Origin of the sequence: Pseudomonas sp. NFACC39-1 (assembly GCF_900110355.1) — a bacterium.
Classification (GTDB): domain Bacteria; phylum Pseudomonadota; class Gammaproteobacteria; order Pseudomonadales; family Pseudomonadaceae; genus Aquipseudomonas; species Aquipseudomonas tehranensis.
Genome location: NZ_FODL01000001.1, coordinates 556923 through 607295, shown reverse-complemented (window position 1 = coordinate 607295; position 50373 = coordinate 556923). Strand labels below are relative to the sequence as shown.

Annotated in this window: 38 protein-coding genes (1 of these 38 cut by a window edge); 30 read left to right on the top strand and 8 right to left on the bottom strand. The window is 59.9% G+C overall.

Annotated elements, in window-relative coordinates; genetic code table 11:
• Positions 1-262 precede the first annotated feature (262 nt).
• From BMY45_RS02710 to BMY45_RS02675, 8 genes are all read left to right on the top strand, one after another.
• Complete coding sequence (locus BMY45_RS02710; RefSeq protein ID WP_092394181.1) at positions 263-10540, top strand: hemagglutinin repeat-containing protein; 10278 nt, start codon at positions 263-265, stop codon at positions 10538-10540.
• A gap of 6 nt (positions 10541-10546) precedes the next feature.
• Positions 10547-10828 carry a hypothetical protein gene (locus BMY45_RS27265; RefSeq protein ID WP_143071600.1) on the top strand — a complete coding sequence of 94 codons (282 nt, stop codon included), beginning with the start codon at positions 10547-10549 and terminating at the stop codon, positions 10826-10828.
• Positions 10829-10965: 137 nt separating this feature from the next.
• Positions 10966-11667 (top strand): transposase, encoded by a 702-nt coding sequence (locus BMY45_RS02700; RefSeq protein ID WP_092394175.1) that lies wholly within the window; start codon positions 10966-10968, stop codon positions 11665-11667.
• Between the two features lie 102 nt (positions 11668-11769).
• Positions 11770-13026, top strand: a complete 1257-nt coding sequence (locus tag BMY45_RS02695; protein ID WP_177193291.1) for a toxin C-terminal domain-containing protein — start codon at positions 11770-11772, stop codon at positions 13024-13026.
• Between the two features lies 1 nt (position 13027).
• Positions 13028-13219, top strand: coding sequence for a hypothetical protein (locus BMY45_RS02690; RefSeq protein ID WP_092394172.1), 192 nt, complete (start codon positions 13028-13030; stop codon positions 13217-13219).
• Between the two features lie 488 nt (positions 13220-13707).
• Positions 13708-14262, top strand: a complete 555-nt coding sequence (locus tag BMY45_RS02685; RefSeq protein ID WP_092394169.1) for a hypothetical protein — start codon at positions 13708-13710, stop codon at positions 14260-14262.
• A gap of 417 nt (positions 14263-14679) precedes the next feature.
• Positions 14680-15066 (top strand): DUF6124 family protein, encoded by a 387-nt coding sequence (locus BMY45_RS02680; protein WP_092394166.1) that lies wholly within the window; start codon positions 14680-14682, stop codon positions 15064-15066.
• Positions 15067-15205: 139 nt separating this feature from the next.
• Positions 15206-15451: a hypothetical protein gene (locus tag BMY45_RS02675; protein ID WP_143071598.1), complete on the top strand. Its 246-nt coding sequence runs from the start codon at positions 15206-15208 to the stop codon at positions 15449-15451.
• A gap of 91 nt (positions 15452-15542) precedes the next feature.
• Here BMY45_RS02675 and BMY45_RS02670 read toward each other — a convergent pair whose 3' ends face one another.
• The gene (locus BMY45_RS02670) at positions 15543-16259 is read right to left on the bottom strand and encodes an SIMPL domain-containing protein (protein WP_092394160.1); all 717 of its coding nucleotides are present in this window, start codon (positions 16257-16259) and stop codon (positions 15543-15545) included.
• 302 nt (positions 16260-16561) lie between these two features.
• Here BMY45_RS02670 and BMY45_RS02665 point away from each other — a divergent pair, with 302 nt between their 5' ends.
• From BMY45_RS02665 to BMY45_RS02625, 9 genes are all read left to right on the top strand, one after another.
• Positions 16562-17824: an ATP-binding protein gene (locus BMY45_RS02665; protein WP_047229018.1), complete on the top strand. Its 1263-nt coding sequence runs from the start codon at positions 16562-16564 to the stop codon at positions 17822-17824.
• Positions 17817-18377: a response regulator transcription factor gene (locus tag BMY45_RS02660; RefSeq protein ID WP_047229017.1), complete on the top strand. Its 561-nt coding sequence runs from the start codon at positions 17817-17819 to the stop codon at positions 18375-18377. The genes BMY45_RS02665 and BMY45_RS02660 overlap by 8 nt, the downstream gene beginning before the upstream one ends.
• A gap of 91 nt (positions 18378-18468) precedes the next feature.
• The gene (locus BMY45_RS02655) at positions 18469-20196 is read left to right on the top strand and encodes an ABC transporter ATP-binding protein/permease (RefSeq protein ID WP_092394157.1); all 1728 of its coding nucleotides are present in this window, start codon (positions 18469-18471) and stop codon (positions 20194-20196) included.
• A 282-nt stretch (positions 20197-20478) separates the two neighbouring features.
• Complete coding sequence (locus BMY45_RS02650) at positions 20479-21225, top strand: FadR/GntR family transcriptional regulator (protein WP_092394154.1); 747 nt, start codon at positions 20479-20481, stop codon at positions 21223-21225.
• 479 nt (positions 21226-21704) lie between these two features.
• The gene (gene kdgD / locus BMY45_RS02645; RefSeq protein WP_092394151.1) at positions 21705-22616 is read left to right on the top strand and encodes a 5-dehydro-4-deoxyglucarate dehydratase; all 912 of its coding nucleotides are present in this window, start codon (positions 21705-21707) and stop codon (positions 22614-22616) included.
• A gap of 130 nt (positions 22617-22746) precedes the next feature.
• Complete coding sequence (locus BMY45_RS02640) at positions 22747-24192, top strand: aldehyde dehydrogenase family protein (protein WP_092394148.1); 1446 nt, start codon at positions 22747-22749, stop codon at positions 24190-24192.
• Positions 24193-24276: 84 nt separating this feature from the next.
• A complete protein-coding gene (locus BMY45_RS02635; RefSeq protein WP_092394145.1) occupies positions 24277-25653 on the top strand; it encodes an MFS transporter in 1377 nt (458 codons plus the stop codon).
• A gap of 13 nt (positions 25654-25666) precedes the next feature.
• Positions 25667-27220 (top strand): galactarate dehydratase, encoded by a 1554-nt coding sequence (gene garD / locus BMY45_RS02630; protein WP_092394142.1) that lies wholly within the window; start codon positions 25667-25669, stop codon positions 27218-27220.
• A 275-nt stretch (positions 27221-27495) separates the two neighbouring features.
• Positions 27496-28437: an AEC family transporter gene (locus tag BMY45_RS02625; protein WP_092394139.1), complete on the top strand. Its 942-nt coding sequence runs from the start codon at positions 27496-27498 to the stop codon at positions 28435-28437.
• A 135-nt stretch (positions 28438-28572) separates the two neighbouring features.
• On the opposite strand, the gene BMY45_RS02620 is transcribed toward BMY45_RS02625, so the two are convergent.
• The 6 genes from BMY45_RS02620 to gatC all read right to left on the bottom strand — a co-directional run bounded on the left by BMY45_RS02620 (position 28573) and on the right by gatC (position 33831).
• On the bottom strand, positions 28573-28953 hold the full coding sequence (locus BMY45_RS02620) for a carboxymuconolactone decarboxylase family protein (RefSeq protein ID WP_003177973.1): 381 nt from the start codon (positions 28951-28953) through the stop codon (positions 28573-28575).
• Positions 28950-30011 carry a calcium/sodium antiporter gene (locus tag BMY45_RS02615; protein WP_092394909.1) on the bottom strand — a complete coding sequence of 354 codons (1062 nt, stop codon included), beginning with the start codon at positions 30009-30011 and terminating at the stop codon, positions 28950-28952. Before BMY45_RS02615 ends, BMY45_RS02620 begins: the two co-directional genes overlap by 4 nt.
• A gap of 49 nt (positions 30012-30060) precedes the next feature.
• Positions 30061-30438: a septal ring lytic transglycosylase RlpA family protein gene (locus tag BMY45_RS02610; RefSeq protein ID WP_092394136.1), complete on the bottom strand. Its 378-nt coding sequence runs from the start codon at positions 30436-30438 to the stop codon at positions 30061-30063.
• Between the two features lie 181 nt (positions 30439-30619).
• On the bottom strand, positions 30620-32065 hold the full coding sequence (gene gatB, locus BMY45_RS02605; RefSeq protein WP_047228683.1) for an Asp-tRNA(Asn)/Glu-tRNA(Gln) amidotransferase subunit GatB: 1446 nt from the start codon (positions 32063-32065) through the stop codon (positions 30620-30622).
• 10 nt (positions 32066-32075) lie between these two features.
• Positions 32076-33527 carry an Asp-tRNA(Asn)/Glu-tRNA(Gln) amidotransferase subunit GatA gene (gene gatA, locus BMY45_RS02600; RefSeq protein WP_092394133.1) on the bottom strand — a complete coding sequence of 484 codons (1452 nt, stop codon included), beginning with the start codon at positions 33525-33527 and terminating at the stop codon, positions 32076-32078.
• Positions 33528-33543: 16 nt separating this feature from the next.
• On the bottom strand, positions 33544-33831 hold the full coding sequence (gene gatC, locus BMY45_RS02595) for an Asp-tRNA(Asn)/Glu-tRNA(Gln) amidotransferase subunit GatC (protein WP_047228681.1): 288 nt from the start codon (positions 33829-33831) through the stop codon (positions 33544-33546).
• A 371-nt stretch (positions 33832-34202) separates the two neighbouring features.
• On the opposite strand from gatC, the gene mreB reads away from it, so the two are divergent.
• The 8 genes from mreB to tldD all read left to right on the top strand — a co-directional run bounded on the left by mreB (position 34203) and on the right by tldD (position 45440).
• Complete coding sequence (gene mreB / locus BMY45_RS02590; RefSeq protein ID WP_002555108.1) at positions 34203-35240, top strand: rod shape-determining protein MreB; 1038 nt, start codon at positions 34203-34205, stop codon at positions 35238-35240.
• A 142-nt stretch (positions 35241-35382) separates the two neighbouring features.
• Positions 35383-36480: a rod shape-determining protein MreC gene (mreC, locus tag BMY45_RS02585; protein WP_092394130.1), complete on the top strand. Its 1098-nt coding sequence runs from the start codon at positions 35383-35385 to the stop codon at positions 36478-36480.
• Complete coding sequence (gene mreD, locus BMY45_RS02580) at positions 36480-36968, top strand: rod shape-determining protein MreD (RefSeq protein ID WP_047228679.1); 489 nt, start codon at positions 36480-36482, stop codon at positions 36966-36968. Before mreC ends, mreD begins: the two co-directional genes overlap by 1 nt.
• Positions 36969-37011: 43 nt before the next feature.
• A complete protein-coding gene (locus BMY45_RS02575) occupies positions 37012-37608 on the top strand; it encodes a Maf family protein (protein ID WP_092394127.1) in 597 nt (198 codons plus the stop codon).
• A gap of 56 nt (positions 37609-37664) precedes the next feature.
• Positions 37665-39122, top strand: a complete 1458-nt coding sequence (rng, locus tag BMY45_RS02570; protein WP_047228677.1) for a ribonuclease G — start codon at positions 37665-37667, stop codon at positions 39120-39122.
• A 61-nt stretch (positions 39123-39183) separates the two neighbouring features.
• On the top strand, positions 39184-42987 hold the full coding sequence (locus tag BMY45_RS02565) for a YhdP family protein (protein ID WP_092394124.1): 3804 nt from the start codon (positions 39184-39186) through the stop codon (positions 42985-42987).
• Between the two features lie 141 nt (positions 42988-43128).
• Positions 43129-43992 (top strand): carbon-nitrogen hydrolase family protein, encoded by an 864-nt coding sequence (locus tag BMY45_RS02560; protein WP_092394121.1) that lies wholly within the window; start codon positions 43129-43131, stop codon positions 43990-43992.
• A gap of 5 nt (positions 43993-43997) precedes the next feature.
• Entirely contained in the window at positions 43998-45440 is a 1443-nt protein-coding gene (gene tldD, locus BMY45_RS02555; RefSeq protein ID WP_092394118.1) for a metalloprotease TldD, read from the top strand.
• A 161-nt stretch (positions 45441-45601) separates the two neighbouring features.
• On the opposite strand, the gene yjgA is transcribed toward tldD, so the two are convergent.
• Positions 45602-46126, bottom strand: coding sequence for a ribosome biogenesis factor YjgA (gene yjgA, locus BMY45_RS02550; RefSeq protein ID WP_092394115.1), 525 nt, complete (start codon positions 46124-46126; stop codon positions 45602-45604).
• Between the two features lie 153 nt (positions 46127-46279).
• Between yjgA and pmbA the strand changes: the two genes are divergently transcribed.
• The 5 genes from pmbA to BMY45_RS02525 form a co-directional block, all read left to right on the top strand.
• Positions 46280-47626 (top strand): metalloprotease PmbA, encoded by a 1347-nt coding sequence (gene pmbA, locus BMY45_RS02545; protein ID WP_092394112.1) that lies wholly within the window; start codon positions 46280-46282, stop codon positions 47624-47626.
• A gap of 142 nt (positions 47627-47768) precedes the next feature.
• Entirely contained in the window at positions 47769-48164 is a 396-nt protein-coding gene (locus BMY45_RS02540; RefSeq protein ID WP_092394109.1) for a FagA protein, read from the top strand.
• A complete protein-coding gene (locus BMY45_RS02535; protein WP_092394106.1) occupies positions 48157-49533 on the top strand; it encodes a class II fumarate hydratase in 1377 nt (458 codons plus the stop codon). Before BMY45_RS02540 ends, BMY45_RS02535 begins: the two co-directional genes overlap by 8 nt.
• 27 nt (positions 49534-49560) lie before the next feature.
• The gene (locus BMY45_RS02530; RefSeq protein WP_092394104.1) at positions 49561-50001 is read left to right on the top strand and encodes a hypothetical protein; all 441 of its coding nucleotides are present in this window, start codon (positions 49561-49563) and stop codon (positions 49999-50001) included.
• A 2-nt stretch (positions 50002-50003) separates the two neighbouring features.
• A protein-coding gene (locus BMY45_RS02525; protein ID WP_092394101.1) for a superoxide dismutase crosses the window boundary here: on the top strand, positions 50004-50373 show its 5' portion. It continues 242 nt past the right edge of the window; the window shows 370 of its 612 coding nt (coding positions 1-370); its start codon is at positions 50004-50006; its stop codon lies off the right edge, out of view.

Sequence of the window (50373 nt, the reverse complement as noted above, 5' to 3'; positions counted from 1 at the left end):
CCGACCTGTTTGCCACGGATGTACCCCGATCCACCTGTGGGAGCGAGCCTGCTCGCGAAGGCGGCCTGACAACTCACCTCTATCTCCAGACCGATGGTCCGCACTGCCCTCCTTTCTGTATTCATTCATTGATGCCAGAATAATGGCTATCTAATATCGCGCCACTATTTTGATGTCACTTTCGATTCCTTAATCGACCTACTTCCGCGTGGACGCATTTTTTAAATGCTGCCGCTCTAAATTTCGTTGTACGAGACTGATCATGGACGACCGCCAACACGCCTTCCTGGCCCGCCAGCCTTCTGCTGCCCTGCAAACCCGCGAACACTTCTGGGGCATGCCCAAGCGTGGCCTGGCGTTTCTGTTGGCCAATGTCATGTTCTGGCAACCGCTTTGGGCCCAGGCCGAGGGGATCGTCGTCAGCGCACCGGGCACCGGCCTGGACCGGGCCGGTAACGGCGTGCCCATCGTCAACATCGCCAAACCCAACGCCAACGGTCTGTCCCACAACCAGTTCAAGGACTACAACGTCGGCAGCAACGGCGTAATCCTCAACAACGCCACCGCCCGCACCCAGTCCACGCAACTGGGCGGGATTATTGTTGGCAACCCGAACCTCAATGGCGCGGCTGCCAAGACCATCCTCAACGAAGTCAACGGCGGCAACCCCAGCCAACTGCGCGGCTACACCGAAGTGGCGGGGCAATCGGCTCACGTCATCGTCGCCAACCCGTACGGCATCACCTGCAACGGTTGCGGTTTCATCAACAGCCCGAAGGTGACTTTGAGCACCGGCAAACCGGTGGTGGAAAACGGTCGGCTGGATCGCTACCAGGTGGATAAAGGCAGCGTTGCCATCGAAGGCGCAGGCCTCAACGCCAACAACGTCGACCATTTCGAAATCATCACCCGCAGCGCCAAGATCAACGCCGAGATCCAGGCGAAAAACCTGACGATTGTGGCCGGGCGTAATGACGTCAACGCCACCACCCTCAACGCCACCGCCCGTGCTGACGACGGCAGCGTCAAGCCGCAACTGGCCATCGACTCGTCGGCGCTGGGTGGGATGTATGCCGGGGCGATCAAATTGGTGGGCACCGAAGCCGGGGTCGGCGTGAAGCTGGCGGGGGAGCTTGCCGCCAGTGGTGGTGATATCCAGATCGACGCCAACGGTCATCTGAGCGTTGTTTCAGCAACCGCCAGCAACGCTATCGGCATCAAAGCAAAGAGCCTCGACGCCCAAGGTCCGCTTTATGCGGGCACTCAACTTACGGCGCAAACCACGCAAGAGCTGATCAACCGTCAGAGCCTGGCTGCAAGGGGCGCCGTGCAACTGTCCAGTGGCGGCACCCTGACTAATACGGGTGTGATCGAAGCCGGAGTGAACCCGGACAACAGTCGCAACACCACTGGTGATCTGACCATCAACGGTCAAACCCTGAACAACAGCGGCAAACTGTTGGCCAGCCGCTCATTGACGGTTGATACCAAGGATTTGCTCGACAACCAGAACGGTATTATCCAGGCCCAAAACGTCATCCTCACGACCGCTCGCCTGATCAATCAGGGAGATGCCGCGCGGCTCTTGGGCGAAGCGAGCCTGGTGATCAATGCCCCGGCCGTCCTTAACCTTAGCGGCTTGATTCGCTTTGCCGACGGCCAGGCGGCGAGCTTGACCGTCGACAGCCTGGACAATCGCCAGGGCCGTATTGAAGTGGCCGGCGGCAACCTGTCGCTCAACGCCCGGGTGCTAAAGAACGCCGGGGGCAAGTTGATCGCCGGACGTCTGGACATCGACGCGGGCCAACTGGACAACAGCAAAGGGCTGATCGCCGCCAGTCAAACCTCCGCCAAGGTGGTCGCCCGGCAACGCCTGGACAACGGCCAGGGCAAGATCCAGGCGCAAACGCTCCTGACACTGTCCGGTGGCGAGCTGCTCAACCAGGGCGGCACGCTGGTGGCTGACGAAATACAGCTCAATGCCAGCCGCCTGGATAACAGCTCCGGTGGTGTCATCAGTGCTGAAGACGGTGCGCTGGAACTGACGCTGGATAAAGACCTCGATAACCACGCAGGTAAAGTCCAGGCTTCGACCGTATTGACTGTCGCAGCCCAAAGCATCAACAACCACAGCGCCAGCCTGACCGGCCAGACCCTTGAACTGACCAGCCGCGGCAAACTCGACAACACCCAAGGCACGATTTCTTCCGATGACAGCGTGTTGGATACCGAGGATCTGGATAACACCCAGGGCCTGATCCAGGGCTTGCACACGCTGAAATTGGTTGGGCGGAATCTGAATAACACTGAAGGCGATTTGCTGGGTGGTGCTGTCGAGGGAACGTTCAAAAATATCACCGCCAATACCAAGGGCACCGTCAGTGCCGAGACGGGCCAGCTCACGCTGATGGTCAGTCAGCACCTGAACAATGCGCTGGGTCGCCTGCAAGCCAGCCAGGGCGATGCGGACATCCAGGTGGCGAGTCTCGACAATCGAGAAGGTGTCGTGGCCGCCGGGCAATTGCTGCTGGTCGCTGAGGACGGGCATATCAACAACCGTGGCGGGCGAATTATCAGCGATCGCCTGGATCTGCAAGCCGCCAGCCTTGATAACAGTGAGGCCGGACTGATAGCGGCCGGTGCTGACGGTGCGTTATTGATTCTCAAGCAAACGGCGCCCGGCCAGTCGTGGCTGCTTAATAACAAAGGCCGGATCCAGAGCGATGCCGGCCTGCAAATAGAAAGCAACGCCGTCGATAACCGTGGCGGTGCCATGCTCGGCAGATCCATCGGGATCACTACCCGGCAGCTCAACAACAGCGACAAGGGCGGTATCGTCAGCAACGGCGGCGCAATCACACTGAATGTGGCCGGTGTTCTGGAGAACATGACCGGCGTGATTGACGCTGGTGCACAGCGATTGCTGTTGCAGCAACTGGTTGAACTCGACAATCGCGGCGGCACCCTGCGGGGCCAGCGCCTGGATATCAGCAGTACATCTGTCGACAACCGTGCGCAGGGCCAGATTATCGCCGGTAGCGATGGTCTGAAAATCGTCAGTAAGGCGCTGCAGAACCAGCAGGGTGTGATTCTGGCCAATGGCAGCCACACCGAGCTGGTGCTGGAACAGGGCCGTCTGCAAAATCAGGGTGGGACGCTTCAGGCCGACAGCCTGGAGATCACCAGCGAAGACCTGGACAACAGCGCCGCCAACGGCAAGGCGGGGTTGATTTCCAGCCTGCTGGGGGATCTGCAACTGACGGTGACGCGCTTGGTCAATCGGGCCGGCAAGTTGTTCGCCAAGGGCGAAGTCGCTTTCGACGGTTCAAGCCTCGACAACACGGGGGGCGAGATCAGCGGCACTCGTTTGGATGTTGAAGCCGTCAGCCAAGTGGTCAACATAGGCGGCCTGATCGAGTCGGCGAATGGCCTGAAGTTCATCGGCGGCCAGTTGAACAACAGCGCTGGCGGGCAAGTCCGCGCACTCGGTGGCGCCTCCAGCCAGATCAAACTGACTGGCAACCTGAACAACCAGAACGGTGTGATCGAGATCGGCAGCCAGGATCTGAGCCTGGCCGGTGTCCAACTCAACAACCTTAGCGGTAACGTACGTCACGCGGCGCAGGGACTGTTTGATCTGGACCTGAGCAACCTTGCCGGCAGCTCGGGCAGTCTCACGGGGCTGGGCAGTGGTGCCTGGGAAATTGGCTCCGTCAGCGGTGTCGGCACTTGGCAGCTCAACGGCGGCCTCACCTACACCAGCGCCCAGGGCCTGACCCTCAAAGCGGGCGAGCGCATTGCCAGCGCTTCGGCGCTAAGCCTGAACGTCGCCAGTCTGACCAACGCCGGTGCGTTGCTCAGTAACGGCAACCTGTCGCTGACTCTGGGTGGAAACCTGATCAACAGTGGCCTGTTGTCGGCCGGGCAAAAGCTGACCGTCAATGCCAACAACCTGCTGCAACGTGATGGTCGGCTGGTCAGCGGCGGCGACAGTGAGCTGAACCTGCGCGGCACGCTCGACAACCTCGGTCGGCTGATCGCCAACCGGCATCTGGCGGTGACAGCCTCCCGCATCGACAACAAAGGCACCCTGGGCGCCCAAGGGAACCTGAAGTTCAATGCCGTTAACGGCATCAACAATGGTGCCGACACGTTGCTGTTCAGCGGCGGCTCGATGGAACTCCACGGCAGCAGCCTGAGCAACTATTACGGTGATATCTACAGCCAAGGCAACCTGACCTTCAGTGCGGTGGGCGGTGGGCGGGCGGCGTCATTGAGCAATCTGTCCGGCACCATCGAAGCCCAAGGCGACATCGACATCAATGCCCTGATGGTGGAAAACGCGAAGGCTGAATTCGAAATCACCTCCGGGCAAACCTCCGGCAGTCTGAGTTGGGTATGTGGTCAGCATTGTAGTGGTGGCAACGGCTGGAAACGCGGCCTGATCACCATCATCACCAGTTTCAACGACACCGTGCTAAAGGACTCCCCCGCAGCGCGGCTTGTGGCCGGAAAAGACCTCACGATCCGCGCCAATGAAGTGCAAAACCGCTACAGCCTGATGGCTGCAAACGACAACCTCGACGTGACGGCCGTCAACCTCCTGAACCAGGGCGCAGCATCGCGATCAGGCCGGCGCGAGGTGAATGTCGGAACGCCTAGCCGTATCGACAACAGCCTCTGGGACCAAATGGAGTTCGTCGATGTGCCGGCGTTCAATGCGCAGACCGCGGCGGGCCATTTTGACGAAACCCGATTCCAGGAGCTGATCGACCGCTCCAGTGACGAGCGTTTTTCCTTAATGAGCGACGTAACCACCTGGAATGAGAACGGCAATAACGTTTATGCAGCAGTGCTTCAGGCTGGGAAGACCGTCAAGCTTAACGTCACCCACAATATTCAAAACGGTACGCTTCATGAAAACACCTTGGGGCAGTTGACCGGTTCGCTGGCCAGCGACCAGACTGCTTCGGTCGGCGGCATCAACATCAACCTGGGCAAACGCAGCACCGACGCCAGTGCTCAGGCTCCAAAGGACGTTACACGCATCGAACGGGTGGATGCCGACGGCGTGAAGCAGGTCAGCTTCGTCGCGGTCGATTTTCGTGGCGTGCCGTTTACCGCAGTGGACCCCACCGCATCCTCGAGCTTCCGTCTGCCCAAAGGCTCGTATGGTCTGTTCGTACAGAGCCAGAACCCGCAAAGCCGTTACCTGATCGAAACCAACCCGGAACTCACCCAGGTTGGGCAGTTCATGAGCTCCGACTACCTCTTGGGTAAGCTCAACTTCAGCGCCGATGACACCGCGCGCCGTCTTGGCGATGGACGTTATGAATCGCGCTTGATCAGTGATGCCGTACTGGCGCAAACCGGCCAGCGTTTCCTCGCGGGGGGCTTGAACGACGACTACGAGCAATTCCGTTACCTGATGGATAACGCGCTCACCAGTAAAAAAGAACTCAACCTGGCCGTGGGCGTCACCCTTACCTCCGAGCAAGTCGCGGCGCTGACCCACGACATCGTCTGGATGGAAGAACGCATCGTCGATGGCCAGAAGGTGCTGGTGCCTGTCCTTTACCTGGCTCAGGCCGAATCGCGCAACGTGCGCGGTGGCAGCCTGATCCAGGGCCGCGACTTGGAACTGATTGCCGGTAACGACCTGATCAACGTCGGTACCCTGCGAGCCAAGAACGATCTCTCGGCAGCCGCCAATGGCAGCCTCTACCAAGGGGGACTTGCCGAAGCCAACGAGCGGCTGAGCCTGATGGCCACCGACAGCATCCGCAACGCCCTGGCGGGCGAGATACGCGGTAACCAGGTCAGCCTTAGTACGCTCAAAGGGGACATCGTCAACGACCGCACCGCCATCGCCGTGCGCGAGGCCTCCGGCATGCGCACGCTGGTGGACGACGGCGGTCACATCAGCGCCCGCGACACGTTGACGATCAAATCCGGCCGCGACCTGACTAACTCATCTGCCATCAACAGCGGCGGCGACGCCAACCTGAGCGCTACGCGCGACCTCAACCTGCTGGCTACGCGCAACGAAAGTGAAATCCATAAATCCACTGATGGCGGTCATCGTTACACCATCACCACCACCGTGGAAAATCTCGCTTCCAGCGTTACCAGCGGCGCCAACCTGACTCTTAAAGCCGGCCGCGACATTAACGTCATCGCCAGTACAGCCAAAGCCGACAACGACCTCACCGCCAACGCCGCAGGCAACCTGACCCTGGCCTCGGCCGGTGATGAACACAACGTCGAAACGCGCATAAAAGACGGCAAAAAACGCATCCGGGAAGAGGACAATCACACCGTTCAGAAGGCTGCTGAGTTCAGTGCGGGGGGTAACGTAGCCCTCAGCGCGGGCAAGGATTTGGGGTTGATTGCCAGTCGGGTGAGTGCGGGGGATGAGGCTTATCTGTTTGCGGGCGACAACGTGAATCTGCAGACCGCGGACAACGTCGATTACTCCTATTACTCGAAAATCAAGACGGGATCACTCGGTAAGAAAAAGTCGACAATGACTGAGGCCGAAAGCGTCCTGTCCGTTGGTTCGAGCATCGAAGCCGGGAAAAAGCTGGTTGTCTCTGCCGGACAGGATTTCAACGCCACCGGCGCCAAACTCAATAGCGATGGAACATTGCTCGTCACTGCTGGCCGTGACATCAATCTTAATGCCGGCGAAGACTACGCAAGTCAGGCCAATGCCTCGTCCAAAAAGGGGTGGGCCTCCAGCAAATCCAGCGCCTCTGAAATCACGCAGACTCGCTTGAACAGCACTGAGTTGGTCGCAAAAAACATCGAATTGAAAGCTGATAATGACATCTCGCTGACAGCCGCTGCACTGCGGGCTGAAGAAACGATAAAACTCACCGCTGGCAACGATGTATTGATTGGTGCCGGCGAAGAAACTCAAACAACCGCTCAGTCGAAAAGCACCGGCAAGACCAGTGCAACATTCTCGGGCCTTCTGACTTCCACGCAGAAGTCGCAACAAGGGCAAACGACCTCAACCCAAAGCATCGGCAGTGATATCAGTGGCGGCAGCATTCAAATCAAGAGTGGCCGCGACACCATTGTTGAGGGTAGTACGCTGGTGGCAGATAACAACATCGGCATTGATGCTGGCCGCAATTTGGAGATTACTAGCGCCGAAAATACCGAGACATCTAACTCCAGATCCGGCAGTAAAAAAATCGGTGAAATCGGCTCTTGGTGGCAGGGTGCGACCGGTATCGTTAAACAGAAAGAAACCGAGCAATTCACCTCTACCCGCCAGTCGGGCAGCCAAATCGCGTCGCTGGGCGGCAATATCAGCCTGAACGCGGGCGACCACTACACCCAAACAGCCAGTCAGTTGGTCACTCCCCAGGGCGATGTCAGCATTACTGCCAAACATGTCGACATCGAGGCCGGTTTCGACACCCTCAACTCCACTAAAACCGCCAGTACTAGCCGGACCGCCGTCGGTGGGTCCGTGAGCATCCCGCTGCTTGATGCTTTGAAGGGCATTCAGCAGATGGGCGAGGCGGCGCAGAAAACCAGTGATGATCGGATGGTCGCACTGGCCGCCGTGAATGCGGCGATGAGTGCCAATCAGGCTTTGGAGGCGGGTCAGGCGTTGATGAAAGACCCGACCACGGGCATCAAGATCAGTGCCAGCCTCAGTGACAGCCGCAGTCATAGCGAAAGCCGTCAAAGCGGACGTAACGTGGTGGGCAGCGATGTAGTAGCGGGTGGCAATATCAAAATTGTTGCCACCGGCGACGGATCTGGCAGTGATATCAATGTGGTAGGAAGCCGGATTGAGGGTGGTGGTGAGGTCAGCCTCAAAGCTGACGGCGAGATCAACTTGCTGTCCGCGCAAAACACAGCACATCAGCAAAGCACTAACGGAAATTCCGGCTGGAGTGCCGGGATTGGATTCAGCTTCGGTGGTTCTCAGAACGGTTTCTCGCTGGACTTGGCGGCGAATGCTGGGCGCGGCAGCGCTGATGGTGACGACGTCACCCAAACGAACACTCACATCAAGGGTGGCAATAGTGTTCGTTTGGAAAGTGGCGGGGACACCAATATCAAAGGTGGTGTCGTCTCTGCTGAGCAAGTCAAGGTCAAAGTGGGCGGCGATCTGAATATCGAAAGCCTGCAGGACACCAGTACTTACACTTCCAAACAACAGAGTGCAAACGTCGGCGTCAGTATCTGTGTGCCGCCATTCTGCTATGGCACCAGCAGTGTCAGCGGCGGCATCGCTTCGCAAAACATGCACAGCGAGTACGCCAGCGTCAGCGAACAATCGGGAATCAAGGCGGGTAATGGCGGCTTCCAAGTAGAGGTCACCGGCAATACCGACCTCAAGGGCGCTGTCATCGCCAGCACCGATAAAGCGGTAGCTGAGGGCAAAAACACCCTGAGCACCGGGACACTGACCAGTTCCGATATCAAAAACAAAGCTGAATACGATGCCACCAGCATTAACCTGAGCGGCGGTTTCGGCGGTGACATGGGACGCGATGGCAATGGCAATACTAGCGCCACGGCCAACCCCAATGGTCCCAAAGTGCCGAATAAAAGTGGGGTAAGTGTTTCAACTCCAGTTGTGCTGTATGCCGGTGGTAGCTCCAGTAGCAAGACCTACAGCGGCATTAGCGGCGCAGCCGTCACCATCACCGATACTGTCAAGCAGCAGGAGTTGACCGGTCAGACAGCCGAGCAGGCGGTTGCGGCGATCAATACCGATGTTTCCAGTGACCGTGATGGCAGTAACAAACTCAAACCGATCTTCGACGCGCAAGAAATCGGCGTTGATTTTGAGATCGTCGGCAAGTTTGTGCAGAACGTTTCCCAGTACATCGAGAGTCGCGCACGGGAAATCGATCAGAAGAAGGATCAGGCCACTAAGGAAAAGGCGGCTGCTGATAACGAGAAGTTGCCTATCGCTGAGCGGATAGCCCACCACGAGAACTACTTGCTGCTCAATCAGCAGATCAAGGAGATCGGCGATAACTGGGGAGCCGGTGGTATCTATCGGCAAGTCGCAACCGCCTTGGTCGCTGGCATCAGCGGCAATGTGGCGGGCAGTAGCGCTCAGTTCGCGCAAAACATGGTGGTCAACTACGTCCAGCAACAAGGCTCGGCGTACATCGGCGAATTGGTGAAAAAGGGTCTGAAGGAAGGCAGCCCTGAACACGCAGCCCTCCATGCGATTCTCGGGTGTGCTGGCGCAGCCGCCAGTAACCAGAGCTGCTCGGCGGGTGCCTTGGGCGGGGCTGCCGCCAGCGTGATCGCCGGTCTGTTCGCTGATTCCAGTCCAAACGAAACCGCAGTCGAGAGAGAAGCCAAACGCAACATCATCACCAGCCTCGTGACCGGTATCGCGGCCATGAGCAATCCGAACGGTGTAGCCACCGCAAATAACGCGGCTACGGCGAACGTCGATAACAACTGGTTGGCGACGCAGCAGTACGTTCAGGCGAAGAAAGAGATTGATGCCGAACCGAACCTGCTAAAGAAACTGGCGATTGCTGGGAAGTGGAAGGTTACTTCTCTACGGCAGGATCTATTGACCGGTTCGGGGGTGCTCAAAGGCTTCACGGACGGGATGGCTGGGGCGGGATTAGGGACTCTGGATAGTGCCGTCACATTCTTGACCGATCCAATGCAGAGTTGGGAAGCCGTCAAAGAGTTTGCATCTTCCGAGGAAGCCCGGGCGCTCTTGGGTGATACCGTCGCTGCGGCATTCAAGTCCCAGATTGACCAGATTGGAAAGGCTGTCGTCGAAGGCGGTGATGCCAACGCGGAAAATCTTGGCAACCAAATGGGACAGGCGATGGCGCTTGTCATACAGCTCATGATTGGTGGGGGGAGTAGTTCGGCAAACAGCGCACTGACCCTTTCGAGAATGGGGATCGACGTCTCGGTCAACACGGTCAAGAAAATCGGGGCATCGGTTGATATCGATGTCCTCAAGACTCGGATTAGCAAGCTGGAGAAGCTGGCGCCGGATTCGGATGTGCCGGTGATTGATCCGCCGAAGCCGGTAGTAAGTGTAGATCCTAAACCGAATCCCGTGCCAGATTTCCAACTGGATCCGAAACCCGAGCTGTCACCGCGTGTGGATATTTCGGATGAGTTCAAGGTTATTACCCAGAAGGATGGAACACGTACCTACAGATATTTGGACCCTGCCGATGGGAATCATGGTTTAGAGATATCGGTTGTGAATGGTGTTTTAGGGTTCGAGATCCGTGCCCAAGGTGATGCGTCTGCATTGGGGTCAGGACGGGATATGTTCATCAGTGCAATGAAAAGACTCGAAAACGATGGTGTTGAAGTGAATAGCATTCGAGGGTACTGGGAGAAGGGAACAGATAGTGTAAATTACAAGCAATATATGGATGCGTCAGGATTGATAGGGAAGGAGAATGCTGCATTGAATACGTGGACCGGAAAGATTGCCCAAGATTATGGCTTTACAAAGGTTGTGAAGCTTGAAGAAAAGTTTGGTGATATTGTCGTTGTTTTTGGGAGGTGACCTAGAATGCTGAAGGAATTAATTGAAGATGGGATGCTTCCCGTTCAAGCTTTGAAAAGTTTGGTGGTTCAGAAACCAAGTATTTCAAATCTTGATTTGGCGATATTCTTTACAGATGAGTTTCCCGATGTAAGTGGCGAGGCGCGACAAGTGATTTGGCGATGGGAGCGGCCAGGTAAAAGGCAAGGGATTGATGATGATAAATTAAACTATTTGCTTCTTCAATTGCTCGTAGATGCTAGCTATATTTCACATGCTGAATTTGAAAAAATGGTTATGCGGGTTTAGTTGGGTGACCTATGGACCACTACGAAGACCGAAGAGTAACCTTGAGCACAAGCGGCAGAAAAAAAGAAAAAAAGGGGACAGATTTATTTTTAGGACCTCTGCTACGCTGAAAGCTTCCACGGATGGAGGAGTCATATATGCCCAGAATGGGACGTATTGTTTTACCGAATTACCCGCATCATGTAGTGCAGCGCGGTCATAACCGGCAGATGGTGTTTGCGGTGGCAGAGGATTATCAGCGCTATCTCTCTGATCTGCGCGAGCTGAAAGATGCATTCGGGGTGAAAGTCTACGCCTATTGCCTGATGACGAATCATGTCCATTTGTTGCTAGCTCCGGGGGAGTCAACCGCTGGACTGGGGCAATTAATGAAATCACTGGCTGCCCGTGCGACGCGCTATCGCAATCGATTGGAAGGGCGTTCTGGCACCTTATGGGAAAGTCGTTACAAATCTAGTGTGGTGCAGTCGGATTCATATTTGCTCGCTTGTAGTCGTTACATTGAATTAAATCCTGTGCGCGCTCGTATGGTCGCCGATGTCGCAAACTATGCATGGTCGAGCTATCGAAGCCGGGTAGGTGATGAGTCAGATGGGTGCTGGTTAGATGCTGATCCATGCTTCTTGGCCTTGGGTGATACCCCGATGGAGCGGCGGCTTCGGTATGAGGAGTTTGTGCACCAGGCCATTCCGAGTGATCAGCTTCAATTGATCCGCGACGCTTTGCAGCGAGGCCAACTGACGGGTACAAGCCGTTTCGTAGATGAGGTCGAGCGGGTTGTTGGTGTGCGGGTAGAGCGGCGCGGGCAGGGGCGGCCGAGGGCTGAATCGGGAAAATAAATCTGTCCCCTTTTTGCGCTGTCCCCTTTTTGCGCTTTTTGCGGGTTTAGTGCTACGGATCTGAAGTTTGATCTCGCCAGCGCACAGAGCGTTGCGATCAAAGTGGCCGCTGACGCTGCAGCTAAGACAGCAATCATGGGGGGGAGTCTGAAGGACAACCTGGTGGCTTCTGCGTTGGGTTCGGCCATCAGTATTGGTGGGGCGGTTTCGGCCAATAAAATTGGTGATATCACTGTCTTTGACGACGGCAAACTTTCAAAAGTTGTGATGCATGCGGCGCTGGGTGGATTGATGGCGGAGGCCATGGGCGGGGATTTCCGCACAGGCGCTATTGCTGCTGGGGCGAATGAGGCGTTGGTGGACGCTCTTGCCGACAAATTATTACCGGTCGGCGTAGATAGAAACAGCCTGGAATATCAGCAAGGCGTAACAAAACTGCTCGCGGCCTCCCAACTCATAGGCGTATTGACGGCGGCCTTTACAGGGGGCGATGCATCTGCCGCTGCGGCAGTGACGGCAAACGCAACGCAGTACAACAACCTCGACCACCCATCAGCAGAGCGCCTGCTCAAAGAGCTTCAGGGTTGTCGGACGACAGGAGGTTGTAGCGCCGCGAACATCCGCGAAATTGTCGGGCGCTATGAAGAACTATCTGCTCAGCGTTCCATGGCCATCAATGCCTGCGAAAGTAGAGCTTGCGTAGAAGGCATCCAGAAAAGCGCGGTTTCGCTGGAGGCTCCCGTCGCCAAGGATCTACTGGACTTCCTGCGGCGTAACGTCTCTTACGATATGGCTGGGTTGCTTACAGGGAACCCTGGGGCTGTTGCCGTTCCATCGCAGGGGGTTGATGGCTGGGGAGCGCTGTTTACCTCAGATAAGCAAATGGCCTTTGCGAAGAACCTCAAGGAGGGCTGGTTGACGCCGAGCGAGTTGGCGGGGGTCGATCAATGGGTTAAGGAAACCAGTTGGCTTGATCAACAGGCTGGACGGCAGTTGTCGCTGAATGAGCGAGCGACGTTGTTGACTGAGCTGAAGATCACGCTGGGTATGGCGATCCTGGGTAAAAGCTCGGTAGGTGCGGGTAACGGTAATGCAACGAATCCGCGCGTCAAAGTCGAGCCAATTTACAAGACAAATGCAGAGGCCCAGCGAGCAGCAAAAGTGTTAGGATTCTCAAAAATAAATGAAACAGTACATGGTGGACAGGCGGTATTTAAGCTTGGGAATCGCTATATAACTAGGGATCTTGATGGGCATAATGGTGGCGCTTGGAAAATGGCCGACTCCGTTAGGGGGCTTGGCCGTAAAGAAACACGCTCAGGAACATTTGATGTGAATTTAAATCGTATTGGAGATTGATATGAAAGGTGAGGAGAAGTCGGACTGGATCAGTCGAGGAAAAACTATTAGTCAGCTTATTTTGGAGTTGCAATCTTTTGAGGATCAGAATTTGCTAGTTGAAATTTCAATTGATGATGGTGTGACCAAGAAGCCTATTAGTCTGGTTGTTAAGTCTGGCGGTGTTTGTGTTTTGGTAAATTGCGCGCAGTAAAGAGGCTTTGAGGTATGTTTGGTTGATGTGTGATTTTAATATATTAGGAGAAATCGTTGAAAGCCGGAGACAGACCAGAATGGCGGTTACTTAACGGCTAACTAGCTGATGTGCCTGAGAAAATTAAAAGGTTTTGCCTTGGTCTCATAGGTGAAAAAACTCCTTAGGGAAAAAGGGGGCAGATTTGAATGGCACTTACTTAACCTTCTTCGGGTGGCCATTCTTCCTGACCTCGGCCCTTGCTGATCGACGTGTTTTCATCAGCATGGGGTAAGGCTTGGGTCTTCGTTTTATGGCGCGGAGAAAAACGGGGGCAGACCACGTTTTTAGTGATGTAAAAACGTGGTCTGTCCCGAATGGCACTTACTTAACGGCTAACTAGCTGATGTGTCTGTAAGAAATGAAAAAGTTTGGCCTTGTTCTCTTCGGTGGAAAACCTGCTCCAAGAAGAGCTCTATTAGTTTTTTTGGTTTTTTAAGGATTATTCAATGCGCTATTTCGGCACGTCCCTCCTACTGTCCATGACATTGCTCCTGTCAGCCTGCAACACTACCCCCTACGACAAGGCTACTATCTACTACGACCGAACACAGTTTCCTGCACAACTTGTCAAAGACTATCCAAGACTGAACAGCCCTATTTTGCAACATGGCCGTTGCTCTCTGATCGTATCTACCCCGGGTTCGAATACCGGCACCTACTATTTCTGCACCTACGCGTTGACCGCCAATGATCTGTACGTTCAGGGTTGGGACGCCAAAGCGTTGAAGTACGTCGAGATCGCTCATGTGGATATATCGGCGCTTAAAAACGTCGCCCTGCATACGATTTTTCGGACCAGTCAGCTCCAGATGACGGAAGAGCGGCGTCAATTGGCGTTGAGCGCGTCTATAGATGAGGGGGGCTATATCGACTCGGCAGCTACCAAGGAACTGTTCGAGGCAATTAAACGCAAGGGTGTGCCGGTGGTGAAAAGCGAAGGCATGATTAACCCGCCCGCGCCGCCTTCGCCGATGATCATTCCAATCATTATTCCAACGTAAAAAGTAGTAAGGGCTGGGTAAGCAGGACAGAGCTAAGGAACCCCCTACAAATCTACCCAAGCTCTGGGCCTGCTATGCACTTCAGCCCGCATTGGAAAAGAGACTTTATTTGTACAACCTGACGCACCGAGGTATCAGGTCAGGGGCTGCTGCGCAGCCCAGCGGGAGCAAGCTCCCTCGCCACGGGGTTTGCGGTGGGGTGGGAGGCTGCATAAATCATTCAGGTGCGTCGGAAGGATCCGCTCGCCAGAGCGAAACATCCGACAAGCTTTTAAGGTTGTCCCTCGGAAATGGGGTCTCTAACCTTTTGCTGTCGCTGCGAAACAGCGGCCGGGAGTGGGAACCCGAAATTAATAGGTCGTAAGCCTCACGACCATAACGGCAAGTGATGGCTCCAATTTCATCAGGAGCATGCACATGAACGAAGGAAAGACTGAACCGAATTCCAACAGAACAAATCCATTGGCGGATTTCGACGCCATCGAAGACCTACTCAAAGACCGAGCCGCCGCCGAGCGGGCACTCAATCATTACCTCAATCCAAAAAAACCAGAGCCAAGCACGGACCCCCGTATCGACAGCCTGTTCTCCGTCACCGCCAAAGCTGACGCCGACACGCTGCTGACCAGCACCAGCGAAACCTTGGCTTCGGTAAAAGCCATGGCTGAGAACCTGGCCTTTGAAGTGGAGGGCACGCGGCGCAGCGTGGCGTTGGGGATTCATCAGTTGGTGGAGTTGTGCCAGTTGCTGGTGGATAAGGCGTTGGATCAATTGGAGGCGCCGGGAAGTCCCGCCGAAGGATAGGGCCAGCTCCCGCTGTACGGGTGTACACCTGTTAGTTCTGACAGTAGACGACTGGCGCGCCTGATCATACGGTGAATGCTGGCGCGCTTTTCTCACGAGCGATGCCGTAATTACTTAATCCAATGGAAGAGGTGTAATGATGGCTGCCAAAGAAATTCGCATATCAATTGAAGAACTCGATCGTGACAGTAGCCCTGAGGTCTTGTTCGAATTCTACAGCGGGAAGGACATTGATTTTTCTACCTCTGTATCCTCCTCTTCGAAGAATGGTCACTACGATAAGGTGGACGTAAAAGGAGATGCTGACGGAGATGGCGATTTTGATGCGCAGGATGATGAGTTGTTCATCCAGCTCGCTAAAGCAGCGGTTGCTTTGCTGAAATAACGATATATGGACCGTGCCGCCAAGCTAAAGGGCCCTTCCGAAACAGGCGGGTCAATTGCCTTCGGTGCAATTGACCCGCTGCCTTGAATGGTTATTGCATCAACACCTCAACCACTCCATCCGCCGTCATGTTCACTTGACTGGTACCGGGTGCTACTTCAGGCGTCACGGATTCAGCATCCATGGACGCGCCTTTCATCATCATCTGCGGACGCATGTAGGGCTGTGGGTAGCCGTTGCTGTTGAGGTTCAGGTTGACGATTTTGTAACCCTTGCCGCCCAGGGCTTCGGTGGCCAGTTGGGCGCGGGCCTTGAAGGCGTTGACGGCGTCCTTGAGCAGGGCGTCTTCGCTGGTCTGGCGGGTGGCGGTGGAGATGGCGAAGTCCATGCCGGCCATTTTCATATCGGTGAGCAACTCGCCGGTGAGTTTGGACAAGGCCGCGAAGTCGGCGCTTTCCAGGCGCAGTTCGGCGCGTTCGCGCCAGCCGGTGATTTTCTGGCCTTTGTTGTCGTAGACCGGGTAGCTGTTGCGGCTGCCCTGGCGCAGGGTGATGTCCTTGACCTGCTTGGCCTGGCCGATGGCTTTGTTCAGCGTGGTGCTGATGGCCGCGGCGAGTTTGGCCGGGTCGGTGTTTTGTTCCTCGGTGTAGAGGGTGACGATCATCAGGTCGCGGGCGACTTCCTGGCTGGCTTCGGCGCGCACGGAAATCTGGTTGTAGTGAAGCTCATCGGCGGCCAGGGCCGGCAGGCTGGCGACGGTGCCGAGGCTTAAGGCGAGCAGGGCGGCGTGACGACTGAACGTGTGCATGAAAGCTCCTTGGGATGAGGCGCAGGGGTGAGGTCCGGGCCTGCGTGAAGGATAAGACTCTAGCTTTTATGGGTGGGTTCGCACAGTTACAACTTCTATACAGATTGCGGGTGAGAGGCTTTTTGTGGCGAGGGGATTTATCCCCGCTGGACTGCGCAGCAGTCCAGCGGGGATAAATCCCCTCGCCACAGGGGGTATATGTAGTATTGAGAGCTGTGGCGCTTTGCCGCATAGCTGCCTCTGCCACCCGCGCCTTGGTTATACTCCGTGCGATCCGCCTGGAGCGCTCATCAGGAGAGCTCATGCTCGCCCCTTTGCAAATGACTTCCGCCTCTCGCCAGAACCTCTGGCGTCTGACGTTTATCCGAATTCTGGTCCTGGCCGCCCAGGCCGGGTCTGTGGGGCTCGCCTATTGGTTCGAGCTGCTGCCGCTGCCCTGGCTGCAATTGGCGATCACCCTGGCCTGCTCTTCGATACTGTGCGCGCTGACCGCCATTCGTCTACGCACCTCGTGGCCGGTGACTGAGCTGGAATACGCCGTGCAACTGGCCTGCGACCTGTTTATCCACAGCGCGCTGCTGTATTTCTCCGGCGGCTCCACCAACCCTTTCGTGTCCTATTACCTGGTGCCACTGACCATCGCCGCGGTGACGTTGCCGTGGCGGTATTCGCTGATCCTGTCCGGCATCGCCCTGGCGCTGTACACCTTGTTGCTGGCGCGGTTCTATCCGCTGGAAACCTTTCCCATCGCTCGGGAAAACCTGCAGATCTACGGCATGTGGCTGAGTTTCGCCCTGGCGGCGGCGGTCATCACGTTTTTTGCCGCGCGCATGGCCGAAGAGTTGCGTCGTCAAGAGGAGCTGCGGGCCATTCGCCGTGAAGAGGGCCTACGGGACGAGCAATTGCTGGCCGTGGCGACCCAGGCTGCGGGTGCCGCCCATGAGTTGGGCACGCCGTTGGCCACCATGAGCGTGCTGCTCAAGGAGATGCGCCAGGATCACCACGATCCGGCACTTCAGGAAGACCTCGGCGTGCTGCAGGATCAGGTCCAGCTCTGCAAGGAGACCCTGCAGTATCTGGTGCGTGCCGCTGAGGCCAACCGCCGCCTGGCCATCGACATGCAGGACGTCACCGACTGGCTCGACGAAGCCCTCAATCGCTGGCACCTGATGCGTCCGGAGGCCAGCTATCGCTTCCAGCGTCTGGGCCAGGGCCCGGTGCCGCGCATGGCGCCGCCGCCGGACCTGACCCAGGCGCTGCTCAACCTGTTGAACAATGCCGCCGACGCCTGCCCCGAAGGCCTGGAAGTGGCGCTGGACTGGAATGCCTACGAGCTGACCATCAGCATCCGCGACCACGGCGCCGGTGTGCCGCTGGCGATTGCCGAGCAAATCGGCAAGCCGTTCTACACCACCAAGGGCAAAGGTTTTGGCCTGGGCCTGTTTTTGAGCAAGGCCAGCGTGACACGCGCCGGCGGCTCGGTGAAACTCTACCCCCATGAGGAAGGCGGCACGCTCACCGAGCTGCGCCTGCCCCATGCCGACCGAGGAGACGAACATGAGTGACGAGATCCAAGTCGACGGCGAAGAGCTGCCGCATCTGTTGCTGGTAGACGACGACGCCACCTTCACCCGCGTCATGGCCCGGGCCATGTCCCGTCGGGGCTTTCGCGTGAGCACCGCCGGATCCGCCGAGGAGGGCTTGAGCATCGCCCAGGCCGACCTGCCGGACTACGCCGCGCTGGATTTGAAAATGGACGGCGACTCGGGCCTGGTGCTGTTGCCCAAGCTGCTGGAGCTGGACCCGGAAATGCGCGTGGTGATCCTCACCGGCTATTCGAGCATCGCCACCGCGGTCGAGGCCATCAAGCGCGGCGCCTGCAATTACCTGTGCAAACCGGCCGACGCTGATGACGTGCTGGCGGCCCTGTTGTCCGAACACGCCGATCTGGACACCCTGGTGCCGGAAAACCCCATGTCGGTGGACCGCCTGCAATGGGAGCACATCCAGCGGGTGCTGACCGAACACGAAGGCAACATCTCCGCCACTGCCCGCGCCTTGGGCATGCACCGGCGCACCTTGCAGCGCAAATTGCAGAAGCGCCCTGTGCGTCGCTGAACCTGCGCTGAACGGATGGTGTCCACCCTCGCAGCAAATCGGGCCGTTGCTCTATGATCGGCCCGGGTTTTTTCTTTATTGAGCCTTAACCATGAATCAGAACGCTGAATATTCCGCGGTCAATGATGCGGTGCGCGGGCAGTTTTTCCGCCGTGTCTGGCAAATGACCACGCCGTACTGGCGCAGTGAAGAGAAGGGCAAGGCCTGGACGCTGTTAATCGCTGTCATCGTGCTGTCGCTGTTCAGCGTGGCGATTTCGGTATGGATCAACAGCTGGTACAAGGATTTCTATAACGCCTTGCAGGAGAAGGACAGCGTCGCGTTCTGGCGGTTGATCCTGTATTTCTGCGGCATCGCCGCGGTGGCGATCCTGGGCGCGGTGTATCGCTTGTACCTCACGCAGATGCTCACCATCCGCTGGCGAGCCTGGCTCACGGAGAAACACTTCGCCCGCTGGCTCAATGACAAGAATTACTACCGGCTGGAGCAGGGCGGCTACACCGACAACCCGGACCAGCGGATCTCCGAAGACCTCAACAGTTTTACCAGCAACACCCTGGGCCTGGGCCTGGGGCTGCTGCGCACTGTGGTCAGCCTGGTGTCGTTCTCGATCATTTTGTGGGGGGTGTCGGGCAGCATCCAGGTGTTGGGCTACACCATCCCCGGCTACATGTTCTGGTGTGCGCTGGTGTATGCGGCGGTGGGCAGTTGGCTGACGCACCTGATCGGTCGGCGCTTGATCGGCCTGAACAACAACCAGCAGCGCTTTGAAGCCGACCTGCGTTTTTCCATGGTGCGGGTGCGCGAGAACGCCGAGAGCATTGCCTTGTACAACGGCGAACCCAACGAGAACCGGCGGCTCAGTGGCCGCTTCGGGCTGGTCTGGCACAACTTCTGGGACATCATGCGGGTGTCCAAGCGCCTGACCTTCTTCACCTCCGGCTACGGCCAGATCGCGATCATCTTCCCGTTCATCGTCGCCGCGCCGCGCTACTTCGCCGGCAAGATCCAGTTGGGCGAGCTCATGCAGATCAACTCGGCGTTCGGCAACGTGCAGGAGAACTTCAGTTGGTTCATCAGCGCGTACACCGACCTCGCCGCGTGGCGCGCCACGTGTGATCGTCTGCTGAGCTTCCGCCAGGCCATGAGCGACAACGAAGACCGCGTGCCGGCCATCGACGTGCAGAACCAAGGCGACGCATTGGAGGTGCAGGATCTGGGGTTGGACCTGGGCGATGGCCGTCATCTGCTCAGCAATGCCCATATGACTGTCGAGCCGGGCGAGCGGGTGATGCTCAGCGGGCGTTCGGGCAGCGGTAAGTCCACCCTGTTCCGGGCAATGGGGCATTTATGGCCCGAAGGGCACGGCGCAATCCGGCTGCCCGCGGCGCGTTATCTGTTCCTGCCGCAAAAACCCTATCTACCCATTGGCACGTTGCGCGAGGCGCTGAGTTATCCACAGCCGGGCGACACGTACCCGCCAGAGCGTTATGCCCAAGTGCTGGAAACCTGTCGCCTGCCGCATCTGGTGGCGCGACTGGACGAAGCCAACCACTGGCAACGCATGCTCTCGCCCGGCGAGCAGCAACGTCTGGCCTTCGCCCGTGCATTGCTCTATGCACCACAATGGTTGTATATGGATGAAGCCACGTCGGCGATGGACGAAGAAGATGAAGCGACGCTGTACCAGGCGCTGATTGACCAGTTGCCGGGGCTGAGCATTGTCAGCGTTGGCCATCGCAGCAGCTTGAAACGGTTCCATCCGCGACATGTGCGTATCGAAAATGGCCAACTGGTGGAGCGCACCGTAACCGCCTGATTGTCATTGTCGAACACCGTGTGGCGAGGGGATTTATCCCCGCTGGGCTGTAGGAGCTGGCGAAGCCTGCGATCTTTTGATCTTTAGCTCAATTGTCTGGGACAAGATCGCAGCCTCGCTTCGCTCGACAGCTCCTACGGGCGCAGCCCAGCGGGGATAAATCCCCTCGCCACAACGGTGCATGGCGGCAAACTTTGCCAAGACCGCCAGGGAGCAAGGTGATCGTACAACCACGTTGCGCTATCATGATGCGCATTCAGCCGCTTGCCGAGACACAGACACATGGAAAGACCGATCGACGTACCACGCCTTCCCCGCAAGCGCCGCAGCCTGGCGCAGGAGCTGGTGACGGTGCTGTCCGAGCAGATTCGCGACGGCCTGCTCAAGCGTGGCGATAAATTGCCCACCGAGTCGGCGATCATGGAAGCCCATGGCGTCAGCCGCACCGTGGTGCGCGAGGCGATTTCCCGTTTGCAGGCCGCCGGCCAGGTGGAAACCCGCCACGGCATCGGCACCTTCGTGCTGGACACGCCCAGCCCGAGCGGCTTTCGCATCGACCCGGCGACGGTGGTCACCTTGCGTGACGTGCTGGCGATCCTGGAGTTGCGCATCAGCCTGGAAGTGGAATCGGCAGGCCTTGCAGCCCAGCGCCGCAGCGACGAGCAACTGGCGGCGATGCGCGCGGCCCTGGATGCGCTGAACGAAAGCGCGGCCCACGCCAGCGACGCGGTGGCCTCGGATTTCGCCTTCCACCTGGAAATCGCCCTGTCCACCGGCAACCGCTACTTCACTGACATCATGACCCACCTGGGCACCAGCATCATCCCGCGCACCCGGCTGAACTCGGCGCGCCTGGCTCACGACGACCACCAGCACTACATGGATCGCCTGAGCCGCGAGCACGAGGAAATCTACGAAGCCATCGCCCGCCAAGACTCCGACGCGGCCCGCGCGGCCATGCGCTTGCACCTGACCAACAGCCGCGAACGGCTGCGCCAGGCGCATGAAGAGGCGCAGGCCCAGGGCTAGCCGCTCGTCACTGCTCTTGTGGCGAGGGCTTGCTTGCGCTGGGCTGCATCGTAGGCGCTCTGTAGGAGCTGCCGAAGGCTGCGATCTTTTGATCTTGATCTTTCACTTGCGACCTCATTGCCTGGAGCAGGATCGCAGCCTCGTTGCACTCGACAGCTCCTACACGGCTCCTACCTAGCTCTTACATAATTTCTAGGACGCAGCCCGGTGGGGGAGCAAGCCCTTTGCCGCCGGGGCGCCTGTTGGCAGCGTTGACGGTGACGATGAGCGGCCTTGGCGAGGGCAAGTTTGAGCGGTCTTCCAATCTGCTCAAAAGCCGCGAGTTACAAGGCTTGGCCACAAATACCCCCGGACCTGGCATTCGACAAAAGACGAAATGCAGTTGACGTTCGTATTTTAAGTTGTACGATGACTTACAACTTCTCATGAAGCTGAACCGTTTCCTACAACACAACATTTGCGTCCAGGGTGTTCGAATAATGAATCCACAAGAACTGAAGTCCATCCTCTCGTCTGGCCTGCTGTCTTTCCCGGTCACCGATTTCACTGCTCAAGGCGATTTCAATCGCGACAGCTACATCAAGCGCCTCGAGTGGCTGGCCCCGTATGGCGCCTCGGCACTTTTCGCGGCCGGTGGCACCGGTGAGTTTTTCTCCCTGGCCGCAAGCGAGTATTCGCAAGTCATCAAGACAGCTGTTGATACCTGCGCCACCAGCGTGCCAATTCTCGCCGGTGTCGGTGGCGCGACCCGCCAGGCCATTGAGTACGCTCAGGAGGCCGAGCGTCTGGGCGCCAAGGGCCTGTTGCTGCTGCCGCACTACCTGACCGAAGCCAGCCAGGACGGCGTAGCCGCCCACGTTGAAGCCGTGTGCAAATCGGTGAAGATCGGCGTGGTGGTGTACAACCGCAACGTCTGCCGCCTGAACGCCACGCACTTGGAGCAACTGGCCGAGCGCTGCCCGAACCTGATCGGCTATAAGGATGGCCTGGGCGATATCGAATTGATGGTGTCGATCCGCCGTCGTCTCGGCGATCGTTTCAGCTACCTGGGCGGCCTGCCGACCGCAGAAGTCTATGCCGCGGCCTACAAGGCCCTGGGCGTGCCGGTCTACTCTTCGGCGGTGTTCAACTTCATCCCGAAAACCGCGATGGATTTCTACCACGCCATTGCCCGTGACGATCACGAGACCGTCGGCAAGATCATCGACGACTTCTTCCTGCCTTACCTGGACATCCGCAACCGCAAGGCCGGTTATGCAGTGAGCATCGTCAAGGCTGGCGCGAAGATCGTTGGCTATGACGCAGGTCCCGTGCGCACGCCGTTGACCGACCTGCTGCCAGAAGAATACGAAGCCCTGGCCGCGCTGATCGACAAGCAAGGCAAGCAGTAACAGACCCTACAAGGCCGCTGAGCAATCAGCGGCTTTTTGCGTAAGGCTTGATCGTTCCCCATGCTCCGCGTGGGAACGCAGCCAGGGACGCTCTGCGTTCCTAGACAGCTATTGTAGAAGGAGTAGCTCCGTGGCAGATTCAAAGCGTTTCGATAACTACATCAACGGTCAGTGGGTGGCCGGTGCCGACTATTGCACCAACATCAACCCGTCTGACTTGTCCGATGTCATTGGTGAATACGCCAAGGCTGATGCAGCTCAAGTCAATGCCGCCATCGAAGCCGCCCGCGCCGCGTTTCCGGCCTGGTCGACCTCGGGCATCCAGGCCCGTCACGATGCGCTGGACAAAGTCGGCAGCGAGATCCTCGCCCGCCGCGAAGAGCTCGGCCAACTGCTGGCCCGGGAAGAGGGCAAGACCCTGCCCGAAGCCATTGGCGAAGTGACCCGCGCCGGCAACATTTTCAAGTTTTTTGCGGGCGAGTGCCTGCGTCTGTCGGGCGATTACCTGCCGTCGGTGCGCCCGGGTGTCAACGTCGAAGTCACTCGTGAAGCGCTGGGTGTGGTCGGCCTGATCACGCCGTGGAACTTCCCGATCGCAATCCCTGCCTGGAAGATCGCCCCGGCGCTGGCCTACGGCAACTGTGTGGTGATCAAGCCCGCCGAATTGGTGCCAGGTTGTGCCTGGGCCCTGGCGGACATCATTTCCCGCGCCGGTTTCCCGGCCGGTGTGTTCAACCTGGTGATGGGCAGCGGCCGTGTGGTCGGTGAAGTGTTGGTCAACAGCCCGAAAGTCGACGGTATCAGCTTCACCGGTTCCGTGGGCGTGGGGCGGCAGATCGCGGTCAATTGCGTGGCGCGCCAGGCCAAGGTGCAGTTGGAGATGGGCGGCAAGAACCCGCAGATCATCCTCGACGACGCCGATCTCAAGCAGGCCGTCGAACTGGCGGTGCAGAGCGCGTTCTACTCCACCGGCCAGCGTTGCACGGCGTCGAGCCGCCTGATCGTGACCGCCGGTATCCACGACAAGTTTGTCGCTGCCATGGCCGAGCGCATGCAGTCGATCAAGGTCGGTCATGCCTTGAAGGCCGGCACCGATATCGGACCGGTGGTTTCCGAAGCCCAGCTCAACCAGGACTTGAAGTACATCGACATCGGCCAGAGCGAAGGTGCGCGGTTGGTCAGCGGTGGTGGCCTGGTGACGTGCGATACCGAAGGTTACTTCCTGGCGCCGACGCTGTTTGCCGACAGCGAAGCCTCGATGCGTATCAGCCGCGAAGAAATCTTTGGCCCGGTGGCCAACGTCGTGCGCGTGGCTGACTATGAGGCGGCGTTGGCGATGGCCAACGACACCGAGTTCGGTCTGTCCGCCGGTATCGCCACTACCTCGCTCAAATATGCCAACCACTTCAAACGTCATTCCCAGGCAGGCATGGTGATGGTCAATCTGCCGACTGCCGGCGTGGATTACCATGTGCCGTTCGGCGGCCGCAAAGGTTCGTCCTACGGCTCGCGCGAGCAAGGTCGCTATGCGCAAGAGTTCTACACCGTGGTGAAAACTGCTTACATCGGATCGTAATTGCGACACCGGCCGGAGCGGGACAACCCGCCCGGCCGTACACCAGATTTCCCGTATAAAAATAAATAGTGGAAGTAGATTTACATGCAAGAAACCAAGCCGACTCGCGTCCGCTATTTGATCCTGCTCATGCTGTTTCTGGTGACAACGATCAACTATGCCGACCGCGCAACCATCGCTATCGCCGGCTCCAGCCTGCAGAAAGACCTCGGCATCGATGCCGTTACCCTCGGTTATATCTTCTCCGCCTTCGGCTGGGCCTACGTGGCCGGGCAGATCCCGGGCGGCTGGCTGCTTGACCGATTCGGGTCGAAAAAAATCTATGCCTTGAGCATTTTTACCTGGTCGCTGTTCACCGTGCTGCAAGGCTATGTCGGTGAATTCGGCGTCTCCACCGCCGTGGTGGCGCTGTTCATGCTGCGCTTTCTGGTCGGGCTGGCCGAGGCGCCTTCCTTCCCGGGTAACGCCCGCATCGTCGCGGCCTGGTTCCCCACCGCTGAACGCGGTACCGCTTCGGCGATTTTCAACTCGGCCCAGTATTTCGCCACGGTGTTGTTTGCGCCGCTGATGGGCTGGATCGTCTACCGCTTTGGCTGGCAGCACGTGTTCATTGTGATGGGTGTGGTCGGTATCGTGTTCTCGCTGGTCTGGCTGAAGGTTATCCACAGCCCGCGGCAGCACCCGATGATCAACGAGGCCGAGTTCAATCACATCGCCGCCAACGGCGCGATGGTCGACATGGACCAGGACAAGGGCAGGGGCAGGGGCAGGGGTAAGAAGAGCGACGGTCCGAAGTGGGATTACATCCGCCAACTGCTGACCAACCGCATGATGCTCGGCGTGTACCTGGGCCAATACTGCATCAACGGCATCACCTACTTCTTCCTGACCTGGTTCCCGGTGTACCTGGTGCAGGAGCGCGGCATGACCATCCTCAAGGCCGGTTTCATTGCCTCCTTGCCGGCGATCTGCGGTTTCATCGGTGGGGTGCTCGGTGGGGTGATTTCCGACTACCTCCTGCGCAAGGGCCACTCGCTGACCTTCGCCCGCAAGGCGCCGATCATCGCCGGTCTGCTGGTGTCCAGCAGCATCGTGGCGTGCAACTACGTCGACATCGAGTGGATGGTGGTGGGCTTCATGGCCCTGGCCTTTTTCGGTAAAGGCGTAGGCGCACTGGGGTGGGCCGTGGTGTCCGACACCTCGCCAAAACAGATCGCCGGTCTGAGCGGCGGCCTGTTCAACACCTTCGGCAACCTGGCATCGATCACCACGCCGATCGTCATCGGCTACATCATCAGCTCCACCGGTTCGTTCAAATGGGCGCTGGTGTTCGTGGGCTGCAACGCGCTGATGGCGGTGTTCAGTTACCTGGTGATCGTCGGGCCGATCAAACGTGTCGTGCTCAAAGAACCCACGGCCCGGGATGACCAATTTTCCAGCCTGTCTGAAGCGAAATCCTGAAGGAGCGATGTCGATGCAACTGATTGAACATGCCGATTCGCCCCGTTACATCCGCCTGAACGAGCGGGACAACGTGGTCATTGTGGTAAACGACCAGGGCGTGCCAGCCGGAACCGAGTTCCCGGATGGCCTGGTCACCGTGGACTTTGTACCGCAGAGCCACAAGGTCACCCTGGAAGATATTCCCGAGGGCGGCGAGGTGATTCGTTACGGCCAGGTCATTGGCTACGCGCTGCAACCGATCCCTCGTGGCAGTTGGGTCAAGGAAGACCAGCTGCGCATGCCCACCGCGCCGCCGCTGGACAGCTTGCCGCTGTCCACCGATGTGCCGGTGGCCGATGCGCCGCTGGAGGGCTACACCTTCGAAGGCTATCGCAACGCCGACGGCACCGTGGGCACGCGCAACATCCTCGGCATCACCACCACGGTGCAGTGCGTGACCGGGGTGCTGGACCACGCGGTCAAGCGCATCAAGGACGAATTGCTGCCCAAATACCCGAACGTCGATGACGTGGTGGCGCTGACCCACAGCTACGGCTGCGGCGTGGCGATCACCGCCACCGACGCGTACATCCCGATCCGCACCGTGCGCAATCTGGCACGCAACCCGAACCTGGGTGGCGAAGCGCTGGTGATCAGCCTGGGCTGCGAGAAATTGCAGGCCGGGCAGGTGATGCATGAGAACGACAGCTCGGTAGACCTCAGCGAGCCATGGTTGTATCGATTGCAGGATTCCAGCCACGGTTTCACCGAGATGATCGAGCAGATCATGGAACTGGCCGAAACCCGCCTGAAGAAACTTGACCTGCGCCGCCGCGAAACCGTGCCGGCGTCGGAGCTGATCCTGGGCATGCAGTGCGGCGGCAGCGATGCGTTCTCCGGCATCACCGCCAACCCAGCCTTGGGTTATGCCTCGGACTTGTTATTGCGGGCCGGGGCGACGGTGATGTTTTCCGAAGTCACCGAAGTACGCGATGCGATCTATCTGCTGACCTCCCGGGCGCAAACCCGGGAAGTCGCCCAGGAACTGGTACGCGAGATGGACTGGTACGACCGTTACCTGGCCAAGGGCGAGGCCGATCGCAGTGCCAACACCACGCCGGGCAACAAGAAGGGCGGGCTGTCGAACATCGTCGAAAAATCCCTGGGCTCGATCGTCAAATCCGGCAGCAGCGCCATCAACGGCGTGCTTGGCCCGGGCGAGCGCTTCAAGCAAAAGGGGTTGATCTTCTGCGCCACGCCGGCCAGTGATTTTGTCTGCGGTACGTTGCAACTGGCGGCGGGGATGAACTTGCACGTGTTCACCACCGGCCGTGGCACGCCGTACGGCCTGGCGATGGCGCCGGTGGTGAAGGTCTCGACCCGCACCGAACTGGCCCAGCGCTGGCCCGACCTGATCGACATCGACGCCGGACGCATCGCCACCGGGCGCGCCTCCATCGAGGAACTGGGCTGGGAACTGTTCCATTACTACCTGGACGTGGCCAGCGGCAAGAAACAGACCTGGGCCGAGCGGCACAAGCTGTACAACGACATCACCTTGTTCAACCCTGCGCCGATTACTTGATGATTGCGTGATCGCTGGAGACCCAGTGTGGGAGCGGGGTTGCTCGCGAATGCGGTGGTTCAGCTGGCATTGAGGTTGGATGTGCCGCCGTCTTCGCGGGCAAGCCGGCTCCCACAGGGGATTTGCGGTGAATGTAGATTCTGCGTTCACCCAAGAACAAAATGTGGGAGCGCGCTTGCTCCGGGCGGCGATCCGACGATAGCGCTTCACCAGACGCCAACGTCGTTAGTGGCTATCATTAGCCACCTAACGACACCCTTCTCAAGGTCCCCGGCATGCTGGCAATTTTCCTCGAAACCCTGAACATCACCGCGCCGGTGTTTGCCATGTTGTTTCTGGGGACACTGCTCAAGCGCATTTACTGGATCAACGACAACTTCATTCACATCGCCTCGTCCCTGGTGTTCAACGTCACCATGCCGGCGCTGTTGTTCCTCGGCATCCTGCATGCCGATCTCCATGCGGCATTGCAGCCGGACCTGCTGATCTATTTCTCCATTGCCACCCTGGTGTGCTTTGCCGTGGCCTGGGGCTGGGCGATCTGGCGGTGTCCGCGTGAGGACCGTGGCATCTATACCCAGGGCGCGTTTCGCGGCAACAACGGTGTGATCGGCCTGGCGCTGGCGGCGAGCATGTATGGCGATTACGGGATTTCCCTGGGGTCGATTCTCGCGGCGCTGGTGATCCTGTTCTACAACACCCTGTCGACCATCGTGCTGGCGGTCTACAGCCCGGTGATCAAGTCCGATCCCTGGAGCATCTGCAAAAGCGTGGTCAGCAACCCGCTGATCATCAGTGTGGTCGTGGCCACGCCGTTGGCCTATTGGCAGATCGGCCTGCCGAACTGGTTCGAAACCTCGGCCAAATACCTTGCCCAGATGACTTTGCCCCTGGCGTTGATCTGCATCGGCGGCACGCTGTCGCTGGCGGCGCTGCGCAAAAGCGGCAAGATGGCCCTGAGTTCGAGCCTGGTAAAAATGATCGGCCTGCCGTTGCTGGCCACCCTCGGCGCCTGGCTCTGGGGCTTTCGCGGGGCGGAGCTGGGAATTCTGTTCCTGTACTTTGGCAGCCCCACCGCCGCCGCCAGTTACGTCATGGCCCGCGCCGCCGATGGCAACCATGAACTGGCCGCGGCGATCATCGTCATCACCACGCTGATGGCGGCGGTTACCACCAACCTGGGGATTTTTGTGTTGCAGTGGGGTGGGTGGATCTAAGGCTTGGGTTGGCGGTGTTCTTGAGGCCCAATCGCGAGCAGGCTCGCTCCCACAGTGGATGGTCGGTGTACACAAGTTTCCAGTACGCCTGCGATCCCTGTGGGAGCGAGCCTGCTCGCGATAGCAATCGAACTGTCACTCAGGTTTTTGATAACTATCGATCACTTCCTGCGCCGCCCTGAATGCATCGATTGCCGCCGGCACCCCGGCATACACCGCGCAATGCAGCAATGCCTCGCGAATCTCTTCTACCGTGCAGCCATTGTTCAAGGCCCCGCGCACGTGGCCTTTGAGTTCCTGCGGGCATTTGAGGGCGGTGAGGGCGGCGAGGGTGATCAGGCTGCGGGTTTTGAGCGGCAGGCCTTCGCGGCTCCAGACGCTGCCCCAGGCGTGTTCGTTGACGAAGTCCTGCAGCGGCTGGGTGAATTCGGTGGCGTTGCCCAGGGCACGGTCGACGAACGCGTCGCCCATCACCTGGCGACGCATGTCCAGGCCGGTCTTTGGAGTGTCGGTCATGGCAAATCCCTCTTGTGGTGTTGACGGCGCCAGGCGCGCAAGGAGGTGAACAGCAAAAACGCGAGCAAGGCCGGCAGCACATAGAACAGCATCAGCCGTTCCAGTTGCCCGGCCAGGGGCATGCCGGTGGTGAACGACACCACATGCAGCCCATAGGCCAGGTACAAGCCCAAAAACAGCAGGCCTTCGGCGCGGGTGACACGGTAGCCGGAGTAAAACACCGGCAGGCACAGTACCGCCACGCCGAGCATCACTGGCAGGTCGAAATCCAGAGCATTGGGGGACACCGAGAGCGGCGAGGGCGCGGCGAGGGCTGTCACCCCCAGCACGCCCAGCAGGTTGAACAGGTTGCTGCCGATCACGTTGCCCACGGCAATGTCCCGCTGGCCCCGCAGGGCGGCGATCAGCGAGGTGGCGAGTTCCGGCAGTGAGGTGCTGACGGCGACGATGGTCAGGCCGATGATGCGTTCCGACAGCCCCAGGTCCGTCGCCACTTCCACCGCCGCGCCCAACAGCAAGTGCCCGGCGAAAATCAGCATCGCCAGGCCCACGACCATCATCGACAGGCTCTTGGGCCATGACCCTTGTGCCACGTCCACGCCCATCCCATGCGGTCGTCCCGAATGCCGCGACTGGCGCAGCAACAGGCCCAGGTACACCGCCAGGGCCATCAACAGCAATACGCCGTCCAGTTGCGTCAGTTCCTCGTTCCAGGCCAGCACGAACACCAGCAGGCTGGCGCCGATCATCAGCGGGATGTCCAGGCGCACCAGTTGACGCGAGACGCGCAACGGAATGATCAGGGCCGACAACCCGAGAGTGACGAGGATGTTGAAGATGCTGCTGCCGATCACGCTGCCCACGGCGATGTCGGCGTTCTGCGCTAGGGTCGCTTGCAGGCTGACGGCCATTTGCGGGGCGCTGCTGCCAAAGGCGACCACGCTCAAGCCGATGATCAGCGGTCGCACCTGCAAGCGCGCCGCCAGGCCCACGGCGGCGCGCACCAGCAGTTCGGCACCGACGATCAGCAACAGCAGGCCACCGAACAGTTCGATCAGGCTCAGCAGCGGGATGGCATTGAGTAGGGAAATGACCGGGCTCCGTCTATCAATCGTCGAGGGCTTGCACGCGCACCCGTGCGGTGCCGCTGCGCAACATGCCCAGTTGTTCGGCCGCAGCGCGGGATACATCGATCAGGCGGCCACGAGTGTAGGGGCCACGGTCGTTGATGCGGACCACGACACTGTCGTTGTTTTTCAGGTTGGTGACTTTCACCCGCGTGCCGAACGGCAGCTGGCGATGGGCGGCGGTCAGGCCATGCTGGTTGAAGCGCTCGCCGCTGGCGGTGCGCTTGCCATGGTGCCTGGCACCGTAATAAGAGGCGACGCCGGTCTGGTCATAGCCGTGTGGATCGACCGTCCCACTCTGGCTGGCACAACCGGCCAGCAGGGACAGCAGGGCGCAGGCGCCGAGAAGACGCTTCATGGAAAGGATTCCGAAAACAAGATGCTGGAGCAAACCCTGTGGGAGCAAAGCTTGCTCGCGACGAACGATAACGCGGTCCACTGACAGATCCAGGCGTCTTCATCGCGAGCAAGCTTTGCTCCCACAGGCTCGCTCCCACAAGGGGAAATGGAGCCAGGTTTGAGATCTGGCCCCATGGTCATCAGCCCTCGAGCTTGCTTTTAAGCAGTTCGTTGACCTGTTGCGGGTTGGCCTTGCCCTTGGAGGCTTTCATGGCCTGGCCGACGAAGAAGCCGAACATCTTGCCGCGCTTGGCTTCGTCTGCCGCGCGGTATTGCTCGACTTGCTCGGCGTTGGCCGCGAGCATTTCATCGAGTACGGCGCTGATCGCACCGGTGTCGGTGACTTGCTTCAAGCCGCGCTTCTCGATGATCTCATCGGCGCTGCCTTCACCATTGGCCATGGCTTCGAAGACCATTTTGGCGATCTTGCCGGAAATGGTGTTGTCCTTGATCCGCAACAGCATGCCGCCCAGTTGCTCGGCCGACACCGGCGACTGGTCGATCTCCAGGCCCTGCTTGTTCAGCAGACTGCCCAACTCGACCATCACCCAGTTGGCCGCCAGCTTGGCGTCGCCGCCGATGCTCACGACTTTTTCGAAGTAATCGGCCTGTTCGCGGCTGGTGGCCAGGACGTTGGCGTCATAGCTCGACAGCCCGAACTGCGCCTGGAAGCGCTCGCGTTTCTGGGGTGGCAGTTCCGGCAAGGTGGCACGCACGTCATTGAGGAACGAGTCCTCGATCACCACCGGCAGCAGGTCCGGGTCGGGGAAGTAACGGTAGTCGTTGGCTTCCTCTTTACTGCGCATCGGACGGGTCTCGTCCTTGTTCGGGTCGTACAGTCGGGTCTGCTGGATGACCTTGCCGCCGTCCTCGATCAGTTCGATCTGGCGCTGGATCTCGCTGTTGATCGCCTTCTCGATGAAACGGAACGAGTTGACGTTCTTGATCTCGCAGCGGGTGCCGAATTCAACCTGGCCTTTGGGTCGGATCGACACGTTGCAGTCGCAACGCAGCGAGCCTTCGGCCATGTTGCCGTCGCAAATGCCCAGGTAGCGCACCAGCGCGTGGATCGCCTTGACGTAGGCCACGGCTTCCTTGGCGCTGCGCATGTCCGGTTCGGAGACGATTTCCAGCAACGGCGTGCCGGCACGGTTCAGGTCGATGCCGGTGGCGCCGTTGAACTCTTCGTGCAGGCTCTTGCCGGCGTCTTCTTCCAGGTGCGCACGGGTGATGCCGACGCGCTTGACCGTGCCGTCTTCCAGGGCGATGTCCAGGTGGCCCTTGCCGACAATCGGCAACTCCATCTGGCTGATCTGGTAGCCCTTGGGCAGGTCCGGGTAGAAGTAGTTCTTGCGGGCGAATACGTTGTGCTGGCCAATCTCGGCGTCAATCGCCAGACCGAACATCACCGCCATGCGCACGGCTTCGGCGTTGAGCACCGGCAGCACGCCGGGCATGCCCAGGTCGACCAGGCTGGCCTGGGTGTTGGGCTCGGAACCGAAGGTGGTGGAACTACCGGAAAAGATTTTCGACCGGGTGGTGAGCTGGGTATGAATCTCCAGCCCGATCACGACTTCCCATTGCATGTGTTTCTCCTCAGAAGCCGGTTGGGGTGCGGGTGTGCCAGTCAGTGTTCAACTGGTACTGGTGCGCCACATTGAGCAGGCGACCTTCCTGGAAATACGGCGCGAGTAGCTGCACGCCTACCGGCAGGCCGTCGACGAAACCGGCCGGCATGGACAGGCCCGGCAGGCCAGCGAGGTTGGCGGTGATGGTGTAGACGTCTTCCAGGTACTCAGCGACCGGGTCGCTGCTCTTGGCGCCGAGTTTCCAGGCCGGGTTCGGCGTGGTCGGGCCAAGGATGATGTCGACCTCGTTGAAGGCGGCCATGAAGTCGTTCTTCACCAGACGACGGATTTTCTGCGCCTTGAGGTAGTAGGCATCGTAGTAGCCGGCGGACAGTGCGTAGGCACCGACCATGATCCGGCGCTGCACTTCGGCGCCGAAACCTTCGCCACGGGAACGCTTGTACAGGTCCATCAGGTTGTCCGGGTTTTCGCAGCGATAGCCGAAGCGCACGCCGTCGAAACGCGACAGGTTCGAGGACGCTTCCGCCGGGGCGATCACGTAGTACGCCGGAATCGCGTGCTGCATGTTCGGCAGGCTGATTTCCTTGATCACCGCGCCGAGCTTCTCCAGCTCTTTGACGCTGTTTTGGATCAGCTCGGCGATGCGCGGGTCCAGTCCGGCGCTGAAATATTCCTTCGGCACGCCGATGCGCAGGCCCTGCAACGAGCCGTTGAGGCTGGCGCTGTAGTCCGGCACGGGCTCATCGATGCTGGTGGAATCGTTCGGATCGAAGCCGGCCATGCCTTGCAGCAGGATCGCGCAGTCTTCGGCGGTGCGGGCCAGCGGGCCGCCCTGGTCGAGGCTGGAGGCGTAGGCGATCATGCCCCAGCGCGAGACGCGGCCATAGGTCGGCTTGAGGCCCGTGAGGTTGGTGAATGCCGCCGGCTGGCGAATCGAACCGCCGGTGTCGGTGGCGGTGGCGGCCGGCAACAGGCGCGCGGCCACGGCGGCGGCGGAACCACCGGATGAACCACCCGGTACGTGTTCCAGGTTCCACGGGTTTTTCACGGCGCCGTAGTAGCTCGACTCGTTGGCCGAACCCATGGCGAATTCGTCCATGTTGGTCTTGCCCAGGGTCACGGCGCCGGCGGCGGCCAGTTTGGCGACCACGGTGGCATCGTACGGGGCTTTGAAGTTGTCGAGCATCTTCGAGCCGCAACTGGTGCGGATGCCTTGGGTGCAGAACAGATCCTTGTGGGCAATCGGAGCGCCGAGCAGGGCGCCGCTCTCACCGTTGGCGCGACGGGCGTCGGCGGCCTTGGCCTGGCTCAGGGCCAGTTCTTCGGTGAGGCTGATGAAGCTGTTGAGCTGCGGGTCGAGCTGGGCGATGCGCGCCAGCAGGGTCTGGGTCAGCTCTTCGGAAGAAAACTTTTTATCGGCGAGTCCGCGGGCGATCTCGGCCAGGGTCATGTGATGCATGAGAGGCTCTTTCCCTTTAGTCGATGACTTTCGGAACCAGGTACAGGCCGTTTTCGACCGCTGGTGCGATGGACTGGTAGGCCTCGCGGTGATTGGACTCGGTCACGACGTCGGCGCGCAGGCGCTGGCTGGCTTCCAGTGGGTGGGCCAGGGGTTCGATGCCGTCGGTGTTGACCGCCTGCATCTCGTCGACCAGCCCCAGAATGCTGTTCAGGGCAGAAGTAATGTGTGGAAGATCGGCTTCATCGAGGCCCAGACAGGCCAGATGAGCGATTTTTTCCACGTCGGAGCGTTCAAGCGCCATGGGATTCTCCAGTGGAAAACAAAACGGACGCAATCTGTCCGTGTGTTAGATTGTCGGAACACTACCGCATTTCTACGGTCCAGTGCCCTGTATCACAGATACTGTTCCTTTTTGACGGCGTCTATTGCCGTCATGCTGCGTTGCCGCTTCTCGCCATAGCGGGCTATGACTCGTCGCGGCGCCTTGTCTGACGACAATAGACACTCGTCAAAAAAGGAACGTATCTGCGAAACAGGGCACTGGCCGCGATTGTGGGGTTTGGTGCACATAAAAGCGGCCAATTTAACATATTGGCGCCTTGCCCAAAATCCCTGTCGTTGTTAGAGTTTGCCGCACTTTTTTACCCACGCGTTGCCTAGGGTCCCTTTCCCATGTTCAAGAAACTGCGTGGCATGTTTTCCAGCGATCTTTCCATTGACCTGGGCACTGCCAACACCCTTATTTACGTGCGCGAGCGCGGTATCGTCCTGAATGAACCCTCGGTCGTGGCCATCCGCACCCACGGTAACCAGAAAAGTGTCGTGGCTGTCGGTACCGAAGCCAAGCGCATGCTGGGCCGTACTCCGGGCAACATTGCAGCCATTCGCCCCATGAAGGACGGCGTGATCGCCGACTTCAGCGTCTGCGAAAAGATGCTGCAGTACTTCATCAACAAAGTTCACGAAAACAGTTTCCTGCAGCCCAGCCCTCGTGTGCTGATCTGCGTGCCCTGCAAGTCCACCCAGGTGGAGCGTCGTGCCATCCGTGAGTCGGCCCTTGGCGCCGGTGCCCGTGAAGTGTTCCTGATCGAAGAACCGATGGCCGCTGCCATCGGTGCCGGCCTGCCGGTCGAAGAGGCCCGTGGTTCGATGGTCGTCGACATCGGTGGTGGTACCACTGAAATCGCCTTGATCTCCCTCAACGGTGTGGTCTACGCCGAGTCCGTACGTGTGGGTGGCGACCGTTTCGACGAAGCGATCATCACCTACGTGCGTCGCAACTACGGCAGCCTGATCGGCGAATCCACCGCCGAGCGTATCAAACAGGAAATCGGCACGGCCTATCCGGGCGGCGAAGTGCGTGAAGTCGACGTTCGCGGCCGTAACCTGGCTGAAGGCGTTCCACGTGCATTCACCCTCAACTCCAACGAAGTGCTCGAAGCGCTGCAAGAGTCGCTGGCGACCATCGTGCAGGCGGTCAAGAGTGCTCTGGAGCAGTCGCCGCCGGAACTGGCGTCGGACATCGCCGAGCGCGGCCTGGTGCTGACCGGTGGTGGCGCGCTGCTGCGTGACCTCGACAAGCTGCTGGCCCAGGAAACCGGCTTGCCGGTGATCGTTGCCGAAGACCCGCTGACTTGCGTTGCCCGCGGCGGTGGCCGTGCATTGGAAATGATGGACAAGCACACCATGGATCTGCTCTCCAGCGAATAAGCCCGCCTGGATGGTCTATGTTGTTCGCTCCCCGGGCAGCACTTTGCAGTGCTGCCCGTTGACGTTTATCTTCTGTCATTCGTATCCAGGCCGGTTTGATGCCGTATGAATAAAGAAAACATTTGCCTGGGAGGAGCGGCCTATTAAACCGCTTTTCGCCAAAGGCCCCTCATTGGGTGTGCGCCTGCTGGTGCTGACCGTGCTGTCGGTCGCGCTGATGGTGGTCGATGCCCGTTTCACGCTGCTCAAGCCAGTGCGCAGCCAGATGTCGCTGGTATTGATGGAATCCTACTGGATCACCGATTTGCCGCAGCGCTTGTGGCAGGGTGTGGCCAGCCAATTCGGCAGCCGAACCGAGTTGGTGGCCGAAAACGAAAAACTCAAGACCGAGAACCTGCTGTTGCAGGGACGCATGCAGAAGCTGGCGGCCCTCACCGAGCAGAACGTGCGGCTGCGCGAGTTGCTCAATTCCTCGGCGCTGGTCAACGAGAAGGTCGAAGTGGCCGAGTTGATCGGTATGGACCCCAACCCCTTTACCCATCGCATCATCATCAACAAGGGTGAGCGCGACGGTGTTGTCCTCGGCCAGCCGGTACTCGATGCCCGCGGCCTGATGGGGCAGGTGGTGGAGTTGATGCCCTACACCTCTCGCGTGTTGTTGCTGACCGATACCACCCATAGCATTCCCGTGCAGGTCAACCGCAACGGCTTGCGGGCGATTGCCAGCGGCACCGGTAATCCGGAGCGCCTGGAGCTGCGGCATGTCGCAGACACCGCCGACATCAAGGAAGGCGACCTGCTGGTCAGCTCCGGTCTCGGTCAGCGATTCCCGGCCGGGTATCCGGTGGCGACGGTCAAGGAGGTCATACACGACTCCGGTCAGCCGTTCGCCATCGTGCGTGCGGTGCCAACGGCTGCGCTGAATCGCAGCCGATACCTGCTGCTGGTATTCAGCGACAACCGCACCCCGGAAGAGCGCGCCAACGACGCCGCCGTGGCCCAGGAGGCCGAGGACCGGCAGAACGGCGAGTCGACCGCGACCCCGGTTGCCCCGGCGACAGCCCCGGGCACAACACCGGCACCTGCCCCGGCTGCAACGACCCCGGCTCCAACGCCAGCGACCGCTCCGGCTGCGACCCCGGCCACCCAAGCGCCGGCGACTCAACCCGCAAGGCCTGCGGCCAAACCGCCTGTCTCCACGCCGGCCGCCGCGCCAGCCACCAGGGGAGCACGAGAATAATGAGCAGTACACATTCCGGTAACGGCTGGATGGTCTGGCTGACGTTCGCCATCGGCCTGTTGCTCAGCGTTTCGCCGCTGCCACAATTCATGGAAATCCTGCGCCCGCTGTGGCTGGCGCTGCTGCTGGCATTCTGGGCGCTGGCGCTGCCGCACAAGGTCGGCATGGTCACCGCCTGGTGCCTGGGGCTGGCCGAGGACGTGCTTTATGGCACGTTGCTGGGGCAGAACGCGCTGATCCTGACGCTGATCACGTTCCTGGTGCTATCGCTGCAACAACGGCTGCGGATGTTCCCCATGTGGCAGCAGTGCCTGGTGATCCTGGTGATTTTTGGCCTGGCGCAGTTGGTGCAACTGTGGCTCAGCGCGCTGACCGGCAATCGCCAGCCGACCCTGGCGCTGGTGCTGCCGGCGCTGGTCAGTGCCTTGCTCTGGCCGTGGGTCAGCTTCGGTTTGCGTGGCTTGCGCCTGCGTTTCAAAATCAACTGATTCGGTCAGGCATTGGCCCGCACCTTGAGAGGGAGATGTCCTGATGAAACCGCTGTACCTCGCCTCAGGCTCGCCGCGTCGGCGTGAGTTGCTCGCACAGATTGGCGTGTCATTCACCGCCGTCAATGCGGACATCGATGAAACTCCCCTGGATGACGAAACCCCTTCGGCCTATGTCGAACGCCTGGCGCGCGGCAAGGCCGAGGCCGGGCGATGTGTTTTGGCCGCAGGCGTGGACGGCTGCGTGCTGGGCGCCGACACCGCCGTGGTGCTGGACGGGCGGATTCTGGGCAAGCCGCTGGATCAGGCCGACGCCATGGCGATGCTTTTGAGCCTGTCCGGTCGTGACCATGAGGTGCTGACCGCCATTGCCGTGCTGGACGGACAACGTTGTGAATCCCGTGTGGTCCGCAGCCGGGTGAGCTTTCGCACCATCACCGAGCAGCAAGCGCTAGCCTATTGGAACAGCGGTGAGCCCCGGGACAAGGCCGGCGGCTATGGTATTCAGGGCTGGGGGGCGGTATTTGTCGCCGGGCTTGAAGGCAGCTATTCAGCCGTGGTCGGCTTGCCGCTGTGCGAAACCTCGGAGCTGTTGGGCCATTTCGGCATACCCTGTTGGCAAACCCTGAGCGCGCGCTGAGCGCCGTCTGACTTGATGCGGCCATTATCGTGAACACGCCTGAACGAGACCCTGCCATGAGTGAAGAGATCCTGATCAACATCACGCCGATGGAATCGCGCGTGGCGGTGGTTGAAAACGGTGTTCTGCAAGAAGTTCACGTCGAGCGCACGCAAAAACGTGGCATCGTCGGCAATATCTATAAAGGCAAGGTGGTGCGGGTGTTGCCGGGCATGCAGGCGGCGTTCGTCGACATTGGCCTGGATCGCGCGGCATTCATTCATGCCTCGGAAATATCCATGCGTGAAGGCCCGGCCGTGGAGAGCATCAGTGCCCTGGTTCATGAAGGCCAGAGCCTGGTGGTCCAGGTCACCAAGGACCCCATCGGTTCCAAGGGCGCGCGCCTGACCACGCAGTTGTCGATTCCGTCGCGCTACCTGGTGTACATGCCGCGTACCGCCCACGTTGGCATTTCCCTGAAGATCGAAGACGAAGCCGAGCGCGAGCGCCTCAAGCAGGTGGTCAGCGATTGCGTGGAGAAAGAGGGCATCAAGGAAGCGGGAGGTTTCATCCTGCGCACCGCCGCCGAAGGGGCCGGGGCCGATGAAATTCTCATGGACATCCGCTACTTGCGCAGGCTCTGGGACCAGATCGCCGATCAGATCAAGACCATCGCCACCCCCAGCGTGATCTACGAAGACCTCGGTCTGGCGTTGCGGACCCTGCGGGACCTGGTCAGCCCCAAGATCGAGAAAATCCGCATCGACTCCCGGGAAACCTTCCAGAAAACCACCCAGTTTGTCGCGGAGCTGATGCCGGAGATTGCTGATCGTCTCGAGCATTACCCCGGCGAGCGGCCGATTTTCGACCTGTACGGCGTCGAAGACGAAATCCAGAAGGCCCTGGAGCGCAAGGTGCCGCTCAAGTCCGGCGGCTATCTGGTGGTGGACCCGGCCGAGGCCATGAGCACCATTGACGTCAACACCGGAGCGTTCGTCGGCCATCGCAACCTCGAAGAAACCATCTTCAAGACCAACCTGGAAGCGGCCACCGCCATCGCTCGTCAGCTGCGCCTGCGCAACCTGGGCGGAATCATCATCATCGACTTCATCGACATGGAGCATGAAGAGCACCAGCGCCAGGTGCTGCGGACCCTGGAAAAACAACTTGAGCGCGACCACGCCAAGACCAACATCATCGGTATCACCGAGCTAGGCCTGGTGCAGATGACCCGCAAGCGCACTCGCGAGAGCCTTGAGCAAGTTCTGTGCGAACCGTGCAGCAGTTGCCAGGGCCGGGGCAAGCTCAAGACCCCGGAAACCGTGTGTTACGAAATCTTCCGGGAAATCCTCCGGGAGGCACGCGCTTACCAGGCCACAGGTTATAGAGTGTTGGCGAACCAGAAAGTGGTGGATCGCCTGCTCGATGAAGAGTCAGGAAACGTTGCGGAACTGGAGGCCTTTATCGGTCGTACGATTCGCTTTCAGGTGGAAACCATGTATTCCCAGGAACAATACGACGTGGTGCTGCTCTGAAGTGGCTTCATGAGCGGCAGCCCCGCGGATTTGAATACTTTTGCCAGGGGAGCCCGCTGACATGGAGCGTCTGACACGCATTTTGGCCGCGCTGACCCGTTGGGGCCTGGGCCTGTGCGCGCTGCTGTTGGTGCTGGTGGCACTGTATGTCAGCCTTGGACGAGAACTGGCTCCGCTGGTGGCCGAATACCGCGCCGAGGTCCAGACCCGCGCCAGCGAAGCATTGGGTATCCCCGTGCATATCGGCAGCCTGGACGGTCGCTGGAGCGCCCTGGCGCCCATCTTGCTGGCCCACGACGTGATGGTCGGCGAGGGCGCCAATGCCTTGCATCTGGATCAGGTACGGGCCGTGCCGGACTTGTGGGGCAGCCTGGTGGCGCGCCAGGTGCGCATTGCTCACCTGGAACTCAGCGGCCTGAAGATCAGCCTCAAGGAGGGCGCCGACGGCAAGTGGGCCCTGGAGGGGCTGCCAGTGCAGGACGATCAGCCCCTGGATCCTCAGCAACTGCTCGAACGCATGCAGATGATCGCGAAGCTGTCGGTGCTCGACAGCCAAGTGACCTTGCAGCCGCTGGAGCAACCGCCGCTGACCCTGACCTATGTTGGCCTGAGCCTGCGCACCGGTATTGCCCGTCAGCGTCTGGATGCACGACTGACCCTGCCTGACGGCCAGCCCGTCGCGATCAACCTGCGCACCCGTATCCGCGCCAGCGACTGGAAGAACGGCCAGGCCGATGTCTACCTGAGCCTGCCGCAAAGCGATTGGTCCAAATGGCTGCCGGAACGCCTGACCCGACAATGGCATTTTTCCCGGATCAAGGCGGGCGCAGAGTTCTGGCTGAGCTGGGGGGCGGGCACCGTGCAAAGCGCGGCCATTCGACTGAACGCGCCGGACATCCAGGGCGCCTATGCCGAGCGCAAGCCGGTACAGATCCATAACCTGGCGCTCAACGGGTATTTCCAGCGCAGTGGCCAGGGATTCAGCGCAACCTTCGATTCCCTGGCAATGAGCCTGGGCGAAACCCGTTGGGAATCGCGCCTGCAGTTGCAACAGAACAACGCCACCGAAAAAACCGAAGAACTCTGGCACGTGCAGGCTGATCGCCTCGACCTCACACCGCTGACGCCGTTGCTCCACGCCCTGGCGCCGTTGCCTGAAGGCGTTGCCACGGCGATCGACCGGCTCAAGTTCACGGGCGGCCTGCGCAACGTGCTGGTGGACTACCGTCCGCAGAACAGCGGTGATCAGAAAGTCAGCTTCGCCACCAACCTGGACACCGTAGGCTTTGATGCCTATCGCGGCGCCCCGGCGGCGCGCAACGTGTCCGGGAGCCTGAGCGGCGACCTGGGCGGCGGCGAGCTGCGCATGGACAGCAAGGATTTTTCCCTGCACCTGGACCCTATCTTCGCCAAGCCCTGGCAATACTTGCAGGCCAACGCCCGGTTGACCTGGAAGCTGGACAAACAAGGTTTCACGCTGATTGCGCCGTACCTGAAAGTACTGGGGGAGGAGGGCCGGATTGCCGGTGACTTCCTGATTCGCCTGCATTTTGACCACAGCCAGGAAGACTACATGGACCTGCGGGTCGGCCTGGTGGATGGCGACGGGCGCTATACCGCCAAGTACCTGCCTGCTGTCCTGAGCCCTGCTCTGGATGAGTGGCTGCGCACCGCAATCGTCAAGGGCGCGGTGGATCAGGGTTTTTTCCAGTATCAAGGTTCGCTGAACCAGGGCGCCGAAGACGCGGCTCGCAGCATCAGCCTGTTTTTCAAGGTGCATGATGCCGAGCTGGCGTTTCAGCCGGGTTGGCCTTCGGTGAGCAAGGTCAGCGGTGATGTTTTCGTCGAAGACAGCGGCGTGCGTATCTTTGCAAGCCAGGGGCAGTTACTGGACACCCAGGTCAGGAATGTTTCGGTGAACATCCCCCATGTGCCCAGCGGCCAGAACTCCCATCTGCTGTTGGACGGCGAATTCGCCGGGGGCTTGGGCGACGGTTTGAAAATCCTGCAGACGGCGCCGATCGGTACGGCGCAGACGTTCGCCGGCTGGGAAGGCGAGGGCGGCCTGCAAGGCAGTGTGAAGCTGGATATTCCTTTGGCGAAAGGCGAAGAACCGAAGATCCTGGTGGACTTCAAGACCGACAAGGCCCGGCTCAAGCTCAGCGAGCCGGTGCTGGAGCTGACGCAGCTCAGGGGCGATTTCCGCTTCGACAGCAACAAAGGACTGAGCGGCAAGAATATCGCGGCCCGAGCGTTCGACCGACCCGTGACCGCGCAGATTTTTGCCGAAGGCCGTGCTGGTGAACTGACGACGCGGGTGGCCGCCTCCGGGCAGGTAGAGGTCAAGAAACTCACTGACTGGCTGAAGGTTACACAGCCGTTGCCGGTGGCCGGGGTGGTGCCGTATCAGCTGCAGGTGATCCTGGACGGTGCCGACAGCCAACTGTCGGTCAGTTCCAGTCTCAAGGGCGTGGCCGTGGATCTGCCCGCGCCTTTCGGTCTGGCGGCCGATGCCGGGCGTGACACGGTGTTTCGCATGACCTTGCAAGGCGCCGAGCGCCGTTACTGGGTGGATTATGGCGACCTGGCCAGCTTCACCTACGCGGCGCCGAACGGACAGGTTGCAGACGGTCGCGGTGAGCTCTTGCTCGGTAGCGGTGATGCGATTCTGCCGGGAGGCAAGGGCCTGCGCCTGCGCGGGACATTATCGGAACTGGATGTCAGTCCGTGGCAAGAGCTGGTGGGCAAGTATGCGGGGCAGGATCCGGGCGGTAGCGCCAAACAACTGCTCAGCAGTGTTGATCTGAACATCGGCAAGCTCACTGCCATGGGCACGACCCTGGACCGGGCGTCGGTGCAACTGGACCGCAAGCCTGACGCCTGGGCTTTGCGACTTGCCAGCCAGCAGGCCAAGGGCACCGCCAGTCTGCCGGACGCGAAGGCCGCACCGATCGGTATCAAGCTTGACTACATTCGTCTGCCGGCCGCCGACCCGACGGTCCAGACCGACGAAAACGCGCCGGACCCGCTGGCCTCGGTCGATCCCAGCAACATTCCGGCCATGGATATTGTCATTGACCAGTTGTTCCAGGGGCCCGACCTGATTGGTGCCTGGTCGTTGAAGGTGCGTCCGACAGGCAAGGGCATTGCCTTGAACAACCTGGATATGGGCCTCAAGGGCATGGTCTTGAGCGGCAATGGCGGCTGGGAAGGTGTCCCCGGCTCCACCAGCAGTTGGTACAAAGGCCGCATCGGTGGCAAGAACCTGGCCGATGTGCTCAAGGGCTGGGGCTATGCGCCGAGCGTGACCAGCGAGAAATTCCGCCTGGATGTCGATGGGCGCTGGCCCGGCTCACCGGCATGGGTCGCCACGAAACGTTTTTCCGGGAGTCTCGATGCGTCGCTGAACAAGGGGCAGTTCGTCGAGGTAGAAGGGGGCGCTCAAGCGTTGCGGGTGTTCGGTCTGTTGAATTTCAACTCCATCGGCCGACGCTTGCGCCTGGACTTCTCTGACCTGTTCGGCAAAGGCTTGAGCTACGATCGGGTCAAGGGACTGCTGGTGGCCAGCGACGGTGTCTATGTGACCCGTGAACCGATCACCCTGACGGGGCCGTCGAGTAATCTGGAACTCAATGGAACGTTGGATATGGTGGCCGACCGGGTCGACGCCAAGTTGCAGGTGACGCTGCCGGTGACCAACAACCTGCCCATTGCAGCGCTGATTGTCGGCGCGCCAGCGGTGGGTGGGGCGCTGTTTCTGATCGACAAACTGATCGGCGACCGTGTGGCGCGCTTTGCCAGCGTAAGATACGACGTCAAGGGCCCGTGGAAAGAGCCGAAGATTACCTTCGACAAGCCGTTCTGACCGGTTGATGCCGATCTCCTGTGGGAGCGGGCTTGCTCGCGAAAGCGTCGGCACATCCAACATTTGATGGGGCAGGCATACCGCCTTCGCGAGCAAGCCCGCTCCCACAGGTGAGTGATACGAGAAGTGAGGGGAAGCACCATGCCAGTGGCAGTGATTCAAATGGTCAGCCAAAGCGATGTGCTCGCCAATCTGGCCCGCGCTCGTGTGCTGCTGGAACAGGCTGCCGCTGGCGGCGCAAGGCTGGCGGTGCTGCCTGAAAACTTTGCGGCCATGGGCCGGCGGGATGTGGCGGACATCGGTCGCGCCGAGGCCTTTGGTCAGGGACCGATCCTGCCCTGGTTGAAACAGACCGCCCGTGACCTCAAGTTATGGATTGTGGCCGGCACGCTGCCGTTGCCGCCGGTGGACCAACCGGACGCCAGGGTGCATGCCTGTTCGTTGCTGATCGACGATCAAGGCCAGATCGTCGCGCGCTACGACAAGCTGCACCTGTTCGATGTGGATGTGGCGGACAATCGCGGCCGTTATCGCGAGTCTGATGACTATGCTTATGGCTACAACGTGGTGGTGGCCGATACACCCGTAGGGCGGGTTGGCCTGTCGGTTTGTTATGACTTGCGTTTCCCGGAGCTCTACAGCGAGTTGCGCGCCGCCGGGGCTGAATTGATCACCGCGCCCTCGGCGTTTACCGCCGTGACCGGTGCCGCCCATTGGGAGGTGTTGATTCGCGCCCGGGCTATCGAGACCCAGTGTTATGTGCTGGCCGCCGCTCAGGGTGGGCTGCATCCCGGGCCACGGGAAACCTTTGGCCATGCAGCGATAGTCGACCCGTGGGGCCGTGTGCTGGCGCAACAGGATCAAGGCGAGGCCGTTTTGCTGGCCGAGCGCGACAGCAGCGAACAGGCGTCCATCCGGGCGCGTATGCCGGTGGCTAGCCATCGGCGCTTTTTCTCGCAGGGCGCACGACAGCGGCCTGTCCAAGACGACGAATTCAAGGCGTAGAACATATGAGCGGGTTGTTATCCTCAGTCAGTGAACACCTTCTAGCCCCCGGTGGCGTCACCCTGGAAAGCCTGCAAGGGGTGCTGGGCGACCTGGCCGGCCCGGGCATCGATGCAGCCGACCTGTATTTCCAGGGGCAGATATCCGAGTCCTGGTCGCTGGAAGACGGCATCGTCAAGGAGGGTAGTTTCAACCTTGACCAGGGCGTGGGCGTGCGTGCTCAGTCCGGGGAAAAGACCGGCTTTGCCTACAGTAACGCCATCACCCTTGAAGCACTGGGTGCCGCAGCCCGTGCCGCTCGTTCGATTTCCCGGGCCGGGCAGAACGGCAGGGTACAGGCCTTCAGTAGCCAGGACGTGACGCAGTTGTATGCGCCGGACAACCCGCTGGAAGTCATGAGCCGCGCCGAAAAGGTCGAGCTGCTCAAGCGCATCGACGTCGCCACTCGCGCCCTTGATCCACGCATCCAGCAAGTATCGGTGAGCATGGCCGGGGTCTGGGAGCGGATCCTGGTGGCGTCCACCGACGGCGGTCTGGCGGCGGACGTCCGGCCTCTGGTGCGTTTCAATGTCAGTGTGATCGTCGAGCAGAACGGTCGTCGCGAGCGCGGCGGCCATGGCGGCGGCGGGCGCACCGATTACCGTTATTTCCTCAGCGAAGACCGCGCCATGGGTTACGCCCGAGAAGCGCTGCGCCAGGCCCTGGTCAACCTTGAAGCGATCCCGGCGCCGGCCGGCACGTTGCCGGTGGTGCTGGGCTCCGGCTGGTCCGGTGTGCTACTGCACGAAGCGGTGGGGCACGGTCTGGAAGGCGACTTCAACCGTAAGGGCAGCTCGGCCTACAGCGGCCGCATGGGCGAAATGGTTGCTTCGAAACTCTGCACCATCGTCGATGATGGCACCCTGGCCGGGCGTCGCGGCTCCCTGAGCGTTGACGATGAAGGCACCCCGACCGAATGCACCACCCTGATCGAGAACGGCGTGCTCAAGGGTTACATGCAAGACAAGCTCAACGCTCGCCTGATGGGCGTGGCCCGTACCGGCAATGGTCGCCGTGAGTCTTACGCGCATCTGCCGATGCCGCGCATGACCAACACCTACATGCTGGGTGGCCAGAGCGATCCGGCGGAAATCATCGCTTCGGTGAAAAAGGGCATTTACTGCGCCAACCTCGGCGGCGGCCAGGTGGACATCACCAGCGGTAAATTCGTGTTTTCCACCAGTGAGGCTTACCTGATCGAAGACGGCAAGATCACTGCGCCGGTCAAGGGCGCGACCCTGATCGGCAACGGGCCGGAGGCGATGAGCAAGGTGTCGATGGTCGGTAACGATCTGGCGCTGGACAGCGGCGTGGGAACGTGCGGCAAGGACGGGCAATCGGTGCCGGTGGGTGTCGGTCAGCCGACCTTGAAGATTGATGCGATTACCGTGGGTGGCACGGGCGCTTAAGGATGATACGGTCCCCTATGAGCTGCGTAGGAGGTGGTGTAGGAGCTGGTGTAGGAGCTGTCGAGTGCAACGAGGCTGCGATCTTTCCCAATACACTTGAGTCTCAAGCGAAAGATCAAAAGATCGCAGGCTTCGCCAGCTCCTACAGGGCCGGATGGAACTCAGCGCAGGCCGCGTTGGGTCTCGTCCAGCTCACGAATGTATTTGAAGATTTTACGGCTTGAGGCGGGTGGCTTGTTATGCGCCAGTTCGTGCTGGGCCTGACGGATCAGGGAGCGCAATTGCTGACGGTCAGCCTCCGGGTAGTCGATGACGAATTTTTCCAGCACGCCGTCATCGCCTGCGATCAGGCGATCGCGCCAGCGTTCCAGGCCATGGAAACGTTCGTTGTACTGCCGGGTGGAGGCATCGAGTTGATCGAGCAGAACCAGAATGGCGTCAGTGTCCTGATCGCGCATCAGTTTGCCGATGAATTGCAGGTGCCGTTTACGCGCGATATTCGCGGTGTGCTTGGGCGCATCGGCCAGGGCCCGGCGCAAGGCGTCGGTCAGAGGCAGTTTGGCCAGCAAGTCAGGCTTGAGTGTTGTCAGGCGCTCGCCGAGGTCAACCAGAGCATGCAGCTCGCGTTTGACCTGGGATTTGCTTTTTTCACCCTCGTAGAGGGAGTCGTCGTAAGAATCAACCATGGTGGCAGTCCGCAAAGAAACGCCGCCATGATAACCAGTCGGGGGCCGCTTGTCCGGCCCGGTCGCTCGAAGACCAAGGGTTTGTACAAAAAGTCGCGCAGGCACTTTATGTACAAAGTCTTAACCGAAAGCAGAATTTGAGTGGAGAATACCATGAGTGCAGTTCAGAGCGTCGGCCCGCAAGCATTGCCGGCACTGCAGGAACAAGTCGAGCAGATCCTCGCCGAAGCCAAGCGACAGGGCGCCAGTGCGTGTGAGGTGGCGGTCTCTCTGGAACAAGGTCTGTCGACATCGGTTCGCCAGCGCGAGGTGGAGACCGTCGAGTTCAATCGCGACCAGGGATTTGGCATCACCTTGTACGCCGGCCAGCGCAAGGGCTCGGCCAGCACGTCGGCCAGTGGTCCTGACGCCATTCGTGAAACGGTGGCTGCGGCGCTGGCGATAGCCAAGCACACCTCTGAAGACGAGGCTTCGGGCCTGGCCGACGCCGCGCTGATGTGCAAGGAACTGCGAGACTTCGACCTGTTCCACGCTTGGGACATCACCCCGGAACAAGCTATCGAGCAGGCGTTGCGTTGTGAGGCGGCGGCCTTCGACGCCGACCCGCGGATCAAAAACGCCGACGGCACGACCCTCAATACTCATCAAGGCTGTCGTGTATACGGTAACAGCCACGGTTTTATCGGCGGTTATGCGTCGACCCGGCACAGCCTCAGTTGCGTCATGATCGCTGAAGCCGACGGCCAGATGCAGCGCGACTACTGGTATGACGTGAACCGCCAGGGCAATCGGCTCGCGGACCCGGTGAGTATTGGCCGTAAAGCCGCGCAGCGGGCGGCCAGTCGCTTGGGCGCGCGACCGGTGCCGACCTGTGAAGTGCCGGTGCTGTTTGCCGCCGAGCTGGCCGGTGGATTGTTCGGCAGTTTCCTGTCGGCGGTGTCCGGCGGCAATTTGTATCGCAAATCATCGTTTCTTGAAGGCGCGCTTGGACAGAAACTGTTCCCGGAATGGATGACCATCGATGAGCGTCCGCACCTGATGCAAGCCATGGGCAGCTCGGCCTTCGACGGTGACGGCCTGGCCACCTACGCCAAGCCATTCGTGGAGAAGGGTGAACTGGTTTCCTACATTCTCGGCACCTATTCGGGTCGCAAGCTCGGCATGCCCAGCACCGCCAATGCCGGTGGCGTGCACAACCTTTTCGTGACCCATGGTGAAGAGGATCAGGCGGCTTTGCTGCGTCGTATGGGCCGTGGCCTGCTGGTGACGGAGCTGATGGGCCACGGCCTGAACATGGTCACCGGAGACTATTCCCGTGGCGCGGCGGGGTTCTGGGTCGAGAACGGTGAAATTCAGTTTGCGGTCCAGGAAGTCACCATCGCCGGTAACATGCGCGATATGTTCAAGCAGATTCTGGCGGTAGGGAACGACCTGGAGCTGCGCAGTAATATCCGTACCGGCTCGGTCCTGATCGAGCGGATGACCGTGGCCGGAAGCTGATTTCCCATCGCCACAAAAGAAGGCGCGTCATCCATGGGATGCCGCGCCTTTTTTGTTCATGACCTCCAGGGTGTTCGCAACTCTTGTGTTGCGTCTTATTATCATCTAATAATGAATCTCATTCGCCGAGTGAGCCCCGGTCATGAGTGTCGCCCTGCACGAACAACCCTATCTTGAAAGCTGGCGCTGGATGAGTCGCCAGATCCGCTGTGCGATGAGCCCTGACGAGCCGCGGCTAATCGAACACTACCTGGCCGAAGGCCGCTATCTGGCCTGCTGCACCGCCACTTCGCCGTGGATGGTCGCCGAAACAGCGTTTCGTTTGCTGCTCGACACGGCCTCCGACACGGCGCTGCCCTGGCACTGGCGCACGCTGTGTATCGACCAGGCGTGGCGTCCACTGCGCGACCTCGAACAACAATCGCTTTGCCGTTGCCGCCTCAAGCGCTGGCAGAGCCACGCCTGGGCGCTGGCGACCTGCGCCTTGGAGCCATCCATCCCTCTTAATGAACTGGTGCAAGGATTCCCTGATGAGTAATACCCGTATTGAGCGCGACAGCATGGGCGAACTGCAGGTCCCGATGGGGGCCCTCTACGGTGCGCAGACCCAGCGCGCCGTGGATAATTTTCCTGTCAGCGGCCAACGCATGCCGGCGCAGTTCATTCGCGCCCTGATCCTGGCCAAGGCCGCCGCCGCTCGGGCGAACGTGGAGCTGGAGCAAATCAGCGCGGCCCAGGGCAAGGCCATTGTCGATGCGGCGCAGGGGTTGCTCGAAGGCAACTTCATGGAGCATTTCCCTGTGGATATCTTCCAGACCGGTTCCGGCACCAGCTCCAACATGAACGCCAACGAGGTGATCGCGACGCTGGCCAGCCGTCTGCTGGGTGAGCCGGTCAACCCGAATGATCACGTTAATTGCGGCCAGAGCAGCAACGACATCATTCCCACCAGTATTCACGTCAGTGCTGCACTGGCCTTGCATGAGCAATTGCTGCCGGCGCTGATGCATCTGGTGCAGGTGATCGAACGCAAGGCCGAGCAAGTCCACCCGTTCATCAAGACCGGTCGCACTCACCTGATGGATGCCATGCCCGTGCGCTTGAGCCAGGTGCTGGAGGGGTGGGCACAACAACTCAAAGCCAATGTCGAGCATCTGCAAGCCTTGTTGCCCAGTCTGCAATCCCTGGCCCAGGGAGGGACGGCGGTCGGTACTGGGGTCAATGCTCATCCACGCTTTGCCGAGCTGTTCAGCCAGCAACTGACGCAACTGACTCAGGTGCAGTTCACCCCGGGCAAGAATCTGTTCGCATTGATCGGTTCCCAGGACACCGCGGTGGCGGTCTCCGGTCAGTTGAAGACCACAGCGGTGTCGCTGATGAAAATCGCCAACGACCTGCGCTGGATGAACTCCGGTCCGCTGGCGGGCCTGGGAGAGATCGAGCTCGAAGGCCTGCAGCCGGGCTCCTCGATCATGCCTGGCAAAGTCAATCCGGTCATTCCTGAAGCCACCGCGATGGTGGCGGCCCAGGTGATTGGCAACGACACGGTGATCACCGTCGCCGGTCAGTCTGGCAACTTCGAGCTGAACGTGATGCTGCCGATCATCGCCCAGAACCTGCTGAACAGTATCGCCCTGATGTCCACCGTCAGCCGACTGCTGGCCGACAAAGCCATCGCCACATTCAAGGTCAACGAGGCCAGGCTCAAGGAGGCGCTGTCGCGCAACCCGATCCTGGTCACGGCGTTGAACCCGATCATCGGTTATCAGAAGGCTGCTGAGATTGCCAAGAAGGCCTATCAGCAGGGCCGCCCGGTCATCGATGTCGCCCTGGAGCACACCGACCTGTCGCGAAGCGAACTTGAGGTCCTGCTGGACCCGGAAAAGCTCACCGCCGGCGGTGTGTAACCCGACACCTTTGTGGAGGTACTCATCATGGAGCACTGGAAACGCACGATCGAACGGGCCAATCGCTGTTTCATGCTAGGTGAACTGGTGGACGCCCGCGAAGGCTATCTGCAAGCGCTGGCCCTGGCCCAAGTGTTGTTTGAGCGCTGGGCTGACGCCGATGAAGCGGTCGCCGCCTGCGTCGTCTCCCATCACAACCTGGCGGATCTGCACTTGCGTCTGAACCAACCGGAGGAGAGTGCCGAGTACTTGTGTGCCATCCATCAGCGCCTGTTGCAGGCCATGCAAGACGAGCGTCTTGCCCCCGCTCTGCGCGCGGCCGCGATGCGTCACAGCCACAAGACTTACGTCGAACTGCTGAGTTTCATCAGCGAGCATGGCGAATACCCACGCACCCAACGCCTGCTGCATTGCGATGCCGCTTCACTCCGGCAGCGCAACGTCCCTGTTCATTTTGGAGTTCATTGAAAATGGCTTTTACTTTACCTGCATTGCCTTACGCCTACGATGCCCTGGAGCCGCACATCGATGCGCAGACCATGGAGATCCATTACACCAAGCATCACCAGACTTACATCAACAATCTCAACGCTGCGGTGGACGGCACCGAATACGCCGAGTGGTCTGTCGAAACGCTGCTGTCCAGGGTGGAGCAACTGCCGCAAAGCCTGAGGGGGGCAGTGATCAACCAGGGCGGCGGGCATGCCAATCATTCGTTGTTTTGGGAGGTCATGTCGCCCCAAGGCGGCGGTGAACCCGAGGGCGCTCTGGCGGCAGCGATCGAGGCGCAACTGGGGGGGCTCGAACGATTCAAGGAGGCTTTCACCAAAGCGGCGCTGA

What these genes read in the sequence shown, in the direction of transcription:
- BMY45_RS02540 (WP_092394109.1), top strand. Translation starts at nt 47,769, where the DNA reads ATGAGTGTCGCCCTGCACGAACAACCCTATCTTGAAAGCTGGCGCTGG.
- BMY45_RS02660 (WP_047229017.1), top strand. Translation starts at nt 17,817, where the DNA reads ATGAGTGACGAGATCCAAGTCGACGGCGAAGAGCTGCCGCATCTGTTG.
- BMY45_RS02530 (WP_092394104.1), top strand. Translation starts at nt 49,561, where the DNA reads ATGGAGCACTGGAAACGCACGATCGAACGGGCCAATCGCTGTTTCATG.
- BMY45_RS27265 (WP_143071600.1), top strand. Translation starts at nt 10,547, where the DNA reads ATGCTGAAGGAATTAATTGAAGATGGGATGCTTCCCGTTCAAGCTTTG.
- BMY45_RS02685 (WP_092394169.1), top strand. Translation starts at nt 13,708, where the DNA reads ATGCGCTATTTCGGCACGTCCCTCCTACTGTCCATGACATTGCTCCTG.
- BMY45_RS02635 (WP_092394145.1), top strand. Translation starts at nt 24,277, where the DNA reads ATGCAAGAAACCAAGCCGACTCGCGTCCGCTATTTGATCCTGCTCATG.
- BMY45_RS02610 (WP_092394136.1), bottom strand. Translation starts at nt 30,438, where the DNA reads ATGAAGCGTCTTCTCGGCGCCTGCGCCCTGCTGTCCCTGCTGGCCGGT.
- BMY45_RS02565 (WP_092394124.1), top strand. Translation starts at nt 39,184, where the DNA reads ATGGAGCGTCTGACACGCATTTTGGCCGCGCTGACCCGTTGGGGCCTG.
- BMY45_RS02625 (WP_092394139.1), top strand. Translation starts at nt 27,496, where the DNA reads ATGCTGGCAATTTTCCTCGAAACCCTGAACATCACCGCGCCGGTGTTT.
- BMY45_RS02700 (WP_092394175.1), top strand. Translation starts at nt 10,966, where the DNA reads ATGCCCAGAATGGGACGTATTGTTTTACCGAATTACCCGCATCATGTA.
- BMY45_RS02535 (WP_092394106.1), top strand. Translation starts at nt 48,157, where the DNA reads ATGAGTAATACCCGTATTGAGCGCGACAGCATGGGCGAACTGCAGGTC.
- tldD (WP_092394118.1), top strand. Translation starts at nt 43,998, where the DNA reads ATGAGCGGGTTGTTATCCTCAGTCAGTGAACACCTTCTAGCCCCCGGT.
- mreB (WP_002555108.1), top strand. Translation starts at nt 34,203, where the DNA reads ATGTTCAAGAAACTGCGTGGCATGTTTTCCAGCGATCTTTCCATTGAC.
- BMY45_RS02710 (WP_092394181.1), top strand. Translation starts at nt 263, where the DNA reads ATGGACGACCGCCAACACGCCTTCCTGGCCCGCCAGCCTTCTGCTGCC.
- BMY45_RS02690 (WP_092394172.1), top strand. Translation starts at nt 13,028, where the DNA reads ATGAAAGGTGAGGAGAAGTCGGACTGGATCAGTCGAGGAAAAACTATT.
- BMY45_RS02620 (WP_003177973.1), bottom strand. Translation starts at nt 28,953, where the DNA reads ATGACCGACACTCCAAAGACCGGCCTGGACATGCGTCGCCAGGTGATG.
- BMY45_RS02655 (WP_092394157.1), top strand. Translation starts at nt 18,469, where the DNA reads ATGAATCAGAACGCTGAATATTCCGCGGTCAATGATGCGGTGCGCGGG.
- BMY45_RS02680 (WP_092394166.1), top strand. Translation starts at nt 14,680, where the DNA reads ATGAACGAAGGAAAGACTGAACCGAATTCCAACAGAACAAATCCATTG.
- yjgA (WP_092394115.1), bottom strand. Translation starts at nt 46,126, where the DNA reads ATGGTTGATTCTTACGACGACTCCCTCTACGAGGGTGAAAAAAGCAAA.
- BMY45_RS02650 (WP_092394154.1), top strand. Translation starts at nt 20,479, where the DNA reads ATGGAAAGACCGATCGACGTACCACGCCTTCCCCGCAAGCGCCGCAGC.
- pmbA (WP_092394112.1), top strand. Translation starts at nt 46,280, where the DNA reads ATGAGTGCAGTTCAGAGCGTCGGCCCGCAAGCATTGCCGGCACTGCAG.
- BMY45_RS02675 (WP_143071598.1), top strand. Translation starts at nt 15,206, where the DNA reads ATGGCTGCCAAAGAAATTCGCATATCAATTGAAGAACTCGATCGTGAC.
- BMY45_RS02670 (WP_092394160.1), bottom strand. Translation starts at nt 16,259, where the DNA reads ATGCACACGTTCAGTCGTCACGCCGCCCTGCTCGCCTTAAGCCTCGGC.
- BMY45_RS02665 (WP_047229018.1), top strand. Translation starts at nt 16,562, where the DNA reads ATGCTCGCCCCTTTGCAAATGACTTCCGCCTCTCGCCAGAACCTCTGG.
- BMY45_RS02560 (WP_092394121.1), top strand. Translation starts at nt 43,129, where the DNA reads ATGCCAGTGGCAGTGATTCAAATGGTCAGCCAAAGCGATGTGCTCGCC.
- garD (WP_092394142.1), top strand. Translation starts at nt 25,667, where the DNA reads ATGCAACTGATTGAACATGCCGATTCGCCCCGTTACATCCGCCTGAAC.
- BMY45_RS02575 (WP_092394127.1), top strand. Translation starts at nt 37,012, where the DNA reads ATGAAACCGCTGTACCTCGCCTCAGGCTCGCCGCGTCGGCGTGAGTTG.
- kdgD (WP_092394151.1), top strand. Translation starts at nt 21,705, where the DNA reads ATGAATCCACAAGAACTGAAGTCCATCCTCTCGTCTGGCCTGCTGTCT.
- gatB (WP_047228683.1), bottom strand. Translation starts at nt 32,065, where the DNA reads ATGCAATGGGAAGTCGTGATCGGGCTGGAGATTCATACCCAGCTCACC.
- rng (WP_047228677.1), top strand. Translation starts at nt 37,665, where the DNA reads ATGAGTGAAGAGATCCTGATCAACATCACGCCGATGGAATCGCGCGTG.
- gatC (WP_047228681.1), bottom strand. Translation starts at nt 33,831, where the DNA reads ATGGCGCTTGAACGCTCCGACGTGGAAAAAATCGCTCATCTGGCCTGT.
- mreD (WP_047228679.1), top strand. Translation starts at nt 36,480, where the DNA reads ATGAGCAGTACACATTCCGGTAACGGCTGGATGGTCTGGCTGACGTTC.
- gatA (WP_092394133.1), bottom strand. Translation starts at nt 33,527, where the DNA reads ATGCATCACATGACCCTGGCCGAGATCGCCCGCGGACTCGCCGATAAA.